Source organism: Halogeometricum rufum (genome assembly GCF_900112175.1).
Lineage (GTDB): Archaea > Halobacteriota > Halobacteria > Halobacteriales > Haloferacaceae > Halogeometricum > Halogeometricum rufum.
The window spans coordinates 169,266-226,936 of record NZ_FOYT01000003.1; the positions used below are offsets into that span (position 1 = coordinate 169,266).

The window sequence follows — 57,671 nt, forward strand, 5'->3', positions numbered from 1 at the left end:
CGTCGGGCGCGTCCTCGAAGACGGCGTCGGAGGCGACGACGACGCCCGCGTCGGCCGCGTCGCGGACGCCCGAGGCGACGGCCAGCGGCGTCGCCAACCCCAGCGCGCACGGACAGGAGACGACGAGGACCGTCAGCCCGTTCAGCAGGGCGTCCGCCGGCGACGACCCCAGCGCGAGGAAGCCCGCCGTCGTCACCGCCGCGAGGACGAGGACGAGGGGGACGAACACCGTCGCCAGCTTGTCTGCGAGTCGCTGCGCGCCGCCGCGGGAGGACTGAATCTCCCACAGCAGTTCCACGAGGCGGTCGAGCGTGCTCGTCGCGTCGGCGCCGACTTCGACCGTCAGGGAGTCGTCGGTGACGACGGAGCCGCCGACGACGGGGTCGCCCGGGCCGCGGGTGGTGGGCAGCGACTCGCCGGTGACGAGCGACTCGTCCACGGCGGCGCGCCCGTCGACGACGACGCCGTCCACCGGGACGCGTTCGCCGGGGCGGACGAGGACCCGGTCGCCGGGGGCGAGGGAGTCGACGGCGACGGACTCGGTCCGGCCGTCGTCGGTCACGCGCGTCGCGTCGGTCACGCGAGCGCTCGTCAGGTCGGTCAGCCGACTCGCGGCGCGGCGCTTTATGCGGTCCTCGTAGTAGTTGCCGAGCGTCACGACGAGGACGATTGCGACGCTCACGTCGAAGTAGACGTGCGTGCGGCCGACGAGCATCGACCCCACGCTGAAGACGTAGGCCGCGACGGCCGCGAGTGCGACGAGGAGGTCCATGTTCGGTTGTCGGGCGACGAGGCTCACGTACGCTCCCCGGAGGATGGGGTACCCGGTGTAGAACAGGACGATGGACGACATCACCCAGACGTTGGCGACGAGGTACAGTCCGTCGAATCCGTCGAGGCCGACGATGGGCTCGAAGCCGAGGTACGTCGGGTAGAGGAACAGCACGTACCAGACCATCACCATCATGCCGAAGACGCCGCCGCCGATGAGGAACGTCGCCAGCCCGGACTCCTCTTCGCCGTCGGTCGCCGCGTCGGGGTCGGCGGCGTCGTAGCCGTAGCGGCCGAGTCGGCCGACGAGCCCGTCGAGGTCGGTCCGGTCGGGGTCGTACGTGACCCGGAGCATGTCCGTCGCGTACGACGCCTCGGCGCCGTAGACGCCGTCGTCGCCGGCGGCGGTGGACTCGATGAACGTCTCGCAGGTGGCGCAGTGCATCCCGTCGACGGAGAGGAACGTCCGTTCGGCGTCCGCGGGGGCGTCCTCGCCGTCGTCGGGGGCGAGTTCCCGTTCGACGTCGGCCTCACCGACGGCGTCGGGGCCGCCGAGTGCGCGCGACACTTCGAGACAGCCGCGACAGCAGTACGCCCCGGGGACGTCGTCGCCGGTGACCGGGTCGTCGGGCGTCGGGAGGTCACAGAGCGAACACGCGCCGTCGCTCCGTTCGTCGGTCGACTCGCCGCGGAGCGCCCGTGAATCGTTGCTCACCGTCGTCTCACCCCAGCGGTTGGTACACCGGTATCATCGGGTGCGGGAGGTGGATGCCGACGAGCATCAGTCCGTGCGCCAACGGCAGGTAGCCGAGGACGAGGAACGCCGCCCCGAGCACGCGGTGCAGCGAGCGACGGCGACCGACCGACAGCGACCCGAGCGCCGTCCCGTAGACGAACAGCGTCGGGATGGTCCCGAGGCCGAGCAGGGAGAGCAGGAAGGCGGCCCGGACCGGGTCGGCCGTCGCGAACGCGTACAGGTACGCGGGGTAGGTAATCGGGCAGGGGAGGAACGCGTGTCCGACCCCCAGTCCGGCGATTCGCGCGTCGCCCACGAGGGAGTCGACTCGCCTCGTGAGCGCGGCGCTGACGCGCCTGAACGGAGCCGAGAGCGCGTCCGGGAGGCGAGCGGTCCCGCCGCCGGTCCCGCCGCGGAGGTACGAGACGCCGGTCGCCATGATGAGGACGCCGACGAGGACGCCCGTCGTCGCGCGGACCCCCGTTCCGAGGGCGACGACGGCGTCCAACGCGCCGACGGTGACCGCGCCGACGGCCGCGAGGACGGCACCGACGACGGCGTAGCCCGCCGCGCGCCCGAGGTTGAACAGGCCGTGCTGTCTGACCTGTCTGACGGTGAGTGCGGCGTCGCCGCCCTCGGTCTCCCGGAGTCGGTCGGCGTAGACGCTCACGAGCGGGCCACACATCCCCAGGCAGTGTGCGCCGCCGAGGGCGCCGACGACGAGGAAGACACCGGCCTCGACGCCCGTCGCCGGGAGCGACATCCCGCCGTGAGTGGAGAGCGGTACCATGACCTACGGGGAGGGGCCGTGCTCGGTCGCGTCGTGGTCGTCGTGGCCGTTCTCGGTGGGTGACAGCAAGAGATAGAGGCTGTAGGTGATGATGAGGACGTTCACGAACGTCACCGCCCCCGCCCACCACGTCCGTCCGAGTCCGAAGAGGACGACCGGGAGGAGTGCGAGCAGTGCAATCATCCCCGCGACCCGCGGTGTAAAGCGCATATCGGCAGATAGCACGGGGTAAGGTTGCTGCCTTCGCTGATTCCCATTCAGTTAGAATCTACGTTCTCGTTGAAGGGACATCAGTCGATACCGAACTGTATGGCAGCTGAATCGGACGAGGGGTTGGACGAAACGAACCCCGTTCGTGGGGAATCTGGAGCGACCGAACCGGTCGCCGCACCGGACGCCGACCTGTCAGACCAGACGGGTTACGTCATCGGGTCCGGCGGGACCGGCATCGAACGACGAATCGGTCACGACGACTTCGACCCGGTGGGGACGCTCGTCCTCATCGGCATCTACATGGCGATTCTGGCGGCGATGTGGGTGTTCATGTACTTCATCGAGTTCCTGGGCGGCGACCTCACGGTGATCGGGTGACACGATGGAGATACACAAATACGAGAAACTCTGGCTTGCGGGCGCACTACTGCTCATCGTCGGCTTCATCGCCACCGTCTCGTACGGGGCGGTCGGGGCCGGCGTCGAGATGATCGATAACGACGGGGGACAGGTCGACCCCGACTCGCTCGACCAGCATCCGAAGTTCGGCGAACCGGGAACGTACGCGTCAGAGGACGGCGACTACGACGTCTACGTCGTCGCCCAGCAGTTCGCCTTCGTCCCGGGGACGGAAGAGCCCGTTCGGGTACCGGCGAACTCGGAGGTGACGTTCCACGTCACGTCGCGCGACGTCATCCACGGCTACGAAATCGTCGGCACGAACGCGAACACGATGGCCATCCCCGGTCAGGTGGCGACGATGACCGTCGAGTTCAACGAGGCGGGCGAGTACGGCCTGCTGTGTAACGAGTACTGCGGGTCGGCGCACCACGCCATGGAGGGGAAGATAGTCGTGGTCCCGCAGGACGAGTGGAACGAGAGCATGGAGGTGAACTGAATGTCTACGTTCGTCGATGACTACCCCGAGGAGTCGAAAATCGTACAGGCGTCGCTGGCGGTCGCGTTCGTCGCGTTAGGTATCGGTGCGTTCTTCGGCCTGATACAGGCGCTGCACCGCACGAACGTCCTCCGCATCTTCAGTTCGGTGGACTACTACACGTTGCTGACGGGCCACGGCGTGCTGTTGGCCATCGTGTTCACCATCTTCTTCCTCGTCGGCCTGTTCACGTGGGCCGTCACCAAGAGCCTGGACAGACCGGCCCCGGACATCCGCCTGACGTGGGCGTGGTTCGGGCTGATGACGACGGGCGCGACGCTCGTCGCCGTCGCCATCCTCTCCGGTCTGTTCCCCAGCATCCCGATGAGCGCGGACGTGCTCTACACGTTCTACGCGCCGTTGCAGGCGCACCCGGTGTTCTACATCGGACTGGCGATGTTCATCGTGGGGACGTGGATGGCGGGCGCCGACTGGTTCCTCGCCTACCGCGAGTGGCGCGGCGAGAACCCCGGCGAGCGGATTCCGCTCCAGACGTTCATGGTGCTGACGACGATGATAATGTGGTACATCGCGACGCTCGGCGTCGCCGTGAGCGTCGTCGTCTTCCTCATCCCGTGGTCGATGGGGCTGGTCGACTCTGTGAACCCGCTCCTCACCAGGACGCTGTTCTGGTACTTCGGGCACCCCATCGTCTACTTCTGGCTGATGCCGGCGTACCTGCTGTGGTACACCGTCCTGCCGAAACTCGCGGGCGGCCGACTGTTCAGCGACCCGCTCGCACGCGTGGTGTTCGTGCTGTTCCTCCTGCTGTCGACGCCGGTGGGCATCCACCACCAGTACCTCGACCCCGGCATCGCGGAGGGCTTCAAGTTCATCGCGATGACGAACACGATGTTCCTCCTGCTGCCGTCGCTGTTGACCGCGTTCACCGTCGTCGCCAGCATGGAACACGGCGCGCGGCAACGCGGCGGCGAGGGCTACCTCGGCTGGCTCGGCGCACTCCCGTGGCGCGACCCGGCGTTCACCGGGATGGCGCTCGCGGGGCTGATGTTCGCCGCCGGCGGCTTCTCCGGCATGGTGAACGCCGGGATGAACATCAACTACCTCGTCCACAACACGCTGTGGGTACCCGGTCACTTCCACATGACCGTCGGCACCGCCGTCGCCCTCACCATGATGGCGGGAACGTACTGGCTGCTCCCACAGATAACGGGCAAGAAGGTCTACAGCCGACCCATCGGCCTCCTGCAGGTCGTGATGTGGTTCGTCGGCATGGTGTTCATGTCCAACGCGATGCACCGCGGCGGACTGCTGGGCATCCCCCGGCGGACCGCAGAGCCGCAGTACACGAACTTCGACTTCGTCACCGCCGTCGGGAGTATCGGCGAGATTCGAATGCAGATAGCGCTCGGCGGGACGCTGCTGTTCCTCAGCGTCGTCCTGTTCCTGTTCAACGTCGCCGCGACGTGGGCGGACGACCGCACCGAGACGCCCGTCGACGACTACCTGCCCGAACCGCTGTCGGGTCCGAGCGGGTCGCCGGTGGTCCTCGACAACCTCGCGCTGTGGACGGGTATCGCCATCGTGCTCGTCGTCCTCGCGTACACGCTTCCGCTCGCGAGCATCATCGGCGACGCCGGCCTGTTCGGCAGTAGCGGCGGCTTCCCGGCCACCGTCACGCTGGACGGACTCGTGCGGATCATCGCGGGGGTGATGGGCTGATGCGCCGGCTCTCGCCCGCACTGCTCATGGTACTCGCGGCGTTCACCGTTCCGGTCGCCATCGAGATGCGGACGGTGGCCGGGTTCTTCGGCTACGACCTCCCGCTCGTCGCCGTCGCCGGGTTCGAACTCCTGTTGCTCGGCGTCCTGCTCGTCGTCTACCTGCTCGGCGAGACCGAACCGGCCGACGACGCCGACTCCGCCTCGCCGCGGTAGCGCCGACGACCGAACGCCTCCGTCCACGCACATGACCGAGACGACGACACGACCGACCGCGCTCGCTCGCGGCCCGACGCGGACGCTCCGCCTCCTCGCGAGTCTCGTCGCCGTCGAGACGCTGCTCGTCGTCGGGTACCTGCTGGTGTCGGAGACGACGGTGCTGTCGGTTCGCTACGTCTCGTACCCGCTCGTGTGGGTGAACCTCGGCGTCCTCGCCGTCGACGCGGTGGACGTCCCCCGGCCGACCGACCGGCGGACGCTCGTCGCCGCCGTCGTCGCCGCCGTCTACTTCGCCGTCCTCGCGTGGACCACCGGCCTCGTCGGACCCGGCACGGGCGACCCGTTCTCGGTCCGTCTGCTCTGGGCCGTCCCCGGGTGGGGGCCGGTCCTCCTCGTCGGCGGCCCGGTGAGTCTGGCGCTCGTCCCGTTCGAGGCCATCGGGTACGGCTGTCTGGCCGTCCTCGTCTACGGCAGTCTCGTGCGCGCGACGGCGGGCGCGCTCTCCGGCGCACTCGGACTGGCGACGTGCGTGAGTTGCGTCGGCCCCGTCGTCGCGGGTGCCGTCGCGGGGGTCGGCGGCGGCGTGTCGACCGCGGTCGCGGGCGCGGCGAACGGGCCGTTCGCCTACGACCTCTCGACGGCGCTGTTCGTCGTCACCGTCGGCGCGCTGTGGTACACGCTTCGCTGAGAGTGTTCCGTCCGTCGTTTGCTCGGATACGTCTCTCGAAATACGTGTTGCACACCGACACAGAAGATACGCCACGGGAGCCTCTGTTCCGTAAACAGGCGACGGAATTCCGTCTCGAACCGCCTTCGAACGACGATACTGGCCCGTGTCTATCAGTTGACGAGGCGTATCGAGGATGTCGTCGAGCGATTCACGAGTCGCGCCGGCCGACAGTCAGTCCCGTGTGAGCGCCCGAGCGTGGCGACAGGTCCGCCGTGACGGCCGAGTGTCTCGGAGCGGAGGTGACGGCGGAGAACTGGAGAAGCGACGGTCGGACGAACGGGCGAACGAGCGAACGATTACCGGGCGGGGGTGGCGCGGTGGACGGCGGCCGCGGTGACGACGAGGAGGATGCCGAAGACGAGCGTCATCCCCAGTTCGGCCGACATGGTCGCCAGCCCACCGACGGACTGGAGAATCGCGTAGCCGGCGATTGCCGTCAACACGACGCCGAGGACGACGAAGACGCCGAGGGCGGTTTTGATGGGGTCGATGCCGACGGAACGGGTGGGTTGACTGTGACTCATCTCGTCTCTGTCTACGATGCGGAATATCATATAGAGCCGAAACGTTTCCCAGATTCCGAGAATCGGGTCGTCACGGCAGCATAAGTACCAGGCGCGCGTCGGGAGACGCACAGTGGCAACGGACGGGTTCTTCCGGCGGTTGTGGACACGGGTCGACTCGATACAGGTGTTCGCGTCGCGCCGAAAGCGACGGCGATTCCTCCTGCACCTCGTCCTCGCCGTCCTCGCCCTCGCCGTCGTCGCGGTCCTGGCGCGCCGGCACCTCGTGTTCCTGACGGACGCGGACGAACTGCGCGCGTTCATCCGAGGCTACGGCGTCTGGGCTCCGGTCGTCCTCGTCTCCCTCCAGGCTCTGCAGGTCGTCGCGGCGCCGGTTCCGGGGCAGATTCTGGCGCTCGTGGCCGGCTACCTGTTCGGCGCCTGGTGGGGGACGCTCTACAACGTCGTCGGCATCACCATCGGTAGCACCGTCGCCTTCTGGCTCTCGCGGCGGTTCGGTCGAGCGTACGTCGAAGGGATAGTACACGAGGACGCGCTCGCCCGCTTCGACGCTATCGACGACGACCACGCCCGTCTGGCGCTGTTCGTGTTCTTCCTCGTTCCCGGCCTGCCGGACGACGTGCTCTGCTTCGCCGGTGGCCTCACCCGCATCCCGCTGTGGCAACTGGTCGCACTCGCCATCGTCGGCCGGACGCCGGCGTTCTTCCTCACGAACGTCGTCGGCGGCCTCCTCGGGACGAATCGAATCGGTCCCGCACTCGGTCTCGCGGCCCTCATCGTCGTCGCGTCGGTGCTGGGGTACCTGAACCGCGACCGACTGATCGGCCTCCTGAGCGACGACCGGTAGTCCCCACCGGCCGACGTCGTGACCCCCGAACGTGTCGACCACTCCATCGGATAGTCGTCCGAGTATCTCTCGTGATATTTTGAACGAAGATTCTATATAGAATATATCTCACTCTTGGACTAATGTTACACATACGGTCGAAGCGTGAGGGCGACGGCCGAATATCGACGGAGTCGGAGGGAAGACCAGAGCGGCGGTCTGCGATGGCGAATATCAGTCGAAGGTGTCGTCAGCGATGAACATTCGAACGAAGCTCATCGCGCTGTGCCTCGTCATCTCGTTGGTTCCCGTCTCCGTCGTCGGGGGAGCGGGGATACAAGAAATGAATAGTATTGGGAACTACGCACAGGATCAGAGTGCCAGACACATGGAGGCGCAGGTGACGGGTGAACTGAACAACACCGTCGTCGCGAGACAGGAGCAGATACAGAACGTTTTGGACGTCCGCCGCGTCGACGCGCGGTCGCTGGCCGACTCCTCGCCGGTGCAGAACTATCAGGCCGCGAGGGCGGGCGAGTGGGAACTCGTGCAGCGACAGAGTCGGACGCAACTCGGTCACATGGCGCTTCAGATGCGGACGACCGTCGAGAGCACGAAAGAGACCGTTCTGCGGGAGAAGTACGGCGGGCGGTCCTGGGAGGAACTCTCGCCGGCGGAGCAGCGTCGAGTCGAAGACGAGGTGGAGCGAATCGTCGCCGGCAAGGCCGGAGACGGGACGCGTTCGGACGGCACCGCGTCCAAGATGTTCCAACCGGGGTACATCGGTGACACGGGGTACGCCTACATCACCGACCGCGACTCGAACATCGTCGTCCACCACAACCTCGAAGACGGATTCAACCTCGTGGACAACGCCTCCCTGACGGTGTTCGACGAGGTGGCGACGACCATCGACGAGGAGCAGGCGATTCGGAACGGCACGAGGTGGGGTATCGCCGAGTACGAGTGGGAGGACACCACACAGGCGGGCAACCCGGTGGAGAAGAAGTTCGTCGCGTACGCCTACCACGAGGACTTCGACTGGGTCCTCGCGCCGAGCGTCTACTACTACGAACTCCAGACCACCGCGAGCGAGAGTGCCAAGGACCGAATCAACGCCTCCTTCGAGAGCTACCTGAACACCCGGTCGGTGTCGGTTCGGGGGGAGGAGCGGCCGGCGTACGACGAGATAATCCTGACCGACGAGGACGGACAGGGCGTCGTGCGGGCGGTGCGGACGGACGACGGCGTCGTCACGGAGTCCGTCGAACGCGTCTCCTACGCCGACACCGACTGGTTCGCGGGCGGCGAGTCGATGGCCGAGGGCGAGGTACACGTCGGCGACGTGCGAACCGTTGACGGCGAACGAGTCGTCTACCTCTCGACGCCGGTGTATCAGGACGGCGAGTTCTCGGGAACCGTCGCGCTCAGGTTCGATTACGGCATCCTCTCGGCGATGACGAACGGGGTGACTGTCGGCGAAACCGGACATCTGAGCATCGTGAACGGCGAGGGACGGATACTGAGCCACCCCAACGCGTCCGTCGTCGAGTCCGGAGCACGGATAACCGACGAGTCACACGCGGGTGGCCTCGCCAGCGTGGCCGAGAACCGAATTCTCGCGGGTGAACGCGGACTCAGCACGTACGCGCGAGGCACCGAGGGGGGCGGCGACCGATACTACGTCGGGTACGCCCCACTGGAGTTCGGGACCGAACAGTTCGCGTTGCTCGCGACGGTCCCCGAAGAGGACGTGACGGGGGCGAGCGACGCACTCGGTCGCGAACTGAGCGACCGCACGTCGTCGGCGCTGACGTTCTTCCTGCTCCTGATCGGCGGTGCCGCCGTGGCGGTCATCGGGCTGGGATACGCCGCGGCGCGGTACTTCTCGGAACCAATCGAACAGCTTCGAGACCACGCGACGGCACTCGCTCGGGGGCGGTTCGACGGCGACGTCGACATCGAAGCGCCCGACGACGAAATCGGCGAACTCGTCGAGGCGTTCGACGAGATGCAGTCGAACCTCAGACGGCAAGTGACGGAACTGCGGACCGTCAGCCAGAACCTCGGCGACGGCGACCTGAACCAGACGGTCAGAACCGACCTGCCCGGCGAGTTCGGGGCCATCATGTCCGACCTCGACGACGGAATCGAGAAGATACGGCAGAGCCTCGTGGAGGTCAACGACGTCGCCGACCGGTTCGCGGAGGTGAGCAGCGAGACGGTCGTGAGCGCCGAGGAGATAGAGGCGGCGAGTCAGGCCACCGCCCAGTCGGTCGAGGAGATAGCGCACGGCGCCGAACAGCAGACCGAGCAACTGCAGGTCGCAGCGGGCGAGATGAACGACCTCTCGGCGACCATCGAGGAGGTGGCCGCGTCGGCCGACGGCGTGGTCGAGACGGCGAACGAAGCCGTCTCACTGGCGGACCGCGGGAGAGAGCACGCCGCGGACGCGACGCGGGAGATTTCGGCCATCGAGAGCGAGACGGCCACCGCCGTCTCGCAGGTCGAAGCGCTCAGCGACCGCATCGACGAGATAAACGACATCGTCCAGCTCATCACCGACATCACCGAGCAGACCGACCTGCTGGCGCTCAACGCGTCTATCGAGGCCGCCCGCGCCGGCGAGGTCGGGCAGGGCTTCGCCGTCGTCGCCAACGAGATACAGGGACTGGCGAACGAGGCCGAGGAGGCGACCGAACAGGTCGAGGACCTCATCGACGAGATACGGGACGACACCGACGAAACGGTCGAGGACATCCAGTCGATGCGAGAACGCGTCGAGAGCGGTGCCGAGACCATCGAGGACGCCATCGAGATGTTCGACGACATCGCGGAGGCGAGCGAGGAAGCCGAACACGGCGTCCGGGAGATATCCGAGTCGACGGAGGACCAGGCGCGGTCGACGGAGGAAGTCGTGTCGATGGTGGACGACGTCTCCAGCGTGAGCGAGGAGACGGCCTCGGAGGCCAGCACGGTATCGGCCGCGACGGAAGAACAGACCGCCTCCATCAACGAGGTCACCCAGAACGTCCAGACCGTCTCCGAATCGGCACAGTCGCTCCGAGAACTCGTGACGCAGTTCGACGTCGGCAGGGGGGGCGAGTCACTCGACGGGGGCGCGAGTGAGTCTTCTTCCGCACCCGCCGCCTCGGAGGCGGTGGCAGTCGGCGACGACGCGGGGCCGTCGGGAGCGAGCGACTGACGCGCGAGTCCATCGGCCGCGTCCGACGACGCATCGGCCGAAGCGGATACAGGTCGCGACGGAGTATCCTCGTCTCGAGGACTCTTTCGATGCAACTGCGGAGACGATGTCGGCGACGACGGACCGGGCGGCCGAAAGAACAGGGTTTAGTGACGCGTCGTCGTTCGTGGAAACCGACACATGGTTGAAATCGCAACGCTCGGTCGGCTGTTCGCCGGAGTCGTGCTCCTACTCGGCAACGCCTACTTCGTCACTATCGAGTTCGCGATGACCCGCGTCCGTCAGTTCACCGAGGACCAGTTCCAGGGGTCCCGGGGACTCGAACGCGCGTGGAGCATGACCGAACGGCTGGAGATATTCCTCTCCGGCTGTCAGCTCGGCATCACCATCTGTAGCGTCGGGCTGGGCGTCGTCGCCGAACCAGCCCTCGCCGCGGTTCTGGACCCGGTGATACGGAGTCTCGGCCTCCAGGGCGTTCTCGGGTCGGGTGGTGAGGGCGGACACGCGGCGCTGTCCGCGATAACCGCGTTGGCGTTCATCAACATCCTCCACTTGACCGTCGGCGAGCAAGCGCCGACGTACCTCGGAATCGAGCGGTCCAAGCAGGTGGCGAAGTACGGGGCTCCCATCCTCTACTGGTGGACGCGGATATTCTCCCCGGTCATCCGCTTCGCCGACTGGCTGGCGAAGGCCATCCTCTCTCTGTTCGGCGTCAGCATCACCCGCTCCTGGGCCGAAGAGGAGGTGGAGGGCGAGGAGACGCCGTCGCGAGGGGAACTCCTCAGCGACATGGGCGACGCGCTGGCGCAGTTGGACATGCCCGAGGACCGCAGAGACGAGGTTCTCAACGCCGTCGCCATCGACCGGGTTCGGACTTCGGACATCATGGTCGACCGCGACGACATCGTCTCCGTCTCGACGGAACGCTCGACCGAAGAGAACCTCGAGACGGTGCGGTCGAACTCCCACACGCGCTTTCCGCTCGTCGGCGAGAGCGTCGACGACGTGGTCGGGACCATCTACCTCCCCGCGCTCGTGCAGGCGATGGACGCCATCGAACGGGGCGAGACGGCGTTCGCCGACATCGCCTCGGAGCCGATGACCGTCGCTCCGGACGTCCCCGTCGCCGACCTCATCGACGAGTTTCAGGCGGCCGAGCAAGAGATAGCTCTCGTCGTCGAGGAGGGTCGGACGGTCGGGCTGATAACCGCCACCGACGCGTTCGAGACCATCACGGGCGAACTCGAGGACCCGATGGACGAGGACGCGGACCGCGACGAACCGGCGTCGTAACGCGCCGCGGCGTGAGGACGTTCTCTCGACTGGGTGGACCGACGCGATTCAACCGCGATACGTGAGCCACAGCGTCGCGCTCCCGCCGACCGGGAGGACGAACCAGAAGCTCGCGACGCGGTAGAGGAGCGCTATCGCGGCGGCCGTCGCCGTATCGACGCCCGCGAGTGCGACGAGCAGGCCCGTGACGGCGGCTTCGACGCCGCCCAGACCGCCCGGCGTCGGCACCAGACTCGCCATCGCGCTCGCGGGGACGACGAACGCGACCAACTGGAGCGGGAGCGAGACGCCGACGGCCCACGCGGCCAGCCACAACGGGAGTGCGAAAAACACCCATCCGACGTAGGCGAACGCGAGCGTCTCGGCCACCCACGACCGGCGTGCGCCGAGGTCACCGAGCAACGAGAAGAACTGCGCGGCGCGTTGTTCGATGCTCTCGCTGTCCACGAACCGGACGCGGGAGGCTATCGGGTCCAGTATCCGACTGAGCCACCGCGTCGCCGCCCCGCGGGCCCGCCAGACGCCGTATCCGACGAGCGGGAGACACAGTGCCATCACGCCGAGTCCGTACACCAGCGCGCGGACGTTCCTCGGGACGCTCCCGGTGAGTCCGAGCACGACTACGCCGACGCCGGCGAACGAGAAGAACGGCAGGAGGTTCAGCGCGTCGGTGGTCACGACGCTCGCGAGCGACTCCTCGTAGCTCGCGTCGTGGTCCGCCGACAGCACCGCCGCTACGAACGGGCCGCCACCGGCCTTCCCGAACGGCGTGACGTAGTCGGCGAACGTCGCGGCGAAGTACGTCGGGACGAGGTCCCGATACGGCACGTCGACGTTCAGCGATGCGAGCACCGTCTCCCAGCCTTTCGCCCAGAGCGAGAGCGCGACGAGCGAACTCGCGCAGGCGAGGACGACTGGCGTCGGGTCGGCCGAGGCCAGCGCAGAGAGGATCGACTGCCACCCGAGGACGTAGCCGAACGCGTACAGCAGTGCCGCGGCGACGAGAAACCCGACGAGAGACTTCGCGACGGCCCGACGGTCGAACGCTGACTCGCTCATCGCAGGGGCGTTCACACAGCGAACGGAAAAGTCAGATGGCGGGCGGTCTCCCGGGCGGCGGGCGACTCAGCGGACGACGGGCGGTTCAGCCCTTGTTCGCACGGGACGCGGGGTCGTCAATCTCGACTTCGATGGGCGAGCGAATGAGGTTGCCCCACTCGGTCCACGACCCGTCGTAGTTCCGCACGTCGTCCCAGCCGAGCAGTTCGTGCAGCGTGAACCACGTGATGGACGAGCGCTCGCCGATTCGGCAGTAGGTGACGACTTGGCTGTCGCCCTCGATGCCGTACTCGGCGTACATCTCCTCCAGTTCATCGCGCCCCTTGAAGCGGCCGTCGTCGGCGAGGTTCTCGCTCCACGTGACGTTCTCCGCGCCGGGGATGTGACCGGCACGCTGGGCGGTTTCGGGGCTGCCCTCGGGCGCTATCTTCTCGCCGCGGTACTCCTCGCCGCTTCGAACGTCCACGAGGGGAACGTCCAGTTCGAGCGCGTCGTCGACGCCCTCGCGGTAGATTCGGAGGCCGTCGAACGGGCCGCTGGCGTCGTACTCCCGTTCGGGAAAGTCGGGCTCCTCGGTGCTCGTCGGGTAGTCGTTCTCCATCCAGTACGGGCGGCCCCCGTCGAGCAGTCGAACGTCGTCGTGGCCGTAGTACTTGAACTGCCAGTAGGTGTAAGCGGCCCACTGGTTGGACTCGTCGCCGTACAGGACGACGGTCGAGTCCTCGGTGATGCCGGCCTCGCCCATCATCTCCGCGAAGTCCTCCTTGTGGAGGATGTCGCGCTGGACCGAATCCTGGAGGTGCTGCCCCCAGCGGAACCCCACGGCGTTCGGGATATGCGACTCCCCGTACGACTCCTCGTAGTCGATGTCGGCCTCGACGAGGCGGTAGTCCGGGTCGTCGCTCCCGAACTGTTCGAGGTGGTCTTCGACCCAGTCGGCGGTGACGAGGGCGTCGCTGGCATAGTCTCGGGAACTCATGAGTACGTCCGACGCTGGTCTCGCCACGTCCAATAATCATTGGGCCGAGCGCACGGACAGACGGCGTCGGGGAACGTTCACCTCAGCGGGGCCGAATCGAGCGTAGACGACGAATTTCGTCGGTCTCGAAGGGCCACAGAGCATTTGTGAGTCGATACCGAACCACAGACCGAATGACCGACGCAGAACAGCGCCGGAGCCGCGAACTGGGCATCGAATTCGGCGAATTGAGCGAGAAACTGGAGTCCCACGAGTACCGGGCGACGAAAGCGGAACTCGTGAGCGAGTACGGAGAGCGGACGCTACGGCTCCCCGGCGGCGAGACGACGTTCGCGGAGACGCTGTCGCCCTACGACGCCGACGAGTCGTTCGCGTCCGCGGGCGAAGTCCGGCGAGCGGTGGTCACGACAGTCGGGTCAGACGCGGTCGGTCGCGAGCGGTACAGCGACCGCGGAATCGGGAACAGGCTGGACGAGGACGACGAGTCCGTCTGAGCGGTTCGCTCGAAGGTCCAAGCCTCACTCGGGCGCCATCGCCACCGCCTCCTCGCGGACGTGCGTCTCGGTCAGGAGGACGTACATCGCCTGACTCCACTGGAGGTTCGCGTTCCAGTAGACCCCCCCGTCGCCGGTTATCTGTTCGGAGAGCAGCCCGGCCGCCGTCGTCCACGACGGGGCGTCCTCGAAGACGTACTCCCGGAGAGCGTCCTCGTCGCCGTCGAGCCAGCGGACCACGTCCGCGGCCGCCTCGCAGAGGGGCCACCCGCCGTCCTCGGGTTCGCCCGTGGGCGTGAAGTCGTCTTCCGGGTAGCGGCCGACGCACGCCGTCTCCGAGGCGCACCACGCACCGTCGGTCGCGAGTTCGACGGTCGAACGCATCTCGTCGCTGTCGGCGGCGACGACGTTCCACGGCCACGTCGCCATGAACGCGGCCGCGTCGGGCCGGTGGTCGGGCGCCACCTCGTCGTCCCGGTCCGGGCTGTCGGCCGTGACGTAGTGGTCGCCGAGGTAGGCGTCCTCGCGGAAGCAGTAGTCGTCGAAACAGTCGGCCCAGACGGCGGCCCGTTCGCGACAGTCTTCGGCGAACGCGTCGTCGCCGCGCGCCTCGGCCATCTCGGCCATCGCCCGCAGGCCGGCGATGGCGGCGGCGCTCCCCTCCGTGGAGTGGCCCCACACCTCCTCCCACGGGTCCTGCGACTTGCCGGGGAACCCGTTCCCGTTGTCGTACTCCAGGAGGAACTCCGCGGCGGCGCGACTCATCTCGTAGTGGGCGTCGAGCACGTCGTCGCCCGTGTGCTGCCAGAGCAACCAGTGGGCGTAGACGGGGCCGCCCACCTGGTCGAGTTGGAGCGCCGTCCAGTGGGGTTTCCCGTCTGTCCGGTAGTTCTGCCACCACGTCCCCTCGCGGGGGATGTCCCGGTCGTCCGACACGTCGTCGGTTATCTGCTTGTCGTCCAGCCATTCGAGCGCCGTTCGGGCCTCGTCGACGGCGTCGCCGGCGAGCAACGCCGAGACGAGGAATACCTGGTCGCGCGGCCACACGAACCGGTAGCCCTGGTCGTTCGGTTCGAAGGCGCCCGCAATCATCGCGCCGCAGGGGTCCTGCGCGCACTTCATGCTCGTCAGCGACCGCTCGTACATCGCGTTCACCGTCTCGTCGTCCGTCGGTCCGTCGGCGACGCCCTCGTGCCACGCCTCCCACGCGTCGGCGAACGCGTCGCGTTCGGCCTCGTACCCGCTGTCGAGGGCGGTGGCGACGGCGTCGAGGGCGTCGTCCTCGGTGCGACCGAAGCCGACGGCGGTGAGCCAGGTCGCCTCGTCGGCGTCGCCGACGTGGAGGCCGAACCCGAGGTCGACGTGGCCCGACAGTTCCTCGTTCGAGTCGATGTAGCCGTCGTTCTCGCCGTAGATGTCGTGCCACGCGCTCTTGTCGTCGCCCTCGGTCTCACCGAGGCGACCGATTCGGCGGCCGTCGAAGACGCGCTGACCGGTCTCGGGCCGGTAGAGCCCGACGGCGAAGTAGCGCTCCCCGTCGTGCGAGACGAGGCACTCGTACTCGCCGTCGTCTCCCGCGACGGTGGCGACGTGCGCCTCGTCGCCGTCGTCGGCTTCCTCCGCCGCGGTGATGGAGGAGTTGAGGACGGAGAACAGCGTTCGCTCGCCCGCCGCGCCGAACTCGGCGCGGTTCCGCAGCAGGAGTGCGGGTTCGTCGGCGCTGACGAGGAGGTCCTGCCGGAGTGTCGCCGCCGTGCCGTCGGCGAACTCGAACTCGTTCTCGACGTGCACCTCCGGGACGCGCGGCGACTCGTACGTCACGTCGCTCTCGACGGCGTCGTTGCGCACGTCCAGCGTCTGCTCTCTGTCCGCGTCCCACAGGAGGGTGTGGAAGTCGCCGAACTGTTCGACGTCCGCGCGGAACGCGGAGGTGTCCTCGACGACGGCGCCGTGCCAGTCCTCGCCGGCGGCGTGCGAGGGGTACTGGTTCACCGTGGATAGCACGTAGCCGCCGTTCTCGTCCGGCGCGCTACAGATAGCGTCTTTGTCACTCGGCGGGTGTCGCCCGTCCATAGGTTTCGTATCCGAAACGGTCGGCCGCCTTGGTTAGGTGCCTTACGGCCGAGTCGGGGGTGGAGTTTACACCGCGGTCACATCGAGTCCCAGGCCGCCGCCGCGCGTTCGACGCCCGCGACTTTCACCAGCCACCGGGCGGAGATAGCCTTCTTCAGCACCTCCGCGGGCCGACCGCTGAACGTGTTCACGGGCGACCCGACGACGCCGTGAGCGACGGCGTCGTCGCCGACGGAGACGAGCGTTCCCTTGTTGATGTACGACCAGTGGACCGGTTCCTCGCCGGCGATGGTCCGCGCGACGTTCTGCCCGACGTGCTTTCCTTCCTCCATGGCCGCCTCCGCCGTCGGCGGCGGCGAGGAGTCCGCGTCCGGGTGGACCACCTGCTCCCACAGGTCGTGTTCGGAGGGTGGGCCGCCGTCGGCGTCCTGGTCGACGAGTGCCGCGTCACCGATGGCGAACACCCGGTCGTCGCTCGTCTTGAACGTCGAGTCCGCGTACGCGCGGTTGTGGTCCGTCTCGACGTCCACCTCGGACATCGAGTCCTGACCGGTGACGCCGCCCGCCCAGACGAGGACGTCGTAGTCGAGGCTGTCGCCGCCGTCGAACTGGATGGCGTCCTCGTCGACTTCGGAGATGGCCCTCCCGGTGTCTATCTCCACGTCGTGACGCTCCAGTTCGTTCTGGATGGCGCCCTGGAACTCGTGGTCGTGCCCGGGGAAAATCTCGTCGCTCTGTTCGACGAGGTGCACCTCCACGTGCGAGTCCGTCCAGTCGCGGAGGGCGGCGACTTCGCCCGCCGTCTGGATACCCGTCAGGCCCGCGCCGCCGACGACGACCCGAGCGGAGTCGGTTCGCGAGGCGTCGGTGGCGGCGGCTTTTATCGACTCGTGGATGCTCAGAGCGTCGCCGAGGCTCTCGACGGTGTGAGCGTGGTCCTCCAGTCCGTCGATGCCGTAGAAGACGGTCTGACTCCCGAGGCAGACGACGCAGTAGTCGTAGTCGAGGTCCGACTCGTCTTCGAGTCGGACGGTCCGGTCGTCCACGTCGACGTCGGTGACGCGTCCCTGCACGAACTCCGTCTCCTCGTCGGCTATCTCGTCGACGTCGACGGTCACGTGGTCGCGGACCGAGGGGTCGCGGATGCAGCGGTGGACCTCGTGGAGGACCAGGTGGTAGGGGTCCTCGGAGACCCACGTGAGGTCCGCGTCCTCGTCCAGTTCGTCTTCGAGACTCCGAACGGCCGCACACCCGGCGTATCCCGAGCCGAGGACGACGACTCGCGTCATTGTTACAGTCATCGGGTGAACGAATGGAAGTGGCTTAAGCGCGGTGGCGACGGGGAGAGGACGCCGCCGTATCGTGCGACGCCGGCCGACCGAACTTTCCGGGGAGACGGCGAACGACGACGCATGGCACCGGAGATTACGCGCATCGAGACGACGGAGTTCAGCTATCCGCTCACGGACGTCGGCACGGACGGCGGGTACAACCTCGCCTACGACCCGGGAGCGACGACCGAACGGCGGTTGTTCGCCATCGAGGTGCTCACCGACGAGGGCGTGACGGGCGAGTTCGTCGGGGGCAACTCCCCCGCGTTCGCGCAGATACACGAGGTGGCCGACCACCTCGTCGGGGCGAACCCGCTTCGCCGCGAACGGCACTGGAGCGAGATCAAGCGCGCCCTCCGGAAGTACGACCGGATGGGCATCGGCCCCCTCGACATCGCCCTGTGGGACCTCGCGGGCGAGTACTACGACGCGCCCATCCACGAACTCCTCGGGACGTACCGGGAGCGTCTGCCCGCGTACGCCTCCACCTACCACGCCGACGACGAGGGGGGCCTCGACTCCCCCGAGGCGTACGCCGACTTCGCCGAGGAGTGTCTGGAGATGGGCTACGGCGGCTTCAAGATTCACGGCTGGGGCGGCAGCGACGACAGGCGGAACGTCGGACGGGAGGTCGAGACGGTCCACGCCGTCGGCGAACGCGTCGGCGACGAGATGGACCTCATGATAGACCCGGCCTGCGAGTACGAGACGTTCGCCGACGCCCTCCGCGTGGGGCGCGCCTGCGACGAACAGAACTACTTCTGGTACGAGGACCCCTACCGCGACGGGGGCATCTCCCAGCACGCCCACCGAAAGCTCTGCGAGAAGATACGGACCCCCCTCCTGCAGACCGAACACGTCCGCGGACTCGAATCGCACACGGACTTCATCGACAACGACGCGACGGACTTCGTCCGCGCGGACCCCGAGTACGACGCGGGCATCACGGGCGCGATGAAGATAGCCCACGTCGCCGAGGGGCACGGACTCGACGTGGAGGTTCACTCGCCCGGTCCCGCCCAGCGACACTGCATCGCGGCCATGCGGAACGCCAACTACTACGAGATGGCCCTCGTCCACCCCGACTGCGGCAACACCGAACCACCGGTCTACGAGGGCGACTACGCCGACGAACTGGACTCCATCGACGACGACGGAACCGTCCCCGTCCCCGACGGCCCGGGACTGGGCGTCGACTACGACTGGGAGTTCATCGAAGACCACGCCGAGGGCGGCCGGACGTACGAGTAGCGACGGCCGACCCGGACCCGCGTGAACGGCGAGTTCTTTTTTCACGGATGCTATCGAAGGAAGCAACGACATGGTTCACTCGACGTGGAGCGACTGGTTCGTCACCGAGGAGATAGAGGCGTCCGAACCCGACGGCCTGTCCGTCTGGTACCTCGGCGGCAACGGGTTCGTCTTCCGCACCGCGGAGACGACGCTGTACCTCGACCCGTACTTCGGCGACGGGTCGCCGCCGCGGACGATTCGGATGGTCCCGGTGCCGATGGACCCGAGTGCGGCGGCGTTGTGCGACGCCGTCCTCGTCACCCACGAGCACATCGACCACGTGCACCCGCCGTCGTACGGCCCACTCGTCGAGGAACTCGACGCCGACGTGTACGCGCCGGAGGCGTCGTACGAGAACCCCGCGTACGACGGTGACTTGCGCGTCCCCGAGGGACAGAAGAACGTCGTCGCGGCCGGCGACGAACTCTCGTTCGGCGACGTGGACGTCCACGTCCGCGGCGCGAACGACCCCGACGCGGAGGAACCCGTGACGTTCGTCGTCGAACACGGCGACGAGACGTTCTTCGCGGCCGGCGACTCCAGACCGGCCGAGACGTTCGAGGCAATCGGCAACGAGTTCGACCTGGACGTGGGCGTGTTCGCCTACGGGACGGTCGGCAACATCGTCCACACCGAGGACGGCGGCGAGACGTATCCGACGGAGTGGTACAACGACGGCGAGCAGATAGCCGAGGCGGCGAACGCCCTCGAACTGGACCGCCTGCTCCCCACTCACTGGGACCTCTGGCGCGGCGTCGGCCACGACCCGAAGTCCCTGCACGAACATCTCGCGTCCTACGAGTACCCCCGAACGCTGGAAGTCGTCCGCGTCGGCGACCGTATCGACGTGGGGAAACCGGGCGTCGTCCGGCCGAAGGACCTCCGCGAGGGCGAGTGAACGCGTCTCGGTTCTGACGCAGTCCGAGCGGGGGTCTCACCGCTCTTCGACGCGGAGGTCGAGCGTCTCGCAGAGCGACTCTATCTCACGCCGTATCTTCCGGGCTTCGTCCGCTTCGGCCCCCACGTCACTGCGCGCGAGTCCGCCCTTCCCACCGCCGACGACGACGGTTACCTCGCACGTCGTCTCCTCGACCAGGTCGAAGATCGTCGTCGCCTGCACCGAGTCGAGCGTCCGATAGTAGAGGCGTTCGGTGACGATGACGGCGAAGTCCTCGCCCGCGTAGTCCTCGCGGTGGTCCCGTGCCACGTCGGCCAGTGCGCTCGGCGTCTCGCTGGCGCGTTCGCCGCGGACCGTGAGTTCGACTCGCTCCATCGTCGGAACCACGAGACGCACGTCCGTTATCGCTATCGGTTCGGTGAACCGCCTCCGTCGTCGGTATTCGGACCCCCGGCCGGTTCGCTCCGACGGAGGAACTCGAAACCGCGTCCTCGACGAGGGTGACGGCGAGTAGACTTAACAGCCAGACGGTCGCAGGGCCGACCATGGGAACCGCGAGTTTCGACTTCGGCGACGAGACGGTCATCGTCACCGGCGGGAGCGCCGGTATCGGTCGCGCCATCGCGCTCCGATTCGGCGAGGCGGGCGCGACGGTGGTGAACGCCGACATCCAAGAGAACCCGAAGATGGAGGGCGAGGACACGCCGACCCACGAGGTGATTCGCGAGGACGGCGGCACCGCCGAGTACGTCGAGACGGACGTGTCTGACCCGGCCCAACTGGAGTCCGTCGTGGAGGCCGCCCGCGAGTTCGGCGGCGTCGACGTGATGGTGAACAACGCCGCCCAGCAGCACAGCGAGGCGTTCCTCGACGTCGAACAGGCGGACTTCGACGAACTGATGGCGACGAACGTCCGCGGCTACTACTTCGGCACGCAGGCGGCCGCGCGGGACATGGTCGACCGAGACGACCCCGGTTGTATCGTCAACACGGCGTCGATCAGTTCGGAGGTGGCCCAGTACGACCAGGTGCAGTACGACGCGACGAAGGGCGCGATAAAGATGGTGACGCGCGGGACGGCGCTGGAACTCTCCGACCACGACATCCGGGTCAACGCCATCGCCCCCGGTCAGATAGCCACGGAGTTCACCGAGGGCTGGAGTAAACAGGCGCAGGACGCCGCGGGCGACGAGGAGGGCGGGTTCATCAAGCCCATTCCGCTGGGACGCGCGGGTCACCCCGAAGACTGTGCGGGAGCGACGCTCTTTCTCGCCAGCGAGGACGCCGCCTACGTCACGGGCGAACTCGTGTACGTGGACGGCGGGTGGACCGCCATCTGAGGCGACCGGCGAGACGAGCGACCCGCCCGCCGGACGGCCGCGCGGAACGACTCGCGTGTCAGCCGCCCGTCTCCGCGACCGGCGGGTCGCGCGGCGTCTCGCGGGTGGTCGCCCCCAGACTCGGTCCCTTCCAGACCGTCACCGCGATAGCGGCGACTGCGACGACGGCCGCGAGCAACGCGTACCCGGTCGTCGCGACGGCGCCCGCCGCCCCGCCGACGGGGTAGAAGTTGACGACTGCGTTGCCGCCGGCGTGGAGCAGCATCGCCGGCAGGACGCTCCCCCGACTCACGTTCGTCAGCCACGTCAGGACGACGGACATCGCCACCACCTGCGGGAGATACAGCCACGGGGCGATGTCGTTCTGAATCGCGCCGGGGAGGACGAACAGCGGTGCGTGCCACGCGGCCCAGACGACGCCGACGACGAGTGCCGCGCGGAGCGAACTGTGCTCCTCCTGCAACCGAGGGAGCAGGTAGCCACGCCAGCCCGGTTCCTCCTGTCCACCGCCGAACAGGAGTACGAGTGCGAGGATGATGGGGTACTCCAGCGGAGACGGGAGCGACTCGGGCGTCAGCGTCCCACCGAGGACGCCCCAGTGCGTCAGTCCCGCCAGTCCGAGGGCGACTACCGGCAGTCCGAGCGCAACGGCGTAGTAGCGGGGCGCGACGCGGAACCGGAAGACCCGTCCGAGCCACGCCCGGACGCTCTCGCCGGAGAGTGCGGTCAGGAGCGTCGCGGCGAAGAACGGGCCGAACCCACCGAGGACGAACGCGACGGTCCGGAGCGTCGGGCGACCGGGGAGGGCCGACCACACGAGCCAGCAGGTCCACGAGAGCGCGTACGTGACCGCCGAGAAGACGGCGAGCGGGTGACGGTCGAGGAGCGAACGGCGGGCCATAGCGGAGTGATGCGGGCGCTCCGCAAAGAACTACCCACCGTTCGCAACGGATAGGAGCGCGAGCGACAGTTATGCCGCCATCGAGCGTACTGCCGAGAGAGAGGCTATGGACGACGCATCACGACCGGAACCGGACGCGGCGGCGTTCCCGGCAGACGCCGACGCCGAGACGCGAGCGGAGTTCCTCCTCCGATACGCGGTTCTCGCCCCGTCGAGTCACAACTCCCAGCCGTGGCTGTTCGGCGTCGAAGACGACGAGATACGGGTGTACGCGGACGAGTCGAGACAGCTCACCGTCGCCGACCCGGACGGCAGGGAACTGTACGTCAGCGTCGGCTGTGCGCTCGAAAATCTCCTGGTCGCCGCCGAGCGGTTCGGCGTCGGTTGCACCGTCGAGTACGTGGCGGACGACGACAGGCCGGAGAGCGGACCCGATGCCGCACGACACGTCGCGACGGTTCGACTCGACCGGGAGTCGGCCGTTGCGACCGACCGGGAGTCGACCCCGGCGACCGGTCGGGCAGCCGCGCTGTTCGACGCCATCGCCGACCGTCGGACGAACCACCGACCGTTCCGGTCGGAGTCCGTCCCTGAATCGCTTCTGGAACGGGTCGAGGCGGACGCGGCGTCGGTGGGCGTCGGACTCGAACTCGTCACCGACCCGGCACGGAGAGAGCGAATAGCGGCGCTCCAGACCCGAGCGGACGAGCGACAGTTCGACGACCCGAGCTACCGCGCGGAGTTGGGGCGCTGGATCGGAGACGGGTCGCTCGGGGCGGGGTGGCTCGCGGCGCGCGTCGGCCAACTCGCGGTCAGGCACCTCGATATGGGGGCGCGGGAGGGAAAGAAGAACTCGAAACTCGTGACCAGCGCACCCGTCGTCGCCGTCCTCACTGCCGACAAAGACACCGTCGAGTCGCGTCTCAGAGTCGGGCGGGCGTTCGAGCGCGCGGCGCTGACCGCGACGAGCGAGGGACTCGCGGTGCATCCGATGAGTCAGATTCTGGAGGTCGAGGAGCTGCGCGCGGAGCTTTCGGAACTGCTCGGCCTCGGCGAGTCCGAACCCGTCCACCTGTTCCGCCTCGGCTACGCCGACCCAGACGCGACCCGGACGCCCCGGCGGCCCGTCGAAGACGTCCTCGTCTGAGCGTCTGCGACCGCCTCGGAAAGCGAACGCGGCGAGTCGGTCGAAACCGACCCGGGGCGTCCGTGTTATCGAGCGGGTGCAGCGGCGTCCGAAGACGCCGCGAGCGGGTTCAGTAGTTGTCGTAGACGGTCTTCGTGATGGTGAAGAAGTCCATCCCCTCCTCGCCCTGCTCTCGGTACGTCTCCGAGGAGGAGGCGTTCATCCCGCCGAACGGGACGTGCAGTTCCAGCCCCGTCGTCGCCTCGTTCACCTTGACGACGCCGAAGTCCGCCTCGTCGACGAAGCGGTTGGCCTCCGAGTGGTCCTGCGTGACGATACCCGCCGCGAGGCCGAACTCCACGTCGTTGACGATTTCGACGGCCTCGTCGAAGTCGCTGTAGGAGGTGACGCCGACGAAGGGGCCGAACACCTCCTCCTGCATGATTCGCATGTCCGACTCGACGTCGGTGAAGATGGTCGGCGAGACGAAGAAGCCGTCGTCGTAGTCGTCGCCCTCGAGTCGTTCGCCGCCGTACTCGAGCGTCGCGCCCTCGTCCTGCCCGATTTCGACGTACTCCAGCGTGCTCTCCAGTTCGCTCTCGCTGACGTGCGGACCCATGTCGGGGTCGTCCAGTCCCGGTCCGACGTCGAGGCTCTCGGCCCGTTCGACGAGTGCCTCCACGAAGTCGTCGTACAGCGAGTCGTGGACGACGACGCGTTCGGTCGCGGTGCAGGCCTGCCCGGTGACGCCGAACGCGCCCGCGGCGACGACGTCGGCCGCCTCCTCCACGTCTGCGCTCGCCGAGACGACGGTGGGGTTCTTGCTCCCCAGTTCGGTCTGTACGCGCTTGTGCGAGTCCGTCGCCTGCTCGTATATCATCTCGCCGACCTGACGGCTGCCGGTGAACGACACGGTGTCGACCGCATCGTGGTCGAGTATCTCCCCGCCGACTTCCTCGCCGCCGCCGGCGACGAAGTTGACGACGCCGTCCGGGACGCCCGTCTCCTCGGCCGCGGCGTCGAGACACTCGAACACCTTTCGGAGGACGTTCGGCGCGTCCTGCGAGGGTTTGACGACGAGCGTGTTCCCCGTCGCCAGCGCGGGGGCCATCTTCCACGACGGGATGGCGATGGGGTAGTTCCACGGGACGATGAGGCCGGCCACGCCCATCGGTTCGCGCACGTAGTAGAGGTTCTGGTCGGTCGTCGAGGGCTCCTGCCGTTCGCCCGCGTAGTCCTTCGCGCGTTCGGCGTAGTAGTAGAAGATGTCGACCGCTCGCTGGACTTCGCCTGCGGCCTCGGTCCTCGTCTTCCCCTCCTCGCGGACCAGCGTCTCGGTCAGTTCCTCGGCGCGGTCGTCCATCCGTTTGGCCGTCTCGCGGAGGAACGTTCCGCGCGCCGTGGCGGGCGTCTCCGCCCACTCGTCTTCGACGGCCGCGGCGGCCTCTATCGCCCCGGCGGCGTCGGCCGAACTCGACCGCTGGAAGGCGCCGACGACGTCGGACTGGTCCGCCGGATTCGTCACCTCGAACGTCTCGCCGGTCTCGGAGTCTCGCCACTCGCCGTCAACGTAGTTCTGGTACGTATCCACCATCGCGTCTGGCTTCGAAGCCTCGACTTACCCCTCTTGTGGCCGTCGTTCGGGACCGTCCTCGAACGTGATTCGAACCGCCGTGAGACATATGCGGCGACGCCGAGAACTGAGAGGCGTGCGATACTTTCACGTTCGGACCGGCTCGAACGACCTGCGTCTCGTCGCCCGCGACGGGGAGTCGGGGTACGACCTCACGGCGGCGCGTCCCGCGGTGTCGTCGTTCCGCGACCTCGCGATGGTCGCGTCGGCGACGAACCGCGGCGTGGACGACGTCGCCGAGGGCATCGTCTCCGACGCGCCGGTCGTCGGGACTGAGTCCGTCGAGACGGCGACCGCGCGTCCCCTGGTCCCCGACGAAGTGTGGGCCGCGGGCGTCACCTACGAGGCGAGCGACGACGCCAGACAGACCGAGAGCGACCGACCGGACCTCTATCAGGACGTGTTCGAGAACGAGCGCCCCGAACTGTTCTTCAAGGCGACGCCGTCGCGAACGGTCGGCCCGGACGACCGAGTCGGCATCCGCGCGGACTCCGACTGGGACGTCCCCGAACCCGAACTCGGCGTCGTCCTCTACGAGGGCGACATCGTCGGCTACACCGTCGGCAACGACATGAGCAGCCGCGACATCGAGGGGCAGAACCCGCTGTACCTCCCGCAGGCGAAGGTGTACGACCGGTGCTGCGCCGTCGGTCCGTGCGTCGCCTCGCCGGAGACGGTCGGTGACCCGCACGAACTCGACGTGCGGATGACCATCCGCCGGGACGGCGAGACGGCGTTCGAGGGCGAGACGAACACCTCGCTGATGGCACGCACCTGCGAGGAACTGGTGTCGTCGCTGACGCGGCACGACGCGGTTCCCGAACTGGCCGTCCTGCTGACCGGCACGTCCATCGTCCCGCCGACGGAGTTCACGCTCCGCGAGGACGACCACGTCGAAATCGACATCGAATCCATCGGAACGCTGGCGAACGCGGTGACGGTCGTATGAGGCCGCACGGCGTCCCACCCTCCCGCACTCACCCACGATGACCACGACGAGCGACGAACACGAAGACGACGACGAAGAGAGTACCACCGACGACGGAGTGCCCCCCGTCGACGACGAATCGACGACGGCGGCCGACCCCGCGGTCGAGAACGACCTCGTGTTGGTCTCGAACCGACAGCCGTACTCCCACGAGTACGACGACGACGGCGACGTGGTCGTCGACCGCCCCGCGGGCGGCCTCACGGCCGGACTCGACCCGGTGATGCAACGCGCCCACGGGACGTGGATCGCGTGGGGCGACGGCGAGGCCGACCGGGAGGTGACCGGCGACGACGGCACCGTTCGGATGCCGCCCGAAGAAGAGTCGTACGCGCTCAAGCGCATCTGGCTCTCTGACGACGAGGTACAGGCGTACTACTACGGGTACAGCAACCGGGTGCTGTGGCCCCTCTGCCACGGCGGCGTCTGGCAGACCGAGTACGCGAACCGCCACTGGCGGCGGTACCAGCAAGTGAACGGGAAGTTCGCCGACGCCGTCGTGGACGCCATCGGCGACGACTCCATCGTCTGGTTTCAGGACTACCACTTCGCCCTCGCGCCGCGGCAGGTGCGCGAGCAGGTTCCGGACGCGCTCCTCGCCCACTTCTGGCACATCACGTGGCCCGGGTGGGACACGTTCCGCGCCTGCCCGCAGGCGGCCGACATCCTCGAGGGGTTGCTGGCGAACGACCTGCTCGGGTTCCACGTCGAGCGGTACTGCTACAACTTCCTCGACTGCGTCGACGAGGCGTTCGACGACGCGTTCGTCGACTACGACGACAACCGCGTCCAGTACGAGGGCCACACGACGCACGTCGCGGCGTTCCCCCTCGGCATCGACGCGAACTCGGTGGCCCAGTCCGCCGCGGACACCGACGAGGAGTCGTGGCGGTCGTTCAAGCGCGACCGAGGCATCCCCGAGGAGTCGATGGTCGCACTCGGCGTCGACAGACTCGACTACACGAAGGGCATCGTCGAGCGACTGAAGGCGTTAGAGGAGTTCTGGCGGACCCGCCCCGAGTGGCAGGGGGAACTGACGTACGTCCAGAAGGCCGACGAGTCGCGGTCGCTCATCCCCGAGTACCAGAACCTCCAGTCCAACGTCGAGGAGGCCGTCGAGCGCATCAACGAACGCTTCGGCACCGACGAGTGGACGCCCGTCGTCTACATCGACGACTGGTTGGAGAGCGACGCGCTCAACGCCCTGTACCGCTACAGCGACGTGATGCTCGTCAGCGCCCTCCGCGACGGGATGAACCTCGTCGCCAAGGAGTTCGTCGCCTCGCAAATCGACGACGACGGCGTCCTCGTCCTCTCGAACCAGACCGGCGCGCACGAGCAACTCGGCGACCAGTCGGTCAGCATCAACCCCTACGACACGCAGGAGTTCGCCAACGCCATCGAGGAGGCGGTGACGATGGAGGAGACGGAGCGACACCGTCGGATGCGGACGCTCCGCGAACGCGTCGCCGACGCCGACCTCGACGCGTGGATGGCCGACGTGTTCGCCGAAATCGAGGAGATACGCGAGAACAGAACGGTGCGCTGAGAAGCCGACGACGGGACGGAACGCCGCCGGTGCGCTGAGAAGCCGACGACGGGACGGAACGCCGCGAGAAGTCGTCGGCCTCAGAACTCGACGCGTTCGACGCTCTCGTCGGTTCCGTAGACGACTTCGTCCACCATCTCCACGAACAGGCCGTGTTCCTGCGCGCCGGGAATCCGCGCGAGGTCGGCGGCCCGCGCGTCGACATCGTCTATCTCGCCGAAGTCGCAGTCGACGACGAGGTTCCCGTTCGCCGTGAACAGCGGTCCGTCCTTCGCCTCCGCGTAGCGGAGCGACGGGTCGCCGCCAGCGTCGCGGACCCACTCCTGCGCGACGTTCCGCGACTCCGGCAGTACCGACAGCGGAACGTCGTGCGAGAGCGGGGTCGAACGCTTCTCGTCGTCGGTGGCGACGACGAGGCGGTCGGCCATCGAGTCGATGAGTTTCTCGCGGGCGTGAGAGGCACCCCCGCCCTTCACGACGTGCGGGTGTTCCGGGTCCCACTGGTCGGCGCCGTCGATGGCGACGTCCAGCGAGTCGAACTCGTCCACGTCGGTCAGAGGGATGCCGAGTTCGCGCGCCAAATCGTGGCTCTGCAGCGACGTGGCGACGCCGCGGACGTCTTCGAGTTCGCCCTCGCGCAGTTTCCACCCGATGGCCGCGATGGCCCACGCCGTCGTGCTCCCGGTGCCGAGGCCGACGTCCATGCCGGACTCGACGGCTTCGGCGGCCTCGATGCCGCCGCGACGCCGCTTGTCCATCAGCACGTCCTCGGCGTCGCTCTTGATACGCTTCGGCGAGGGGACGACGCGGATGCGCTCGCGTATCTCGCTCTCGTCGAGCGACAGGTCCGCCCCGTCCAGTTCCTCGCGCGCCTTTTCTACGGTCTCGTCCTCGGTCTCGGCCCAGACGCTGACGTCGTGGCCGTTCTCGTCGTAGACGAACTGTTTTGCCATGGCTGTTAGTCGTCGGAGTCGGCCTCGAACTCCTCGCGTCGCTCCGGTCGCACGGAGTCGAGGCCCTCCTCGTCTTGCCGCAGGTGGTCGCGGGCGACGTTGTCCACGCGCCCGGTGATGCGCTCTTCCAGCATTCGCTCGCTCTCACCGAAGGGGTGCTGCCCGAAGCCGTGACGCATGAGGGCGATGGCGCGGTAGGCGTGCCGCTGGTTCCCCCGCGACTTGAACAGTTCCGTCACGGCCGTGCTGATGACGGGAATCGGCGTCTCGCCCTTGAACGCCTCCTGCACCAGCCAGTTCACCTCGCCGGTGTCTTCGACGTAGTTCGGAATCTCCTCGAAGTCCTCGGGCGCGTCGGACTGTTGCTCCTCGTTGCGGAGCCCCATGCTCATCAGTTCGACCAGCCAACTCTCGATGACCGCGCCGTTGTTCCACGTCTCGAACAGGTCCGCCATCTCGCCGTCGAGGTCGAACTGGCCGGCCTGCAGGAGTTCGACGCCCTCCGCGATGGACTGGAGCATCCCGAACTCGATGCCGTTGTGCACAAGTTTGACGAAGTGACCGCTCCCCGGCGGGCCGACGTGCATGAGGCCGCCGTCGACGGACAGTTCGTCGAGGAACGGTTCGGCTATCTCGAACCCCTCCTCTTTGCCGCCGACCATGAAGCAGGCGCCCTCGCTGGCGCGGGGCGGGCCGCCACTCGTGCCCGCGTCGAGGAAGTAGACGCCGTCCTCCCAACATCGTTCCTCACGGCGAATCGAGTCGCGCCAGAACGAGTTGCCGCCGTCCATGACGACGTCGCCCTCGTCGAGTACGTCCACCAAGCCGTCCAGTTGGTCGTCTATCAGGTCGCCGGCGGGAAGCGAGAGGTAGACCACTCGCGGCGGGTCGAGTTCCTCGGCGAGCGTCTCGTACTCGCCCGCGTCGTGCACCTCGACGCCCATCTGCTGTAGTTCCGCTCTGTCGGCCGTGTCGAGTCCGACCACGCGGATGTCCTTCTCGACGGCCTGTTTCGCGAGGTTGCCGCCGATCTGTCCCAGTCCGACGATTCCGAGTTCGAGTTCCTGTGTGCTCATGTGTGTCCGTCTCAATCGGTGACAGTCGTCGCACGATTCCGTTCGTGTCCACTCGACGATGCCCCGTCGGTGCGAATTCTGGCTATTCGTGGGTTCTATCCCCAGATTGCACGAACTGCTCGTCGTTCGTTCAAGCGTCGCCCCGCGACGGACTAAACCGTGATGGCCGCCGGCAGTCGTCCGACCGGAGGCCACCGCGTTTAATTCGCCCGAGTCGGAATCCGAAGTCCGAACGACGGGTCTCAGTTCATGCTCGGTACCGCAGGGACGCTCACGTCGACGCTCGCATCGACAGACGGACGACGGGCCGTTGCTCGAACCCGAGTGCAGGGAGCGAACGGACGGCTGAGGTGGCCAACACCGCACAGATGACTCGATACGAGCCGATTTCTGACTACGGCATCGTCGGCAACCTGAAGACGTGCGCCCTCGTGAGCGACGGCGGTGCCATCGACTGGTGTTGCTTCCCGTACCTCGATTCGCCGAGCGTCTTCGGCGGCCTGCTGGACGTCGAACGGGGCGGGACGTTCGCCGTCGCTCCCGTGAAACCGTTCGACTCCCGCCAGCGGTATCTCGGGGAGACGAACGTCCTCCAGACCACGTTCAGCACTGCGGGGGGCGAACTGACCGTGACGGACTTCATGCCCGTCTGCGGCGAGGAGTACGCCGACGACTACCCGGTCGACGCCGTCTACCGCAAAGTCACCTGCACGGACGGGAGCGTGGACGTCCACGTCGAGTTCGAACCGCGGTTCGACTACGCGCGGGCCGAGACGGGAGTCGAGACGACGAGTGGCGGCGTCGTCGCCACCCGGGGCGATAGTGGCGACGGAGACGACGGAGAGAGCGCCGACGGTCACCGCGGCGAGTCGTTGTTCCTGTCGACTCCCGTGAGGATGACCGTCGAGGAGGCGCGGGCGACGGCCACCTACCCCCTCTCGGAGGGCGAGTCCCACTGGTACGTCGCCCAGTACGGCGACCACGACCCCTTGGCCGGTGCCACTTGCGACGACCTGCTGTCGGAGACGGTCGAGTACTGGCGAGAGTGGGCGCACACCTGCGACGACGGCGACGAGAACGACGGCTGTTACCTCACCGGCGAGGCGCACGACTTGGCGGTTCGGTCGGGACTCGTCCTGAAACTCCTGATGCGGCGCGACACGAACGGTATCTGCGCGGCGCCGACCACGTCGCTCCCGGAGGACGTCGGCGGCGTGCGGAACTGGGACTACCGGTTCAGTTGGATTCGCGACGGAGCGTTCACCGTTCGCGCCCTGTCGCACCTCGGCCACACCGAGGAGGCGAAGGCGTATCTCGAACGGTTCGTCGACCTCAGCAAGTCGTTGGACCCCGAGGAGATTCGACCGCTGTACGCGATGAACCACGACGAGGGCCTCTCCGAGACCGAACTGTCGCACCTGACCGGCTACCGGAACTCCTCGCCCGTCCGCGTCGGCAACGACGCGGCCGACCAGCAGCAACTCGACGTCTACGGCGAACTCGTCCTCGCCGTCTCGCAGTTGATGAAGTCGGGCGCGACCGTCGACCCGGACGACTGGGCGGCGATTGCGAACGTCGCGGACCACATCTGCGAGACGTGGGACGAACCGGGGTCGGGCATCTGGGAGGTCCGCGGCGACGACCACCAGTTCGTCCACTCGAAGGTGATGTGCTGGGTCGGCCTCGACCGAGCCATCGAGATGGCGGAGACGCTGGACTTCGCCGAGGCCGACGACCGGTGGTCGACGGTCCGCGAGGAGATTCACGAGACGGTGCTCGAACGCGGCTACGACGACGAAATCGGGGCGTTCACACAGCGGTACGAAGGCGATGCGCTGGACGCGACGGCGTTGCTCGTCCCACTGACGGGCTTTCTCCCGCCGGACGACGACCGGGTCGTCTCGACCGTCGACACGATTCGGGAGGAACTGGCGACCGAGGATGGACTCGTGTTCAGGTACAGAGACGGCGCGGACCCGTTGCCCGGCGAGGAGGGGGCGTTCGTCCTCTGCTCGTTCTGGCTCGTGGACGCCCTCGCCGTCTGCGGCCGCGTGGAGGAAGCCGAAACCGTGTTCGAGAACGTCGTCGAGTACGCCGGGTCGCTCGGGTTGCTGTCGGAGGAAGTCGACGCCGAACGAGGCGAACTGCTCGGCAACTACCCGCAGGCGTTCAGCCACATCGGACTGGTGAACGCTGCGCTCTATCTCGCCGAGGCGCGACAGGACGTCGAAATTCAGCCGTTCGGCGCACACTCGCTGGACTGAGTCGGTCTGCGACGAGAGCCACGAGGTGCGGGCGTCAGTTCTGCTCGACGACGTCGGCGGCGTTGTCTCGCGGCGCGTAGCCGATGCTTCGGAGCGTCTGCGTGAGCGACAGGCAGCGCTCGTCGTTCGCGGAGATGGCGTGGGCGGTGAGCGGGTTCTCCCGAACGTCGGCGAGTGCCGCGGCCGCCACGGCGTCACGACAGTCGCGCGGGCTCAGCCACATGGCGCGGGCGAACCGTGCCCCCTCCTCGGTGTACTCGTCCGAAGACGGCGGGTCGGTCACCTTCTCGCGCAGTCGTTCGCGCGGGAGGAGCCACCCGATTCGGAGGTTGACCACTTCGAGGTCCGTCTTGTGAGCGAAGTGCTTGCCGAGTGCCTCGCCGGCCACCTTGGTGACGCCGTAGAACGAGTCGGGATACGGCTCCTGGTCCGGGTAGACGGCCGGCGCGTCGTCGCGGAGCGTCTCCGGTTCGTCCGGGTCGGCCACCTCCCGCGCGTTCAGCGCGTGGTTCGACGAGGAGTAGACGACTCGGTCGATGTCGTTCTCGACGGCGGCGTGGTAGGCGTTGTAGACCCCGTCGACGTTGACGTCCTTCACCTCGTCCCAGTCGGCGTACGGCGACGGGTTCGCCGCGAGGTGGACGAGCACGTCCACGTCGTCCGGGAGTTTCTCGACGAAGTCGTCCCGGTTCAGCACGTTCAGGACGATGCTCTCGATGTCTTCCTCCTCCGTCTGCGTGATGGGAGTGACCGTGTGCGTCTCCCGGTCGAACGCGTCGAGAACGGTACTTCCGACGTTACCGGCGGCTCCCGTTATCGCGATGTGCGCCATCGACGGGAGTGAGTCGGCGAGTGCCAAAGGTTCGATGGCCGGAGGACGGCCGCCGAAGGGGGTATCAGCCGGCGGTTCGACGCCGTATCGGACGACGTGGCCGGGACCGCACGCCCCCGAGAAACCTTCGTCCTCTCCGAGGACGAGTACCGGAAGTGGATAGCGAAGGAAACGGAGTTCGGGGCGACGGACGGGAACGAGTCAGCAGAACTTCCGTCCCCGCGAAACCCGGATAGTCGTCGAACGTCTCGACCCGTCCGACTCGTCCGACACGGACCGCACATCGCCTCCGTGGACGATGCGGTGAGAGTGATTTTCACGAAATTCATTACAATGCTATCGGCGGTCGTATCGGGAAGTTTACCCCGTCGAACCCGGGTTTTTACCTATCTGCCCGCACGTCGTCCGTAAGACGGTCGACCGTCGAGCGCGCGTTCGACAGATTTTATTGTAATTCAAGTTAGTATCATTATTGAATTTCGGACATAATATCAGATTTATTATATTTATGTCTTACGTACTAGTTCCGCAGGTAAGGAGTTTAAATCGATGTGAAGAGAGATATCGTGTTTTATCGCCGGCTGACGGGGCGAATGGTACGCTCCGCTAGTAGTGTCATACGTGATAACGTCGTCTAACGAAATCCAACTGAATCGGTGGGCTAGAGAGGTGTCGTCGATACGTGGTGGAGACGGGATGACGTGGATGCGGAGCGGCGTGGACGCAGAGTACCGTGGACGGGAGGTGAAAGTCGAGTGTGACGCAGAGTGATGTGGACGAGAGCCGGATGTGGGGCGAGAGCCGATGTCACGCGGGTTCGGAATCGTACTCCGTGAACAGCATCCTGAATCCGCCGACGAGGAGTCGGTCGAGCGCCTTGCTCGCCAGCGAGAAGGAGACGAAGAAGACGACCATGACCGCGAACTCGCCCGGCACGAACGCTCCTGCATCCAGCGTGGCGACGACGCGAATCATCGACATCGCGGTCGAGACTGCGCTCTCGAACGTCCACGCCGCGGCGAGGCCGAAGACCAGCACTGCGACCAGGGCCACCAGCGCCTGCGTCTCGGTCGGAGTTTTCCGTCCGAAGATGCTGCTTCTGTTCGCGTCGTAGCGGCCGATACCGAGCGACGCCAGTTGGCGTCTGACCTGTTCGAGAACGGTCACCGCGAGGACGAACCAGACGAACGCCGCGAGTCCGAGACGAACGAGCGACGGCGAGAGGGACAGCGTCGACTCCGTCAGCACCGCCACGACGGTGGGCGTCGCGCGGTCCACCAGATAGTAGAACAGCAACAACCCGAGAACGGCGTCCACGGGACCGTACGCCGGAAACTCGTGTCGATTCCGGGGGGCGGTACGTAGTCGGGAGTCGCTGTACGAACTCATGAGAGTACAGACGAGGTCACACGTCATCAATCGTTGGCCTCCCTCCCAGTTATCGAGAGTGACGGACCGGAAGGGTATCGTCGTTCCGAGTCCAGTAAGTCGTCGTTCCGAGTCCAGTAAGCCGTCCTGACGACTTCGGCATCCCCCTCCGTCGGCCGTCGCTGTCACCCCTCCCCGAAGTCACCCCTCCCGGAGGCGGCATCCGTGCGTACGGTTATTCTCGCCTGTCACGTCCCTTGAACGTGCGCTGTCCGAGCATCGGCTCTTCGGCCGATTTCGGTGAGACGACGTCGGCGTCGGATTGGGCGTCACCGAGGAGGCGCCGAAACTGGGCCGGGACGCCGGCTACCGCCGCGGCGGCGAGGACGACGACGAGAGCGGCGGCGGCGGGAACGAGGAACAGTCCCGTGAACGCCGCGACGGCCCCGACGCCCAGTCCGAGCGCACCGCCGACGGTGCCGAGGACGGACAGCGTCACCAGTAGCGCCTTTCGCTCGTTCGTCCGTTCGTTGTACCGGAGCCAGTGGGCGTAACTCGACAGCAGCGACGACAGGAACTCCCGTTCGGTCCGACCCGTCGCGGCTTCGAGAGCCCTCGGACCGATACCGACGTGCTGACCCGACGCCGTGTACGTCAGTCCCGCCGCCGTCGCCGAGAGCGCGAAGGAGGCCACCCCGGCGCCGACGGCGGGGTTGACCAGCGCCGTCGCGGCCGTCACGTCGCTCGCCGCCGCGAACGAGAGCGCCGACACGAGGACGCCGACGAGTGCGACGTTGAGACGGAACATCGACAGCGCCTTCGAGTCGATGTCGTCTAGGGCGGCCAGTTGTGCGTCGAGCGTCTCGCGCGCCTCTTCCCGAGCGGTTCGAAGCGTCTCCACCTCCGGTTCGTCCGGCCCGGCGCCCGTCATACACCTCCGTGGTGGTGGCGCGTCCCTAACTCCACCGGTCGAACGAGTCGTTTTCGAGGAAACCGCACGTCGACGTTCGGTGTTCGAATCTCGACGGTCAGCGATCAGTCTCATCTCCGCGAGACTCGTCGGCCGGTATCGACGGCAGCCAGTCGAATCTGCAGACAGTATGTGAAACTGACAGCCTATCAGACGAAACGAGGGGGGAGCCTGCGACGGTGGTCCGACGATGTCGTAACAGACGAAACGAGGGGGGAGGGTGAAGAGGAAGAAGAGGAAGAAGAAGAAGGAGAAGAAGGAAAGAGAGGGTTTTACTCCCGTTCTCGTTCGATCTGTTCGCGCGCTTCGAACACGGCGTCGGTGTCGACGGAGAGTTCGTAGACGAAGTAGGAACCGCCGCGTTTACCGTCGTTGTACTCCGTCTTCGAGAGAAATCCGAGCATCTCGAGCGTTCCGAGGTGGTTCTGGATGCTCTTGAGACTCGTAAGCGGATCGTAGGCGTAGTGACCGGCGACCGTCTCGTACACGTTGCGTATCTCCTTGCTTCGAGAGGGCGTCTCGTCTTCGCTCTCCAGTCTGGCGACGGACTCTAACACGAGTTGACCGTGAATGGTCTGGTCGCGAATCTTGTTCGTCACCCGGCCCCGTCGAACCTGTTCGCGAGCGTCCTGAATGTGTTCGTCGGTCACCATGCCGTCGCCCTCCGACTCGGCGAGGTCACCGCCGGTACGGAGAAGGTCGAGTGCCTGCCGGGCACCGCCCGTGTCCTGTGCCGCGAGTGCGGCACAGAGTTGGATCGCCGACTCGGAACACGCACCGTCACGGAACGCCTTCTCCGCCCGTTTGTCGAGGATGGACCGAAGTTCGTTGGCGTCGTACGGACTGAACGATATCTCCTTCTCCATCAACGTGTCTCGGACCTTGGGCGAGAGTGAGTCACGGAATCGATAGTTGTTGCTGATTCCGATGACACCGACTTTCGACTCCGTGATGTGCCCGTTCGCCCTCGCGCGAGGGAACTCGTAGAGGAGTTCGTCGGCGTCGGAGAGGTGGTCTATCTCGTCGAGGACGAACAGGAACGTGCCGCCGATGTCGTCCATCTTCTCGTACAGCGTCTCGAAAGCGATGTTCGTCGACAACCCCGTCTTCGGAAACGGATCCTCGTCGTCGTCCTGGAGTTTGTTGACGAGAGTACGGACCGCCCCGTAGACGCTGCCCCGGTTACAGTTGTAGATTCGAACGTGAAGGTCGTCCGCCTCGTCCCGTTTCTCCGTCTCTTCCTCTAACGCCTGCAACATGTAGTTCGTAACCGCCGTCTTCCCGACGCCCGTCTTCCCGTAGACGAATATGTTGGAGGGATTCCGTCCGAACAACACGTCCTTGAGTGCGTCGCGGTACGCTCGAATCTCGTCGTCGCGTTCGAGGATAGTGTCGGGTTGATAGTCCTCGGATAGCACCTCCTTGTCCTCGAACAGCGTATTGTCCATGTTACTGAACGGCTGTGTCATCTCTTCTCGCTACCTCACGGTCATCGCACATAAACCTAGTGTCGTGTGTTTCGTCTGTTTCGTCGTAGTCACTCGTTTCATCAGTATCCCGTTTATGCTGCACCCCCACCCCTCATTTCGTGAGAAAAGCGGAGCAAGAGGGGTGGGGGGAGGGTGAGAAGTCGATTTGCCGGTATAGTAAGATTCAAATTACGTCTCTAGACTATTCTCTAGACACTAGTCTAGTTAGTTTAGTTAGTCTAGTTAGTTTGGTTGGTATAGGGGTTGTACTGAACCTCCGTAGACTGGTGTGAACTAGGTAAGAAAGCTAATTACTGATGTTCGACGGCGATTATCTACGCTCGACGGAGGCTCCTCGTCGGGCGCTGTCTGTTCTTCCATCAGACCGTCCGGTGGTCGTCGTCACTTCCCGTGGTCGTACCACCTTTCCTCGTCACTACCGTCCACGTTGCTCCGACTGTTGGCTCCCTCTTGGTTCCGTCGTTGTACCCGTGTTCCTGCTCTCGTAGTTCCGGCGTCGTTCTCGCGGTTACCGCCCAATCACCGGCTTTCGTCCGCTTTCGATCCGACTTCGGAGTGGTTACAGGCGGTTCGATTCTCCCGATAGCGACCGGTCGTGACGCTGGAACAGACGAAATGAGGGGGGTGGGCGCTACCTGTGAAGGGGGGGACACCACCCCTCTCGTTCGCGCTAACAGACGAAAAGAGGGGTGGGGGCGTGACCGACGATGGTCCCCTCTCGTTCGCGCTAACAGACGAAATGAGGGGTGGGGGGATTCCGCCATCTTCGTGCCGCAGTCCGGAACAGACGAAACGAGGGGGGTGGGGAGACTCTCCGTCGAACAGACGAAACGGGGGGTCTCCTCGGACCCGAAGTAAGCACCGAGCAGCGTGTGCGCACTCGCCAGATTCGTCACCCGGACTGCGTGGCGAGACGACGCTCGAACTCGTCTACCTTCTCGGACATCGCGTCCACGACTGCGCGCTCTCTCGACTCGTCGTGGACGTACGTCGGACCACAGACGTTGATGGACCCACACACCTCCCCGAGTGGCGTCTTGACCGGCATGCTGACCGCCCACATCCCTTCTATCGCCTCCTCGAAGTTGGTTGCGTATCCGCGTTCGCGTACCCGTGCGAGTTCTTCGACGAACTCGTCGGCGGAGGTGATGGTGTGCTCCGTCTGCGGGGAGAGCCCCCACTGGTCGAGAATCTCGCGGACTCGATGCTCGGGGAACTCGGCCAGAATCGCCTTTCCCGAAGCCGTACTGTGTACGTGGAACAACCGACCATCGACCAGATACGAGGGCGTGTCGGAGTAGGTGGATTCGTCGTACAACGAGACGACGCGGCCGTTCTCCTCGACGGTGAAGTCGACTTCGAGTTGCGTCTCGTCGGCCAGTTCCGGAACGAGAGCCTTCGCGACGCCGTACACCTCGTTGCGTTTCCGCGCGTAGTTCCCCAGGTGATAGAGCTTCAACCCGACGTGATAGGTGTCCTCCTCACGACTCACGTAGCCGTACTTCGCGAGCGTCTTGAGGTGGTTGTGGACGGTGCTCTTCGCGAGACCCGCCTCGTCGGCCAACTCGGCCAACGTCGCGCCGTCGAGTTCCGTGATGAGTTCGACGAGACGCAGCGAGATGTCTGTCGTCTGCAGCGTGTCGCTCTCGGTGCTACGCGGTCTCATGTGTCACCTCTCACGGTCGCACTACTTATGACTATGTAGCTTTCGGGTCTCCGCTCACGACCCCGTTCTCACGGACGCCCGAGCGGAGAGCGACCTCTCTGAGTGTAGAATACCCTCTCTGGACTGAGTGTAGAATACTCTTTCTGGAGCTAAATACGCGCAGACGGTTCGAGAAGTGCGTATTCATCTCCAGAGTCATTGCCTCTTTTGCGCGTAGAGCCGTATCGACAGCTGAACAAGCCCACTCAGCTCGTATTTGACAGGCAAAACCTGTCATTTCGCTAGCATAGGCGCACGAACGTAGACAGATATCTGTATCTACGGACAGAACGAGTGCTTCGATTTCCGTACCGAGGATTCAACCCCGGCGTGCGACGACGGCGTGTCGGTGCGATTGCCCACCGGCCGAACACTCTCCGCTTCCGCGGAAACGGTACCACCGAGTGCGGCCCATTACACCACTACTGCTGTAATCTAAGACGTCCCGTCTCCGGGCCGGTCAGAAACGGAGTGGCTCGGTTCGAAAGGTGGCCAGGACGGTGAGAAACTCGTTCCGGCTCTGCGGAACGATTCCGGAGAGCCGAACGAACGTATCAAAATCCTCGAACGTAACGATCGAAGCGTCGACCGAGTGTCTGTTCACCGCCGAAACTAACTGTCGCCGTCGGCTGTGTCAGTCTCCTGCATGGTAGCCGTTACACGCGTACGTATGTGACGAATTGTCGTCTCCCACAGTTATCATACGGTTTGGACCGAAATAAACGACGAAACGGGCACGCTATCGTTCGTCTCTCGGGAACGGAGGCGTATCTCCCGCTCCACACGGGACTACTAGTCGGGGACAGAACTGTACGGACGGCCGGCCCGAGGGCTAATTTTTTCGTGAGTAAGTTAAAAAACGGATTCGTCGCTCCCGAACTTCGACAGGAAGGTGACGTCGAAGAGCGCCCGGTGCGGACGGCTCTCAGTCGTCGGAATCGGCCCCGGTCTTTGGCGCCCCCGCCGATCCGGACTCGCCGCCGTCTCCGAACAGCACCGTCTCGTCCTGCAAGACGAGATTGCCCGACCGCCGTCTGAACGTCTTCGCGAGACCCACGACGGCGATGAGACAAACGATCGCGAACGGGCCACCCGTGACGATGGCGGCGGACTGAAGCGCTTCCACGCCGCCGATGACCATCAGAATCGACGCGACGACGCCCTGGAGGAGACCCCAGAAGATTCTGCTGACGGCGGAGGGTTCGGCCTTCCCGCCCGTCGTCATCATCGAGACGGCCAGCGTCGAGGAGTCCGCGGACGTGACGAAGAACGTCGTCACCAGGACGAGGAAGCCGAACAGTAACAACGTTCCGAGCGGCACCGGAATCCAGGGTACGTTGAGGGCCTGAAAGAGGATGTAACCCGACACCGCTTCGCCGTACTGGCCCACCGGACCGAGGATGTCGACCACGCCGCCGTGCTGGAAGACGACGGCCGTACCGCCGACGATGGCGAACCAGGGGATGGTCGCGAGCGACGTCGCCACGATACCGGTGAAGGCCACCTCGCGGACCGACCGGCCGCGCGAGATGCGGGCGATGAACAGGCCGGCGAACGGCGACCACGCCAGCGGCCACGCCCAGTAGAACACCGTCCACGCGTTCGACCACTCGCCGCCGCCCGTGTAGTCGGTGAACAGGCTCATCCGGAACCAGTCGCCCAGGAGGCCGCCGGTCGCCTGCGTGCTGAGTTCGAGGACGCGAGCCGTCGGGCCGAGAATCAGCGTCGCGACCATGAGCACCGCGAACAGCCCCATGTTGAAGTTGGAGAGTCGGCGGATGCCGCGGTCCACGCCGAGGACCAACGACACGGTGAAGAGTAGGGTCATGCTCGTGATGACCACGATAGTTCCGAGGTCACCGAGTTGGTAGCCCCAGTTGAACTCGATGCCCGTGAGGAACTGGCTCCCGATGAACCCAAGCGAGGTGGCGACGCCGCCCAGCGTCGCGAACACCGCGAGGATGTCGACGAGTTTGCCGAGCAGGTTGTCCACGTTGTCCGCGCCGACGAACGGCGTCAACACGGCCGAGACGCGAAGGGGTGCTCCGCGTGCGTGTGCGAAGTAGCCGATTCCGAGCCCCATGACGGTGAAACACGACCACTGGGTGATGCTCCAGTGGAACAGGCTGTACTGGACCGCGATGGGGATTGCCGCCTGCGATTTCGCGGCGACGTCGTACAACGGCGGGACCGACGAGTAGTGCAGGAGCGCCTCCGTCGGTCCCCAGAAGACGATGCCCGCGGCCAGTCCCGCGGAGTATATCATCGTGAAGTAGGAGACGTAACTGAACTCCGGAGGCTCGTCGCCGAGCCTGATCTCGCCCCACGGCCCGACGATGAGGAAGGCCAGAAAGCCCACGAGAACGAGCATCACGATGAGGAACGCCCAGTTGAATCGGGCCAGGACGAACGAATTGACGCCGGAGACGACGGTTGCGGCCGCCTCGGGACGAAGCGCGAAGAGGGCGACGAACAGGAGGGTGACTCCCGCGCCGAATCCGAAGATGGTCGGCTCTATCTCCTCGCGGAACTCGGCGAGACTGCTCTCGCCGTCGCTCACGTCCGCCCACCCCCCTCGACGTGGCTGACGAGATGGTTGTGGTGACGATACGACCCGGACCGTCGGTCGTCGGACCGCCTATAGAGATGCATGTGTGAGTGTCGGTAGCAACGTCAGCCAAATGCTCCAACGACCAGATAAACGTTGTGGGCGATGCCGAGGAGTCGCCCGCCGCGCGGCCGCGAGAGCGGACGCCGCGTGAAACGGTCACAAATCTAAACGGTATCTGTATCCGCTTCCAGTCGGCCGATGCGGTCGGGGGCGTGTACCGGAATCGAGCGCTATCGACTCCCCGTCGCCGGCAGTAGCGCTTACGGCCTCCACAATCCTTAATGGAACACGTACACGAGAAATGTGTATGACGGACGCACCCCCCACGGACGGCGCGGCCGACTCCCTCGCCTACGCGGCGGACAGAGACCGAGGTATCCTCACGCCGAGCGACCGCGAGTTCCTCCTCGGTCGGAAGACCGACTACACCGAACACTCGAAGAAGCAGAAGCGCAACCGCATCCGGCGTCGCCTTCGGAACGCTATCCTCGACTTTACCATCCTGTTCGACCATCTGGAGGACCGCGACCGAGAGACGGTGTTCAACCCCGAAGACGAGGCGCGCGAGGCGTACACGCAGGGCATCGTCGACATGCTCGGCTTCCTCCACCTCGGCACGATGGGCTACTACGTCCCGTTCAAGGACATGCTCGGCCAGGGCGTCAACCGCGCCGAGCAGAAACTCGCCGGCTCCGACTACCGGATGGTGACCGTCGACTTCAACGTCGACCCCGTCGGCCAGATAGACGTCGACGAAGTCGTAGACAAACTGGAATCCGAGCGGTTCGACGAGGTGACCGACGAGGAACTCCGCGCGTTCGTTCGCCTCATGACGGAGTCCGAGGCGTTCTCGCCGGGCGAGATGCGGTCGGGAATGAAAGAGCAGATGCCCGACTTCCTCGACGCCGTCTCGGAGGCGACTGACCGACGCACCCGGCGCGCCGAGAACCTGAACGACTGACCGACGCGCGAACCTCGGTCCGCCGACCTGGAACGGGTCCCGCGTTGCGGGTCGTTTTCTCTCCTCGTCTGTCCGCACCCGCCCCCGTCGCACAGGTCCCTCTCGTGTCCGGCACCACGACACTGGTCATGATAACTGACGTCGCCGGTCTGAGCGAGTATCTCTGACCGGCCGGTCCCCCTTCGGTCTCACCGTCTCGAAAGTAGGATACAGTTACTGTGTACGACGTACCGAAGAACGTTTATTACGCTCGGGAGCGACGGTGTGGCCGACGCCATGGCAGACAAACGAGCGATATCCACGTCGGGCGCACCGCAGAACGATAACCCCTACTCGCAGGGCGTCCTCGCGGACGGGTTCCTGTTCGTCTCCGGGTTCGGACCCGTGGACCCCGAAACCGGCGAGGACGTCGACGGCGACGTGCGGGCGCAGACGCACCGAGTGATGGACAACCTCGCGGCCGTCGTCAGGGAGGCGGGCGGGTCGCTGGACGACCTGGTGAAGGTGACGGTGTACGTCACCGACATGGACGACTACGACGCCGTCAACGAGGCCTACGCCGAACACGTCGGCGACACGCCGCCCGCGCGCGTCTGCATCGAGGCGGCCCGTCTCCCCGACGACGTGCGCGTCGAGATAGACGCCGTCGCGAAGGTGGCGTGACCGGTATCGGCTCACCGACCGATACGACGGCGAAGAACCGAGAGAACAGCCAGAACCGAGGAACTCCGAGACCGAACCCGAGATTCGAGCGACCGACCGCTTACTGCGCGGCCGTCGCCGTCGTCGCGTGTTCGATGGCGTCCGCGATGACGTCTAGCGCCGTCTCCGCGAGGTCCCGCGTGAGGACCAGAGGCGGGAGGAGACGCAGGATGTTGCCGTGGCGGCCCGCCTTCCAGACGAGGACGCCGTGTTCGAAGCAGTAGTCCTGAATCGCGTCGCCGACGTCGCCGTCCGGGTTGCCGTCGGCGTCGACGAACTCCGCGCCGATGAAGAGACCCTTCCCGCGCACTTCGGCGAGTTGCGGGTTCGACTCGCCGACCTCTTCGAGGCGCGTCTTGATGTAGTCGCCGAGTTCGCGGGCGTGGGCCAACAGGTCGTGTTCCTGGATGTACTCGATGGCGCGGGTACCGGCGCGCATGCCGACGACGTGGCCGCGGTAGGTGCCCGCGTGGTCGCCCGACCCCCACGTGTCGAGGTCCTCGTGGTACATCGTCGCCGAGAGGGGAAAGCCCGTCCCGCCGAGCGCTTTCGCGGAGGTCATCACGTCGGGCGTCACGTCGTACCACTCGCTGGCCCACCACTGGCCGGACCGGCCGAGACCGCTCTGAATCTCGTCGAAGACGAGGGGGATGTCGTTGTCGGTGGCGATGTCGCGGACGCCCTGCAGGAAGCCCTCCGGCGGCGTGACGACGCCGCCCTCACCCTGGATGGGTTCGACGATGATGCCCGCGGGGTTGGCCAGTCCGCCGTACGGGTCCTCGACTATCTCCTGCAGTTCTTCGAGGGCGTGGTCCACCGCCTCCTGCGGCGACTTCTCCATCCGGAACGGGTAGGGGTACGGCGCGTGGACGACGTCGGGCAGGAGGGGGGTGTACGCCTCCTTGAACTTCTTGTTCGAGGTGACGCTCATCGCACCACTCGTCGCCCCGTGGTACGCGCCGCGGAAGGCGATGAGTCCGTCGCCGCCCGTGTTGTACTTGGAGAGCTTAATCGCCGCCTCGACGGCGTCGCTCCCCGTCGGCCCGCCGAAGACGGTTCGCATGTTGCCCTGCAGGCCGGCCGGCGCAATCTCGTCGAGTTTCTCGATGAGATCCAGACGCGCCTCGGTGGGGAAGTCGACGGTGTGGACGAACTTGTCGGTCTGTTCGTGGACCGCCTCGAGGACGTAGGGGTTCGAGTGACCGACGTTGAGAACGCCGATGCCGGCGAACATGTCGATGAACGTGTTCCCGTCCACGTCGCGGACCGTCGCCCCCTTCCCCGAATCGAAGGCGATGGGGATGTCCTCGGGGTACGCGACGGCGCTACTGTCGATGTTCTGCTGCTTCTCGATGAGTTCGCGCGAGCGTGGACCCGGGACGGAGTCGACGGACGGTGCCTCGTCGTAGTGTAGTTCCGATATCGGTGGTCCGCGTGCCATGTCCATGTTGAGGTGTAACTATCATAAATAAGTTGTCCACAGTATCCATACAACGGATACACAGAAACTGACGACAGTTCGCCGGCGCAACTGACCGCAATACATTAAATACTCCGCGAAGTAGTCACACGCATGCTTCACGCGAAAGGCCCGCTCCTGTCTGTCGACGTCGGGAGCAGGGAGACGAACGCCGTCACAGTTACCGACGTGCTAGAGTCGTACATCGGGGGGCGCGGCGTCGCCACCAAACTCGCGCACGACCGAATCCCGTACGACGCCGACCCGTTCGGCCCGGAGAACCGCCTCGTCTTCACCACGGGACCGATGCAGGCGTCGAACATGAGTTTCACCGGACGGATGAACGCCACCGCCGTCTCGCCCCTGACCGACGGTCTGCTCTCCTCGAACGCCGGCGGGTTCATGTCCCGCCACTTCGCCGACACGGGGTACAGCGCCGTCGAGTTCACCGGTGCGAGCGACGAACTCCTCGTCGTCCACGTCACCGACGACGGAGTCGATTTCGAGGCCGTCCCCCACCTCGAAGGCGCGACGGTTCCGGACACCGTCGAGTATCTCGAAACCGAACACGACATCGGACCGGACCGTACGGCCGTCGTCGGGCCGGCGGGCGAGAACGAAGTGCGCTTCGCCTCCATCATGACCTCCGAGGAACGCGCGTTCGGCCGCGGCGGACTCGGTGCCGTCCTCGGTTCGAAGAACGTGAAGGCCGTGACGTTCGGCGGCGACTCCGCGCCCGACATCGACGTTCCGGCCGGCCAGATGGACATCCACCGCGAGGCCGCGACGGACGACCACATCATGAAAGAGCAGGGCACCGTCGCCGTGATGGACCTCGCCAACGAGGTGAACGGCTTGCCCTCGTACTACTTCTCCGAGCAGACGTTCGAGGGCGTCGAGGGCATCAACGGCGACGCCGTCGCCTCGAAGAAGTACAAGAAGGGGACCTGTTCGGCCTGCGCGTTCGCCTGCAAACTCCCCACCCGCGACGAGGAACGCGGCGTCGAGACGGAGGGCCCCGAGTTCGAGGTGGCGATGGCGTTCGGGTCGAACTCGGGCGTCGACGACATCGTCGACGTGATGAAGTCCAACCAACTCTGCGACGAGTACGGTCTCGACGCCATCTCGGCGGGCAACGTCGTCGCCTCGTACCTCGCCGCCGAGGACGAGTTCGGCAACCGCGAACTCATCTGGGACCTCGTCGAGAAGATCGCCCACCGCGAGGGCGTCGGTGACACGTTGGCCGAGGGCATCGACCGGACGCACGAGGAACTCGGCGTCGAGAACTGGACGGTGAAGGGGATGGACTTCGCGGCCCACGAGGGACGCGTCCTGCACGGGCAGGGACTGTCGTACGCCGTCGCGAACCGCGGTGCCGACCACATGTACGCCACGTTCTACTCCGTGGAGTATCCGCTGGTGCCGCAGGAGCAAGCGGTGGACCCCGAGGGAACGGTGGGGAAGGCGGACGTGCTGATAGAGCGAGAGAACCTGATGGCGCTGAACGACAGCGGCGTGGTCTGTAAGTTCTCGCGGGACTACATGACGCCGGAGCGCTACGAGATGCTGTTCGGCGCGGACTTCGAGGAGTTGCTGGCGGTGGGCGCGCGGACCGTGACGCTCGAACGGCACTTCAACAACCAGCGAGGGTTCGACCGCTCGGACGACCGACTCCCGTACGAGTTGCCGGACTTCGAGGCGGCACTGGACGAGTACTACGACGCTCGCGGGTGGACCGACGACGGCGTCGTCCCCGAGGGCCACGTTCCGGCCTGACTCCCGCGTCCCGTTCGCCCTCTGACCGGCCCCCGCGTTTCGTCTGTCTTCCGTCCGGTCCCCTTCGTTCTCGCGATCCGTGCGTACCGCTACACAGGATTCGTTCTCGCCGTACACAAAAAAGTTATACCGCTGTTCGCACAACCTGTTTCCGAGTTTCGGTAGCATGCCCCAGTCAACGTTCGAACCCAGCGAGTACGAGAGACGCATCGAGGAGACGAAAGCGCGGATGCGCGAGGACGAGTTGGACGCCCTCGTCGTCGCCGACCCGGCGAACATGAACTACCTCTCGGGGTACGACGGCTGGTCGTTCTACGTCCACCAGGCCGTCGTCGTGACCGCCGACCGCGACGAACCCGTCTGGGTCGGCCGCGGACAGGACGCCAACGGCGCGCGCGCGACGACGTGGCTCTCCGAGGAGAGCATCGAGTCCTACAGCGACGACCACGTCCACTCGCCGTACGACCTCCACCCGATGGACTACCTCGCCGACGTCCTCGAAGCCCTCGGCGTCGCCGACGGGCGAATCGGACTGGAGATGGACGCGTACTACTTCACGGCGAAGTCGTACACGCGACTGCAGGAGAACCTCGGCGAGGCGACGTTCGCGGACGCGACGCTTCTGGTCAACTGGGTGCGCGTCACGAAGTCCGAACGCGAACTCGACTACATGCGCGAGGCCGCCCGCATCTCCGAGGAGGCGATGCTCGCGGGTCTGGAGACCATCGAGGAGGGCGTTCCCGAGTCGGAGGCGGCGCGGGCCATCTACGACGCGCTCATCCGCGGGACCGACGACTACGGCGGCGACTACCCCTCCATCGTTCCCCTCATGCCCTCCGGCGACCACACGGGGACGCCGCATCTGACGTGGACGGACCGCGAGTTCGAACGCGGCGACCCGGTCATCATCGAACTGTCGGGCTGTCGGCACCGCTACCACTCTCCGCTCGCGCGGACCACGTACGTCGGCGACCCGCCGGCGGAGATGACGGAGCGGATGGAGATAGTGGTCGAGGGGCTCGAAGCCGCCCTCGACGCCGCCGAACCGGGCGTCACCTGCGAACGGGTCGAACGGGCGTGGCGCGACGTCATCTCGAAGTACGACATCGAGAAGGAGGAGCGAATCGGCTACTCGATGGGACTCGGCTACCCGCCGGACTGGGGCGAACACACGGCGAGTCTCCGACCCGGCGACGAGACGGTGCTGGAGGAGAACATGACGTTCCACATGATTCCGGGGCTGTGGTTCGACGACTTCGGCGTCGAACTCTCCGAGACGTTCCGTATCACGTCGAACGGCGCCGAGGTGCTGGCCGACTTCCCGCGGGAGTTGTTCTCGACGTGAGCCCCCGGATTCACTGACGCGGGTCAGCGGTGTCGGCCCCGGCGACGAGCTTTCGGTCGCCGCAACATTTCTTCGCGGCCGAATTAGACGTTAGACTCCTCGCAGCCGTTGAAAACAGTCCGAAGAACGGGCAACTACTCATCGATTAATTTAACACGATGGTTCGTCATTGATTCCGCACATGGCACAAGCGACGACGGACGAGGAGAACACGGGCGAATCGGACGCGGACTCCGCACTCGTCACCGCCCGCCGGCAACTCGAACGGGCGGCGGCGCACGTGGACGTGGACGCGAACGTCATCGAACGCCTCCGACACCCGACGCGCGTCGCGCGCGTCTCCGTTCCGCTGAAACGGGACGACGGGTCGCTGGACGTGTTCACGGGCTACCGCGCCCAACACGACGACGTGCGTGGCCCGTACAAGGGTGGCCTCCGCTTCCACCCCGAGGTCACCGCCGACGAGTGCGTCGGCCTGTCGATGTGGATGACGTGGAAGTGCGCGGTGATGGACCTGCCGTTCGGCGGCGGGAAGGGCGGCGTCGCCGTCAACCCCAAGGACCTCTCCGAGAAGGAGACCGAGCGACTCACACGCCGGTTCGCCGAGGAACTCCGCGACGTCGTCGGACCGAAGCAGGACGTTCCCGCGCCGGACATGGGGACGGACGCGCAGACGATGGCGTGGTTCATGGACGCCTACTCGATGCAGACGGGGCAGACGACGCCCGGCGTCGTCACCGGGAAACCGCCGGTCATCGGCGGGAGTTACGGCCGCGAGGAGTCGCCCGGGCGAAGCGTCGCCATCGTCACGCGCGAGGCCGTCGACTACTACGACTGGGACCTCTCGGAGACGACCGTGGCCGTGCAGGGGTTCGGGAGCGTCGGCGCGAACGCCGCCCGCGCCCTCGACGACTGGGGCGCGAACGTCGTCGCCGTCTCCGACGTGAACGGGGCCATCTACGACCCAGACGGACTGGACACGCACGCCGTTCCGACCCACGAGGAGGAACCCGAAGCCGTGATGGGACACGACGCGCCTCAGACGATGTCGAACGAGGACATCCTCGAACTCGACGTGGACGTCCTCGTGCCCGCCGCCGTCGGCAACGTCGTCACCGCCGACAACGCCGACCGCGTGCAGGCCGACTTGGTCGTCGAGGGGGCGAACGGGCCGACGACGTTCGCCGCCGACGCGATTCTCGAAGAGCGCGGCGTGCCGGTGATTCCGGACATCCTCGCCAACGCCGGCGGCGTCACCGTCTCGTACTTCGAGTGGTTGCAGGACATCAACCGACGCCAGTGGTCGCTCGAACGCGTCCACGAGGAACTGGAGTCGCAGATGCTGTCGGCGTGGAACGACGTCCGCGGGGAGTACGAGGCGCGCGACGTGACGTGGCGCGACGCCGCGTACGTGGTCGCGCTTCAACGCGTCGCGGAGGCGAAGTCGACGCGCGGCCTGTGGCCCTGAACTGAGTTCAGTCCGCGCTCGGCGCGAGCACTTCGTTCACCAGTTCGCCGCCGGACTCGAGGCGCGAGACGTTCTCCGCGACGATGTCCCCGAGACGGTCCCAGTGTTTCGGCGTGTGACCGCCGGTGTGCGGCGTGACGAGGCAGTTCTCCAGGTCCCACAGTTCGTGGTCGTTCGGGAGCGGTTCGGGGTCGGTCACGTCGAGGGCCGCGCCGCGAATCTTGTTCGACTGGAGAGCCGAGACGAGGGCGTCGGTGTCGACGATACCGCCGCGGGCGGCGTTGACGAGGACGGCGTTCGGCGGCATCGTGGCGAACTCCGCCTCGCCGACGAGGCCGCGCGTGAGGTCGTTCAGCGGACAGGCGACGACGACGTACTCCGACCGCGACAGGGCGTCGTGGATTGCGTCCTCGTCGAAGCCGACCACCTCGTCCGTCGGCCCGCCCTTCTCGGGCGTGTAGCGGACGCCGATGGTCTCCACCTCGAAGCCCTGCAGTCGCTGGACGAGTGCCTGCCCGATGGAGCCGAGACCGATGACCGTGACCGTGCTGTCGGTGAACTCGTCGGACTGGAAGTGCCGCCACTCGTTGTTCGCCTTGCGGCGCCACCCCTCGTGGAGGCGGCGGGTGAAGACGAGCATGTTCGCGATGGCCTGTTCGGCGATGCCGGGCGCGTGGATGCCGCCGGCGTTCGTCACGGCGACGCCCCGGTCGGCGAGTTCGTCCATCGGGACGTGGTCCGTGCCGGCGAACGTGCAGGCGAACAGTTCGAGGTTCGACGCCTCTTCGACCAGTTCCGGGTCGAGCGTGATGCCCGTCGCGACGCGCGCGTCGGCGACGAGTTCGCGTTCCTGCTTCGGCGTTCGGGCGAGCGCCACGGTTCGGTCGGGGAGGCGGTCCCGAAGCGTCTCCGCGTACGATTCCATCGAGAGTCCTTCCGTCCCCTCGCGGAGGACGACGACGTCGGGTGTGTCTGTCATTGTCGAATCATCGGTGGGTGTCGGTCGGTCGATTCCGGCCGGACGGCGGTGGCCCGTCCGGCCCGAGTCGCTAGCGACCGATTGTCACTCTCGAACTTAGTCTTTTGTGTATCCGCTGTGTACGGAATTTGTGTACCATTAAGTGGGAGGAGTGTGTTACACCGTCGTATGCCAGCGACGACCACGCTAGACCTCCGTCAGTTACGACGAGCGTTCCACCGCTACCCCGAACCCGGGTGGCGGGAGTTCTACACCACGGCGAAACTCGTCGAGGAAGTCGAGTCCATCGGTGTGGACGAACTCGCGGTCGGTCCCGAGGCGTACGACCCGGCGGATCGGATGGCCGCGCCGGACCCCGAGGACGTGCGGCCGTGGATGGACCGCGCCGTCGAACGCGGCGCGGACGGGGACCTGGTCGAGGCGATGGCCGGCGGCAACACCGGACTCGTCGCCGTCCTCGACCGGGGGGAGGGACCGCACGTCGGGGTCCGCGTGGACATCGACGCCCTCTACGTCGAGGAGTCCGCGGCCGACGACCACGTCCCGGCCCGCGAGGGATTCCGCTCGGAGGTGGACGAGACGATGCACGCCTGCGGCCACGACGCCCACATGACGTGGGGCCTCGCCGTCCTCGACGCGGTGAAGCGGAGCGACTTCTCCGGACGGCTCACCGTCTTCTTCCAGCCCGCAGAGGAGGTGTCCGGCGGGGGGCACCCGATGGCAGAGAGCGAGTACGCCACGGGACTGGACTACCTGTTCGCGGCCCACGTCGGCCTCGACCACCCGACGGGCGAAGTCGTCGCCGGCATCGAACGCATCCTCGCGATGTGCCACGTGGACGCGACGTTCGAGGGGACGTCCGCGCACGCCGGGAAGGCCCCGAACGAGGGGGACAACGCGATGCAGGCGCTCGGAACGGCCATCCAGAACGCCTACGCCATCCCGCGGCACGCCGACGGGATGACCAGAGTGAACGTCGGCGTCGCGGAGTCGGGCACGGCGAGCAACGTCGTCGCCGAGGAGGCGACCATCCACGGCGAGGCGCGCGGCGAGACGACGGAACTGATGGAGTACGTGAAGGGAAAGCTCTCGACGACGCTCGAATCGGCCGCGGAGATGCACGGCTGCGACGCGCACGTGGACGTGGTCAGCGAGTCGCCCCGCGTCGACAGCGACCCCGAACTGGCGCGCGTCGTCGCCGACGTCGCCGGCGGGGTGGACGGCGTCGAGACGGTCAGGACGCACGCGGACTTCGGCGCGAGCGAGGACGCGACGTTCCTCATGGGACGCGCGCAGGAGGCGGGCGGACTGGCGACGTACCTCGTCGTCGGGACTGACCACCCGACGAGCCACCACACATCGACGTTCGACGTGGACGAGCGGAGCCTCCCCATCGGCGTCGAGGTGCTGACGAACGCGGTGCTGTCGGCGGGTGAGACGACGTGACCGGCGACTCCTCGGCCCGAGACGCCGTCCCCGACGCCGACGCCGTCGTCACCGCCGCCGACGTGCGGGCGGCCCGCGACCGAATCGCCGAGGTGGCCAACGAGACGCCTCTCGACACGTCCTCGACGTTCGCCGAGTTGTCGGGCGCGGCGGCGGTCGGACTCAAACTGGAGAACATGCAGCGGACGGGGTCGTTCAAGATTCGCGGCGCGTACAACACGATGGCGACGCTCTCCGACGAGGTGAAGGCGCGGGGCGTCGTCGCCTCCAGCGCGGGCAACCACGCGCAGGGCGTCGCACTCGCGGGTGACCTGCTCGGTATCGACACGACAATCGTCGTCCCCGAGGTGACGCCCGCGGCGAAGATAGCGGCCACGCGGGGCTACGGCGCGGACGTACTCGTGGAGGGCGACATCTACGAGCGCTCCTACGAGTACGCCCTCGAACTCGCCGACGAGGAGGGGTACGAGTTCGTCCATCCCTTCGACGACCCGGGCGTCATCGCCGGCCAGGGCACCGTCGGCGCAGAGATTCGCGACCAGTTCCCCGGCGTCGACACCGTCCTCGTCTCCATCGGTGGCGGCGGCCTCGTCTCGGGCATCGCAACGGTCCTGAAGGCACACGACCCCGACGTGCGCGTCGTCGGCGTCCAACCCGAGGGGGCGGCGCACGCCAAACCGTCGCTCGAACGCGACGAGATACACGAACTCCCCGGCGTGGACACCGTCGCCGAGGGCATCGCCGACACCCGAATGCTGGAACAGACGTTCGCCGTCGTCCGCGAACGCGTGGACGACGTGGTGTCCGTCACCGACCGCGAGATGGCCGTCGCGGTGACGTTGCTCGCCGAACGGGCGAAGACGGTGGTCGAGACGGCGGGGGCCGCACCCGTCGCCGCCCTGCTCTCGGACGCCGTCGACGTGACCGGCGAACGCGTCGCCTGCGTCGTCTCCGGCGGCAACGTCGACCTGACCGAACACGCCGAACTCACCCGAACCGGCCTGCTGGAACTCGACCGCTACGTCGAGGCGCGCCTGCACGTCGCCGACTGGCCGACGGCGCTCGGACGGGTCGGCGATGCGGTGGCCGACGCCGGCGCCGGACTCGACGCCGTCGAACGGGTCGACCGGACGGCGGGCGACCCGCCGAATCGGACGCCCGTCGCCGTCGGCATCGAGGGGAACGGCGCGGACCACCTCCGCGAGGTGCTGGGGTCGTTGGCCGAACTGGACGGCGTCGCCGTGGCGTCGCACACGCTCGCCTGACGGATGTCGGTCGCACTCGCCCTGCTCTCGTCGGTCGGCTTCGGGTTCCAGACGCTGTTCGTCAGACACGGCCTGTCGCGGGACGACGACAGCACGCCGCTGGCGGCGGCGACGGTGACGCTCGTGACGAGTTGCACGCTCCTCGCGGCCATCTTGTTCGTTCGCCGGGGCGTCCCGACCGTTCCCGCGCTCGCGTTTCTCCTGCCGTTCCTCGTCGCCGGCGTCCTCGACCCGGGCGTCTCGCGACTGCTCTACTTCGAGGGTATCGACCGGGTCGGCCCGTCCGTCGCCGCCGCCCTCACGGCCAGTAGTCCCGCGGTGGCGACGTTCGTCGCGGTGCCCGTCCTCGGTGAACGAGTCACGGCGGCAAAAGCCGTCGGCGTCGGACTGGTGGTGCTCGGCGTCGCGACCATCCAGTTTCGACGCCCGTCCGCGGAGGAGTCGAGCGCCGTCGAGGAACTTGACGCAGTCCGGCAGGAACTCCTCGACACGTCTCCCCGCGACCTCTCGGTCCCCGTCGGGGCCGCGGTGGTCATCGCCCTCTCGTTCGTCGTCGTGAAGGTCGGACTGGCCGGCCCCGTCAGCACGCTCGTCGGCACCACCGTCGCGCAACTGGCCGCGGTGGCGACGATACTCCCGCTCGCACTCGGTTCCGGTCGGGTGCGGCGGTACGCCGGCACGACGAGCACGGAGGCGCTTGCGTCGTTCGTCGCCGCCGGCGTGTTCGTCGGAACCGCCTGGTACGCGATGTTCCTCGCCCTTGACCTCGGCTCGGTCGTCACCGTCCTCCCGGTGGTCAGCACGTACCCGCTCGTGGTCGTCGCCGCGTCGTACGCGCTGGCGGGCGAGTGGCCGCGGTCGCCGGCGCTGCTCGCGGCCGTCTTCGCCATCGTCGTCGGTGCGGCCGCCGTCCAGGTCGGCTGAGCGCACGGGGGAACCTACAAGACCGAGGGCTGTCAACTGCTGGCAATGCTCGGGTCGAACGATGTCGTCCGACACGAAGACGTCCGGATTCCGGTCGCCGGCGAGTCCGTCGCCGCGACGCGGTACGAACCGGCCGGCGACGGACCCTCGCCGGCGCTGTTGATGTACGTGCCGTACCACCACCAGGACGGTATCACGTACGGCGCGTACGACCCGCTCAACCGCTACCTCGCCGCCGCCGGCTACGAAGTCGTCGTCGCCGACATGGTGGGAACGGGCGGGTCGACGGGGTTCATCGAGGACCCGTTCACGCGCCGCGAGGGGACCGAACCCGCCGAAATCGTGACGTGGCTCGCCGACAGACCGTGGACGACGGGCCGCGTCGGGATGTTCGGGAAGTCCTACGGCGGCATCACCGCCCTCGACGCCGCCGCGCAGCGACCGGAGGGGCTGGAAGCCATCGTCCCCATCCACACCCCGTTCGAGGGGGTGCGGAACGCCTACACGTACGGCGGTCTGTTCGAGTTCCTCACCATCGGGATGGACTGGCTCACGCTGATGCAGGCGCTGGACGCCAAGCCGCCGTCGAACCCGGACGCAGACCCGGCGACGATGGACGCGTGGCGAGAGCGCCTCGACCGACTGGGCGACCGGGAGCCGTGGCTGTTCCAGTTCCTGGACGCGGAACCACACGAGGCGTACTGGGACGACAAGGTCATCCCCGTCGAGCGAATCGACGTCCCGGTCCTCGCCGTCGACGGTTGGCGCGACCCCTACACCGAGGACACCCTGCGCTACGTCGACCGAATCGACGCGCCCACGCGCGTGCTCTTCGGCCCGTGGCGACACCGGATGCCCCACCGGGGCCGCGAGTCGGCCGTCGACTTCCGCCGGCAGGTACGCCGGTGGTTCGACGAGTTCCTGCGAGACGAGGACCACGGCGTCCTCGACCACCCCGAGTTCCGCGTGTGGACCGAACTCGACGGCGGCGGGACGACGGCGGGTCGGTGGCGCGGGCTGGACCGTTGGCCCACGCTGTCGACGGAGGATGCGGACACCGTCGCGTTCGCCCTGAGTCCGGGGGGCCTCGTCTCGCCCGCCGAGTACGACGGCGAGGGGTTCGAGGAGACGTACGAATTCGACCCGACGGTCGGTCTCTCCTCGACCGACCCGTACGGCGCCACCGTCGCGCCGTCGGCCACCAACGACGACGACGCTCGCAGTCTGACGTTCGACTCGCAACCGCTGGAGACGGCGGTCGAACTGACCGGGACGGGAGCCGCGTCGCTTCCCCTGGAGTCCGCCGTCGCCGACCCGACGGTGGTCGTCCGCGTCGTCGACGTCGCTCCCGACGGGAGCGGGACGCTCGTCACGCGGGGGGCCGTCCGCGGGCAGTACCGCGACGGGATTGACGAGTCGAAACCGCTGACGCCCGGCGAGGAGTACGACCTGTCGGTCCCCCTCGCGCCGAAGTCGCACGTCTTCGAGGCGGGCCACCGCGTCCGGGTCGCCGTTGGGTCGTCGATGTTCCCGGAACTGCTCCCGACGCCCGAGTCGGGGTCGTTCACGCTCCGGTCGCGCCCGGACGACCCCGCCACCGTCGCGTTCCCGGGGCGACGGTTGGAGCGCGTCGCGTTCGACGACGCCGTTCGGATGGCGCCGCCGGACGACAGTCTCCCGGCGTCGCCCGAACGCGCTTCGGGCGCGTCCTCGTGGGTGACCGCCCGGGAGCACGTCTCCGGCGAGGCGCGGGTCGAGAAGGCGAACGAACTGACCGTGGACCTCCCGCACGGGACGCTCTCGCGCGACGCCACCTTCGAGGCGTCCGTGGACGAGGACGACCCGGGCTCCGCGTCCGCACGGAACGAACTCCGACTGACGGTCGAGAACGGGTACGGGGCGTTCGAGGTGCGCGCGAGTAACTACATCTCACGGTCGTTCTGCCGCGTTCGCACCGAGGTGACCCACGACGGCGACCCGGTGTTCGAGCGGACGTGGACGCGGTAGCCGTCGCTCGTCGCGACGCCGAGTAGCGAACGAAACGAGTCGGCCGCGGCGGCGGCCGAACGTCGGATTCGGGCGGACGAACGGCGCTACGAGGACGGTGCGGAGGGAGTTCGGGTCGCCACGCTGTCGACGGCGTCGGTGAAGATGTCGATACCGAGCGCAATCTCTCGTTCGGTGGCGTCGAGCGGTGGGAGCAGACGAATCGTCTTCTCGCCGCAGCCCAGCGTGAGGAGTCCGCGCTGGAGCGACGCCTCGACGACGGCGTTGCGCCGGTCTGCGGTGTCGAACTCGACGGCGAGCATGAGGCCCTTTCCGCGCACGTCCGCCACGTACTCGGGGGCGTCGTCGCGGAGCAGTTCCTTGGCCTGCCGACCGCGTTCCGTCGCGTTCTCCAGCAGGTCGTACTCCTCGATGGCGTCGAGGGTGAAGACGCCCTGCATCGACGAGAGGACGTCCCCGCCGCCGAACGTCGACCCGAGCCGGTTCGACTCCGCGGGGAACAGTTCACCGTTCGCGATGGTCGCGCCGACGCGGAGCCCTTTCGCGCTGGCGATGACGTCGGGTTCGATGGGGTAGTGGTCCGACGCCCACATCTCGCCGGTCCGACCGACGCCCGACTGAATCTCGTCGACGACGAGGGGAATGTCGTACTCGTCGGTCACGTCCTGCACCTCCTGCATGAAGTCGTCGCTCGGGAAGCGGTAGCCGCCGACGCCCTGAATCGGCTCCATCACGACGAACGCCACCTCTGCGGGGTTGACGTGGCCGCCCTCCGGACTGAGCATGCGGCGCAACTGCGTGCCCTCGCCCGTCACGAACCCGCAGTCGCAGGTGGCGGCGGTACACCCCCGGTCCGTGCAGAAGGGGACCGTCTCGATGCCCGAAATCTGGGGGTAGTGGCGCGTGTACACCTCGCTGGACTTGGTGACCGACAGCGTCCCCAGCGTCCGCCCGTGGAAACTCCCCTCGAAGGCGACGCCGTACTTCGCCGCCGGCGCGTTGTCGTGTGTTACCTTCATCGCGTTCTCCATCGCCTCAGCGCCGGAGTTCGAGAGGAAGACGGTGTCCATATCGTACCCCTCGGACACCTCGCACAACCGCTTCATCAGGTGGCTGGACCCGGGGAACGGCGACGACTCGGGGTCTTCGCCCGCGCCGAAGTACATGTCCTGCCCGGCTATCTTCATCGGTTCCACGAGGTCGAACTCGCGGAGTTTGTCGAGCACTTTCTCGTTGTTGTAGCCGAGGGGTGCCGCGCCGATGTGGCAGGTGAAGTCCAGCAGGACGTTGCCGTCGACGTCCGTCACGAACGGGCCGTCCGCCTCGGCGGTCACGTCCCAGACGAACTCGTGAGAGTACTCGCTCGGGGCCGCGTGCTCGGAGTGGAAGTCGATCCACTTGGCCGCGTTCGGACCCGGCAGACCCTCCGCTGTCGGTTCCGCGGTGTGCCTATCCATACACAACGAGTGTGTATGCCGTCCATTAAAACTAATTATTTTTGGGCACAGTGACGTAGAATAATAGAGAATTTCCACGTGTAGCGGGCCTCTCGTTCCTCTGGAGTGGCGTATCGACGGTGGAGTACGCTCGTGGCCTCCGATCACGACCCGACTTCTTAGAGTAAATACACATAGTGAATGTACCTGGTGAACATCAGTAGTGAACACAAAGACTACCGGGTCGCGCGGCGCAGTCGTGCGGGACACAGGTTGAATACGGCCCGGTTCGAGCGTCAGTCATGGCAAAATCGGACGTGTTCGCCCGGGTGGACGAGGCGGAGGACCGGTTGACGCGCATCGCGCGGGAGTTGTGGGAGACGCCGGAACTCGGCCTCCACGAGGAGCAGTCCGCGGCGGTCCTGCGGGACGCCCTCGAAGCGGAGGGGTTCGAGGTGGAGAGCGGCGTCGGCGGGATGCCGACGGCGTTCGTCGCCACCTACGGCGACGGCGACCCGACGGTCGGCATCTTGGGCGAGTACGACGCGCTCCCCGGACTCTCCCAGCGAGTCTCGGCCGACCGGGACCCGGTCGAACCGGGCGGGCCGGGACACGGCTGTGGCCACAACCTGTTCGGGACGGCGGGGGTCGGCGCCGCCCTAGCGGTGAAGGGGGCCATCGACGCGGGCGAGGTGGACGGAACCGTCGCCTTCTACGGCTGTCCGGCCGAGGAGACGTTGGTCGGAAAGACGTACATGGCCCGCGCGGGCGCGTTCGACGACCTGGACGCGGCGTTGACGTGGCACCCCGGCGACCTCAACACGCCGCGGATGGGCTCCTCGAACGCGCTCGACTCGCTGACGTTCACGTTCGAGGGCGTGTCGGCGCACGCCGGTGGGTCGCCCGACTCCGGTCGGAGCGCCCTCGACGCCGTCGAATTGGCGAACGCCGGGGTGGAGTACATGCGCGAACACATCTCCGACGACGCCCGGATGCACTACGTCATCACGAACGGCGGGCAGGCACCCAACGTCGTCCCCGCCG

General features: G+C 66.7%; 48 protein-coding genes (2 of these 48 cut by a window edge). 26 read left to right on the forward strand and 22 right to left on the reverse strand.

Features of this window, described 5'->3' with window-relative positions:
• The 3 genes in view from BM310_RS15940 to BM310_RS15950 are tightly spaced (at most 7 nt apart) and all read right to left on the reverse strand, a layout consistent with a single transcriptional unit that may run on beyond the window.
• Nucleotides 1-1,486: the 5' portion of a heavy metal translocating P-type ATPase gene (locus tag BM310_RS15940; RefSeq protein WP_089809570.1), read on the reverse strand. 908 nt of this gene lie to the left of the window's left edge; 1,486 of the gene's 2,394 nt are visible here — the first part of the coding sequence; the start codon lies at nt 1,484-1,486; its stop codon lies beyond the left edge, outside the window.
• A gap of 7 nt (nt 1,487-1,493) precedes the next feature.
• Entirely contained in the window at nt 1,494-2,297 is an 804-nt protein-coding gene (locus tag BM310_RS15945) for a sulfite exporter TauE/SafE family protein (RefSeq protein ID WP_089809571.1), read from the reverse strand.
• 3 nt (nt 2,298-2,300) lie between these two features.
• Nucleotides 2,301-2,480: a hypothetical protein gene (locus BM310_RS15950; RefSeq protein WP_394328069.1), complete on the reverse strand. Its 180-nt coding sequence runs from the start codon at nt 2,478-2,480 to the stop codon at nt 2,301-2,303.
• Between the two features lie 126 nt (nt 2,481-2,606).
• Here BM310_RS15950 and BM310_RS15955 point away from each other — a divergent pair, with 126 nt between their 5' ends.
• The 5 genes from BM310_RS15955 to BM310_RS15975 are packed head-to-tail and all read left to right on the forward strand — an operon-like array spanning nt 2,607 to nt 6,036.
• Nucleotides 2,607-2,888, forward strand: coding sequence for a ba3-type terminal oxidase subunit CbaD (locus BM310_RS15955; RefSeq protein ID WP_245778531.1), 282 nt, complete (start codon nt 2,607-2,609; stop codon nt 2,886-2,888).
• A gap of 4 nt (nt 2,889-2,892) precedes the next feature.
• Nucleotides 2,893-3,408 carry a cytochrome c oxidase subunit II gene (locus BM310_RS15960; RefSeq protein WP_089809575.1) on the forward strand — a complete coding sequence of 172 codons (516 nt, stop codon included), beginning with the start codon at nt 2,893-2,895 and terminating at the stop codon, nt 3,406-3,408.
• Entirely contained in the window at nt 3,409-5,130 is a 1,722-nt protein-coding gene (locus BM310_RS15965; RefSeq protein ID WP_089809577.1) for a b(o/a)3-type cytochrome-c oxidase subunit 1, read from the forward strand.
• Nucleotides 5,130-5,345 carry a CbaC protein gene (locus BM310_RS15970; protein ID WP_089809579.1) on the forward strand — a complete coding sequence of 72 codons (216 nt, stop codon included), beginning with the start codon at nt 5,130-5,132 and terminating at the stop codon, nt 5,343-5,345. Before BM310_RS15965 ends, BM310_RS15970 begins: the two co-directional genes overlap by 1 nt.
• Nucleotides 5,346-5,376: 31 nt before the next feature.
• A complete protein-coding gene (locus BM310_RS15975) occupies nt 5,377-6,036 on the forward strand; it encodes a DUF7546 family protein (protein WP_089809581.1) in 660 nt (219 codons plus the stop codon).
• A gap of 338 nt (nt 6,037-6,374) precedes the next feature.
• Here the strand turns inward: BM310_RS15975 and BM310_RS15980 are convergent, their stop codons facing one another.
• The gene (locus tag BM310_RS15980) at nt 6,375-6,602 is read right to left on the reverse strand and encodes a hypothetical protein (protein WP_089809925.1); all 228 of its coding nucleotides are present in this window, start codon (nt 6,600-6,602) and stop codon (nt 6,375-6,377) included.
• A 112-nt stretch (nt 6,603-6,714) separates the two neighbouring features.
• Between BM310_RS15980 and BM310_RS15985 the strand changes: the two genes are divergently transcribed.
• The 3 genes from BM310_RS15985 to BM310_RS15995 all read left to right on the forward strand — a co-directional run bounded on the left by BM310_RS15985 (nt 6,715) and on the right by BM310_RS15995 (nt 11,926).
• Nucleotides 6,715-7,449, forward strand: coding sequence for a TVP38/TMEM64 family protein (locus BM310_RS15985; RefSeq protein WP_089809583.1), 735 nt, complete (start codon nt 6,715-6,717; stop codon nt 7,447-7,449).
• 235 nt (nt 7,450-7,684) lie between these two features.
• Nucleotides 7,685-10,633: a methyl-accepting chemotaxis protein gene (locus tag BM310_RS15990; protein WP_089809585.1), complete on the forward strand. Its 2,949-nt coding sequence runs from the start codon at nt 7,685-7,687 to the stop codon at nt 10,631-10,633.
• Between the two features lie 180 nt (nt 10,634-10,813).
• Nucleotides 10,814-11,926 carry a CNNM domain-containing protein gene (locus BM310_RS15995; RefSeq protein ID WP_089809587.1) on the forward strand — a complete coding sequence of 371 codons (1,113 nt, stop codon included), beginning with the start codon at nt 10,814-10,816 and terminating at the stop codon, nt 11,924-11,926.
• 48 nt (nt 11,927-11,974) lie between these two features.
• Here BM310_RS15995 and BM310_RS16000 read toward each other — a convergent pair whose 3' ends face one another.
• On the reverse strand, nt 11,975-12,985 hold the full coding sequence (locus tag BM310_RS16000) for a lysylphosphatidylglycerol synthase transmembrane domain-containing protein (protein WP_089809589.1): 1,011 nt from the start codon (nt 12,983-12,985) through the stop codon (nt 11,975-11,977).
• A gap of 85 nt (nt 12,986-13,070) precedes the next feature.
• The gene (locus BM310_RS16005; RefSeq protein ID WP_089809591.1) at nt 13,071-13,964 is read right to left on the reverse strand and encodes a sulfurtransferase; all 894 of its coding nucleotides are present in this window, start codon (nt 13,962-13,964) and stop codon (nt 13,071-13,073) included.
• A gap of 173 nt (nt 13,965-14,137) precedes the next feature.
• On the opposite strand from BM310_RS16005, the gene BM310_RS16010 reads away from it, so the two are divergent.
• Nucleotides 14,138-14,458, forward strand: a complete 321-nt coding sequence (locus tag BM310_RS16010) for a DUF5789 family protein (RefSeq protein ID WP_089809593.1) — start codon at nt 14,138-14,140, stop codon at nt 14,456-14,458.
• Between the two features lie 24 nt (nt 14,459-14,482).
• Here BM310_RS16010 and BM310_RS16015 read toward each other — a convergent pair whose 3' ends face one another.
• Nucleotides 14,483-16,531 carry a glycoside hydrolase family 15 protein gene (locus tag BM310_RS16015; RefSeq protein ID WP_089809595.1) on the reverse strand — a complete coding sequence of 683 codons (2,049 nt, stop codon included), beginning with the start codon at nt 16,529-16,531 and terminating at the stop codon, nt 14,483-14,485.
• Between the two features lie 77 nt (nt 16,532-16,608).
• Nucleotides 16,609-17,820, reverse strand: a complete 1,212-nt coding sequence (locus BM310_RS16020; RefSeq protein ID WP_218156458.1) for an NAD(P)/FAD-dependent oxidoreductase — start codon at nt 17,818-17,820, stop codon at nt 16,609-16,611.
• 123 nt (nt 17,821-17,943) lie between these two features.
• Between BM310_RS16020 and BM310_RS16025 the strand changes: the two genes are divergently transcribed.
• The gene (locus BM310_RS16025) at nt 17,944-19,113 is read left to right on the forward strand and encodes an enolase C-terminal domain-like protein (RefSeq protein ID WP_089809599.1); all 1,170 of its coding nucleotides are present in this window, start codon (nt 17,944-17,946) and stop codon (nt 19,111-19,113) included.
• A gap of 70 nt (nt 19,114-19,183) precedes the next feature.
• The gene (locus tag BM310_RS16030) at nt 19,184-20,053 is read left to right on the forward strand and encodes an MBL fold metallo-hydrolase (protein WP_089809601.1); all 870 of its coding nucleotides are present in this window, start codon (nt 19,184-19,186) and stop codon (nt 20,051-20,053) included.
• Between the two features lie 36 nt (nt 20,054-20,089).
• Here the strand turns inward: BM310_RS16030 and BM310_RS16035 are convergent, their stop codons facing one another.
• On the reverse strand, nt 20,090-20,428 hold the full coding sequence (locus BM310_RS16035) for a hypothetical protein (RefSeq protein ID WP_089809603.1): 339 nt from the start codon (nt 20,426-20,428) through the stop codon (nt 20,090-20,092).
• 170 nt (nt 20,429-20,598) lie between these two features.
• On the opposite strand from BM310_RS16035, the gene BM310_RS16040 reads away from it, so the two are divergent.
• Nucleotides 20,599-21,393 (forward strand): SDR family NAD(P)-dependent oxidoreductase, encoded by a 795-nt coding sequence (locus BM310_RS16040; protein WP_089809605.1) that lies wholly within the window; start codon nt 20,599-20,601, stop codon nt 21,391-21,393.
• A 58-nt stretch (nt 21,394-21,451) separates the two neighbouring features.
• Here BM310_RS16040 and BM310_RS16045 read toward each other — a convergent pair whose 3' ends face one another.
• Nucleotides 21,452-22,294 carry a CPBP family intramembrane glutamic endopeptidase gene (locus tag BM310_RS16045; RefSeq protein ID WP_089809607.1) on the reverse strand — a complete coding sequence of 281 codons (843 nt, stop codon included), beginning with the start codon at nt 22,292-22,294 and terminating at the stop codon, nt 21,452-21,454.
• Nucleotides 22,295-22,400: 106 nt separating this feature from the next.
• Between BM310_RS16045 and BM310_RS16050 the strand changes: the two genes are divergently transcribed.
• A complete protein-coding gene (locus tag BM310_RS16050; protein WP_089809609.1) occupies nt 22,401-23,441 on the forward strand; it encodes an Acg family FMN-binding oxidoreductase in 1,041 nt (346 codons plus the stop codon).
• 109 nt (nt 23,442-23,550) lie between these two features.
• Here BM310_RS16050 and xacF read toward each other — a convergent pair whose 3' ends face one another.
• Nucleotides 23,551-25,014, reverse strand: coding sequence for a 2,5-dioxovalerate dehydrogenase (xacF, locus tag BM310_RS16055; RefSeq protein ID WP_089809611.1), 1,464 nt, complete (start codon nt 25,012-25,014; stop codon nt 23,551-23,553).
• A gap of 115 nt (nt 25,015-25,129) precedes the next feature.
• On the opposite strand from xacF, the gene BM310_RS16060 reads away from it, so the two are divergent.
• Nucleotides 25,130-26,002, forward strand: a complete 873-nt coding sequence (locus BM310_RS16060; RefSeq protein WP_089809927.1) for a fumarylacetoacetate hydrolase family protein — start codon at nt 25,130-25,132, stop codon at nt 26,000-26,002.
• A gap of 37 nt (nt 26,003-26,039) precedes the next feature.
• The gene (locus BM310_RS16065) at nt 26,040-27,590 is read left to right on the forward strand and encodes an alpha,alpha-trehalose-phosphate synthase (UDP-forming) (protein ID WP_089809613.1); all 1,551 of its coding nucleotides are present in this window, start codon (nt 26,040-26,042) and stop codon (nt 27,588-27,590) included.
• An 80-nt stretch (nt 27,591-27,670) separates the two neighbouring features.
• Here the strand turns inward: BM310_RS16065 and rpiA are convergent, their stop codons facing one another.
• Together rpiA and BM310_RS16075 are read right to left on the reverse strand one after the other, a co-directional pair.
• A complete protein-coding gene (rpiA, locus tag BM310_RS16070; protein WP_089809615.1) occupies nt 27,671-28,543 on the reverse strand; it encodes a ribose 5-phosphate isomerase A in 873 nt (290 codons plus the stop codon).
• A 5-nt stretch (nt 28,544-28,548) separates the two neighbouring features.
• Nucleotides 28,549-29,619, reverse strand: coding sequence for an NADP-dependent phosphogluconate dehydrogenase (locus BM310_RS16075; protein WP_089809617.1), 1,071 nt, complete (start codon nt 29,617-29,619; stop codon nt 28,549-28,551).
• 368 nt (nt 29,620-29,987) lie between these two features.
• Here BM310_RS16075 and BM310_RS16080 point away from each other — a divergent pair, with 368 nt between their 5' ends.
• On the forward strand, nt 29,988-31,883 hold the full coding sequence (locus BM310_RS16080) for a glycoside hydrolase family 15 protein (RefSeq protein ID WP_089809619.1): 1,896 nt from the start codon (nt 29,988-29,990) through the stop codon (nt 31,881-31,883).
• 34 nt (nt 31,884-31,917) lie between these two features.
• Here BM310_RS16080 and BM310_RS16085 read toward each other — a convergent pair whose 3' ends face one another.
• The 6 genes from BM310_RS16085 to BM310_RS16110 form a co-directional block, all read right to left on the reverse strand.
• Entirely contained in the window at nt 31,918-32,715 is a 798-nt protein-coding gene (locus tag BM310_RS16085; protein WP_089809621.1) for an NAD-dependent epimerase/dehydratase family protein, read from the reverse strand.
• An 807-nt stretch (nt 32,716-33,522) separates the two neighbouring features.
• Nucleotides 33,523-34,104, reverse strand: coding sequence for a hypothetical protein (locus BM310_RS16090; RefSeq protein ID WP_089809929.1), 582 nt, complete (start codon nt 34,102-34,104; stop codon nt 33,523-33,525).
• Between the two features lie 214 nt (nt 34,105-34,318).
• Nucleotides 34,319-35,014, reverse strand: coding sequence for a hypothetical protein (locus tag BM310_RS16095; protein ID WP_089809623.1), 696 nt, complete (start codon nt 35,012-35,014; stop codon nt 34,319-34,321).
• 311 nt (nt 35,015-35,325) lie between these two features.
• Nucleotides 35,326-36,522 carry an orc1/cdc6 family replication initiation protein gene (locus BM310_RS16100; protein ID WP_089809625.1) on the reverse strand — a complete coding sequence of 399 codons (1,197 nt, stop codon included), beginning with the start codon at nt 36,520-36,522 and terminating at the stop codon, nt 35,326-35,328.
• A 913-nt stretch (nt 36,523-37,435) separates the two neighbouring features.
• Nucleotides 37,436-38,209 carry an IclR family transcriptional regulator gene (locus BM310_RS16105; protein WP_089809627.1) on the reverse strand — a complete coding sequence of 258 codons (774 nt, stop codon included), beginning with the start codon at nt 38,207-38,209 and terminating at the stop codon, nt 37,436-37,438.
• Nucleotides 38,210-39,173: 964 nt separating this feature from the next.
• Nucleotides 39,174-40,808 carry a BCCT family transporter gene (locus BM310_RS16110; protein ID WP_089809629.1) on the reverse strand — a complete coding sequence of 545 codons (1,635 nt, stop codon included), beginning with the start codon at nt 40,806-40,808 and terminating at the stop codon, nt 39,174-39,176.
• Between the two features lie 358 nt (nt 40,809-41,166).
• On the opposite strand from BM310_RS16110, the gene BM310_RS16115 reads away from it, so the two are divergent.
• Together BM310_RS16115 and BM310_RS16120 are read left to right on the forward strand one after the other, a co-directional pair.
• Entirely contained in the window at nt 41,167-41,820 is a 654-nt protein-coding gene (locus tag BM310_RS16115; RefSeq protein WP_089809631.1) for a hypothetical protein, read from the forward strand.
• A gap of 276 nt (nt 41,821-42,096) precedes the next feature.
• On the forward strand, nt 42,097-42,483 hold the full coding sequence (locus BM310_RS16120; RefSeq protein ID WP_089809931.1) for a Rid family detoxifying hydrolase: 387 nt from the start codon (nt 42,097-42,099) through the stop codon (nt 42,481-42,483).
• 100 nt (nt 42,484-42,583) lie between these two features.
• Here BM310_RS16120 and BM310_RS16125 read toward each other — a convergent pair whose 3' ends face one another.
• Nucleotides 42,584-43,963, reverse strand: coding sequence for an aspartate aminotransferase family protein (locus BM310_RS16125; RefSeq protein WP_089809933.1), 1,380 nt, complete (start codon nt 43,961-43,963; stop codon nt 42,584-42,586).
• 132 nt (nt 43,964-44,095) lie between these two features.
• Between BM310_RS16125 and BM310_RS16130 the strand changes: the two genes are divergently transcribed.
• The 3 genes from BM310_RS16130 (at nt 44,096) to gdhB (ending at nt 48,570) form a co-directional block, all read left to right on the forward strand.
• Nucleotides 44,096-45,757: an aldehyde ferredoxin oxidoreductase family protein gene (locus tag BM310_RS16130; protein ID WP_089809633.1), complete on the forward strand. Its 1,662-nt coding sequence runs from the start codon at nt 44,096-44,098 to the stop codon at nt 45,755-45,757.
• Between the two features lie 166 nt (nt 45,758-45,923).
• On the forward strand, nt 45,924-47,102 hold the full coding sequence (locus BM310_RS16135; RefSeq protein ID WP_089809635.1) for a M24 family metallopeptidase: 1,179 nt from the start codon (nt 45,924-45,926) through the stop codon (nt 47,100-47,102).
• A 181-nt stretch (nt 47,103-47,283) separates the two neighbouring features.
• Nucleotides 47,284-48,570, forward strand: a complete 1,287-nt coding sequence (gene gdhB / locus BM310_RS16140; protein ID WP_089809637.1) for a glutamate dehydrogenase GdhB — start codon at nt 47,284-47,286, stop codon at nt 48,568-48,570.
• A 7-nt stretch (nt 48,571-48,577) separates the two neighbouring features.
• Here the strand turns inward: gdhB and BM310_RS16145 are convergent, their stop codons facing one another.
• A complete protein-coding gene (locus BM310_RS16145) occupies nt 48,578-49,549 on the reverse strand; it encodes a D-2-hydroxyacid dehydrogenase (RefSeq protein WP_089809639.1) in 972 nt (323 codons plus the stop codon).
• 168 nt (nt 49,550-49,717) lie between these two features.
• Between BM310_RS16145 and BM310_RS16150 the strand changes: the two genes are divergently transcribed.
• Genes BM310_RS16150 through BM310_RS16165 form a run of 4 tightly spaced genes read left to right on the forward strand, consistent with a single transcriptional unit; the run spans nt 49,718 to nt 55,191 of the window.
• A complete protein-coding gene (locus BM310_RS16150) occupies nt 49,718-50,995 on the forward strand; it encodes an amidohydrolase (protein ID WP_089809641.1) in 1,278 nt (425 codons plus the stop codon).
• On the forward strand, nt 50,992-52,260 hold the full coding sequence (gene ilvA / locus BM310_RS16155) for a threonine ammonia-lyase (RefSeq protein WP_089809643.1): 1,269 nt from the start codon (nt 50,992-50,994) through the stop codon (nt 52,258-52,260). The genes BM310_RS16150 and ilvA overlap by 4 nt, the downstream gene beginning before the upstream one ends.
• A gap of 3 nt (nt 52,261-52,263) precedes the next feature.
• Nucleotides 52,264-53,184 carry a DMT family transporter gene (locus BM310_RS16160; protein ID WP_089809645.1) on the forward strand — a complete coding sequence of 307 codons (921 nt, stop codon included), beginning with the start codon at nt 52,264-52,266 and terminating at the stop codon, nt 53,182-53,184.
• A gap of 45 nt (nt 53,185-53,229) precedes the next feature.
• Nucleotides 53,230-55,191 (forward strand): CocE/NonD family hydrolase, encoded by a 1,962-nt coding sequence (locus tag BM310_RS16165; RefSeq protein WP_089809647.1) that lies wholly within the window; start codon nt 53,230-53,232, stop codon nt 55,189-55,191.
• A gap of 86 nt (nt 55,192-55,277) precedes the next feature.
• Here BM310_RS16165 and BM310_RS16170 read toward each other — a convergent pair whose 3' ends face one another.
• Nucleotides 55,278-56,648, reverse strand: a complete 1,371-nt coding sequence (locus tag BM310_RS16170; protein ID WP_089809649.1) for an aminotransferase class III-fold pyridoxal phosphate-dependent enzyme — start codon at nt 56,646-56,648, stop codon at nt 55,278-55,280.
• Nucleotides 56,649-56,929: 281 nt separating this feature from the next.
• Here BM310_RS16170 and BM310_RS16175 point away from each other — a divergent pair, with 281 nt between their 5' ends.
• A protein-coding gene (locus BM310_RS16175) for an amidohydrolase (protein WP_089809650.1) crosses the window boundary here: on the forward strand, nt 56,930-57,671 show its 5' portion. 686 nt of this gene lie beyond the right edge of the window; only the first 742 of its 1,428 coding nucleotides appear in the window; it begins with the start codon at nt 56,930-56,932; the stop codon falls past the right edge of the window.

What these genes read in the sequence shown, in the direction of transcription:
- BM310_RS15945 (WP_089809571.1), bottom strand. Translation starts at nt 2,297, where the DNA reads ATGGTACCGCTCTCCACTCACGGCGGGATGTCGCTCCCGGCGACGGGC.
- BM310_RS15950 (WP_394328069.1), bottom strand. Translation starts at nt 2,480, where the DNA reads ATGATTGCACTGCTCGCACTCCTCCCGGTCGTCCTCTTCGGACTCGGA.
- BM310_RS15955 (WP_245778531.1), top strand. Translation starts at nt 2,607, where the DNA reads ATGGCAGCTGAATCGGACGAGGGGTTGGACGAAACGAACCCCGTTCGT.
- BM310_RS15960 (WP_089809575.1), top strand. Translation starts at nt 2,893, where the DNA reads ATGGAGATACACAAATACGAGAAACTCTGGCTTGCGGGCGCACTACTG.
- BM310_RS15965 (WP_089809577.1), top strand. Translation starts at nt 3,409, where the DNA reads ATGTCTACGTTCGTCGATGACTACCCCGAGGAGTCGAAAATCGTACAG.
- BM310_RS15970 (WP_089809579.1), top strand. Translation starts at nt 5,130, where the DNA reads ATGCGCCGGCTCTCGCCCGCACTGCTCATGGTACTCGCGGCGTTCACC.
- BM310_RS15975 (WP_089809581.1), top strand. Translation starts at nt 5,377, where the DNA reads ATGACCGAGACGACGACACGACCGACCGCGCTCGCTCGCGGCCCGACG.
- BM310_RS15980 (WP_089809925.1), bottom strand. Translation starts at nt 6,602, where the DNA reads ATGAGTCACAGTCAACCCACCCGTTCCGTCGGCATCGACCCCATCAAA.
- BM310_RS15990 (WP_089809585.1), top strand. Translation starts at nt 7,685, where the DNA reads ATGAACATTCGAACGAAGCTCATCGCGCTGTGCCTCGTCATCTCGTTG.
- BM310_RS15995 (WP_089809587.1), top strand. Translation starts at nt 10,814, where the DNA reads ATGGTTGAAATCGCAACGCTCGGTCGGCTGTTCGCCGGAGTCGTGCTC.
- BM310_RS16000 (WP_089809589.1), bottom strand. Translation starts at nt 12,985, where the DNA reads ATGAGCGAGTCAGCGTTCGACCGTCGGGCCGTCGCGAAGTCTCTCGTC.
- BM310_RS16005 (WP_089809591.1), bottom strand. Translation starts at nt 13,964, where the DNA reads ATGAGTTCCCGAGACTATGCCAGCGACGCCCTCGTCACCGCCGACTGG.
- BM310_RS16010 (WP_089809593.1), top strand. Translation starts at nt 14,138, where the DNA reads ATGACCGACGCAGAACAGCGCCGGAGCCGCGAACTGGGCATCGAATTC.
- BM310_RS16015 (WP_089809595.1), bottom strand. Translation starts at nt 16,531, where the DNA reads ATGGACGGGCGACACCCGCCGAGTGACAAAGACGCTATCTGTAGCGCG.
- BM310_RS16020 (WP_218156458.1), bottom strand. Translation starts at nt 17,820, where the DNA reads ATGACGCGAGTCGTCGTCCTCGGCTCGGGATACGCCGGGTGTGCGGCC.
- BM310_RS16025 (WP_089809599.1), top strand. Translation starts at nt 17,944, where the DNA reads ATGGCACCGGAGATTACGCGCATCGAGACGACGGAGTTCAGCTATCCG.
- BM310_RS16030 (WP_089809601.1), top strand. Translation starts at nt 19,184, where the DNA reads ATGGTTCACTCGACGTGGAGCGACTGGTTCGTCACCGAGGAGATAGAG.
- BM310_RS16035 (WP_089809603.1), bottom strand. Translation starts at nt 20,428, where the DNA reads ATGGAGCGAGTCGAACTCACGGTCCGCGGCGAACGCGCCAGCGAGACG.
- BM310_RS16040 (WP_089809605.1), top strand. Translation starts at nt 20,599, where the DNA reads ATGGGAACCGCGAGTTTCGACTTCGGCGACGAGACGGTCATCGTCACC.
- BM310_RS16045 (WP_089809607.1), bottom strand. Translation starts at nt 22,294, where the DNA reads ATGGCCCGCCGTTCGCTCCTCGACCGTCACCCGCTCGCCGTCTTCTCG.
- BM310_RS16050 (WP_089809609.1), top strand. Translation starts at nt 22,401, where the DNA reads ATGGACGACGCATCACGACCGGAACCGGACGCGGCGGCGTTCCCGGCA.
- xacF (WP_089809611.1), bottom strand. Translation starts at nt 25,014, where the DNA reads ATGGTGGATACGTACCAGAACTACGTTGACGGCGAGTGGCGAGACTCC.
- BM310_RS16065 (WP_089809613.1), top strand. Translation starts at nt 26,040, where the DNA reads ATGACCACGACGAGCGACGAACACGAAGACGACGACGAAGAGAGTACC.
- rpiA (WP_089809615.1), bottom strand. Translation starts at nt 28,543, where the DNA reads ATGGCAAAACAGTTCGTCTACGACGAGAACGGCCACGACGTCAGCGTC.
- BM310_RS16075 (WP_089809617.1), bottom strand. Translation starts at nt 29,619, where the DNA reads ATGAGCACACAGGAACTCGAACTCGGAATCGTCGGACTGGGACAGATC.
- BM310_RS16080 (WP_089809619.1), top strand. Translation starts at nt 29,988, where the DNA reads ATGACTCGATACGAGCCGATTTCTGACTACGGCATCGTCGGCAACCTG.
- BM310_RS16085 (WP_089809621.1), bottom strand. Translation starts at nt 32,715, where the DNA reads ATGGCGCACATCGCGATAACGGGAGCCGCCGGTAACGTCGGAAGTACC.
- BM310_RS16090 (WP_089809929.1), bottom strand. Translation starts at nt 34,104, where the DNA reads ATGAGTTCGTACAGCGACTCCCGACTACGTACCGCCCCCCGGAATCGA.
- BM310_RS16095 (WP_089809623.1), bottom strand. Translation starts at nt 35,014, where the DNA reads ATGACGGGCGCCGGGCCGGACGAACCGGAGGTGGAGACGCTTCGAACC.
- BM310_RS16100 (WP_089809625.1), bottom strand. Translation starts at nt 36,522, where the DNA reads ATGACACAGCCGTTCAGTAACATGGACAATACGCTGTTCGAGGACAAG.
- BM310_RS16105 (WP_089809627.1), bottom strand. Translation starts at nt 38,209, where the DNA reads ATGAGACCGCGTAGCACCGAGAGCGACACGCTGCAGACGACAGACATC.
- BM310_RS16115 (WP_089809631.1), top strand. Translation starts at nt 41,167, where the DNA reads ATGACGGACGCACCCCCCACGGACGGCGCGGCCGACTCCCTCGCCTAC.
- BM310_RS16120 (WP_089809931.1), top strand. Translation starts at nt 42,097, where the DNA reads ATGGCAGACAAACGAGCGATATCCACGTCGGGCGCACCGCAGAACGAT.
- BM310_RS16125 (WP_089809933.1), bottom strand. Translation starts at nt 43,963, where the DNA reads ATGGCACGCGGACCACCGATATCGGAACTACACTACGACGAGGCACCG.
- BM310_RS16130 (WP_089809633.1), top strand. Translation starts at nt 44,096, where the DNA reads ATGCTTCACGCGAAAGGCCCGCTCCTGTCTGTCGACGTCGGGAGCAGG.
- BM310_RS16135 (WP_089809635.1), top strand. Translation starts at nt 45,924, where the DNA reads ATGCCCCAGTCAACGTTCGAACCCAGCGAGTACGAGAGACGCATCGAG.
- gdhB (WP_089809637.1), top strand. Translation starts at nt 47,284, where the DNA reads ATGGCACAAGCGACGACGGACGAGGAGAACACGGGCGAATCGGACGCG.
- BM310_RS16145 (WP_089809639.1), bottom strand. Translation starts at nt 49,549, where the DNA reads ATGACAGACACACCCGACGTCGTCGTCCTCCGCGAGGGGACGGAAGGA.
- BM310_RS16150 (WP_089809641.1), top strand. Translation starts at nt 49,718, where the DNA reads ATGCCAGCGACGACCACGCTAGACCTCCGTCAGTTACGACGAGCGTTC.
- BM310_RS16160 (WP_089809645.1), top strand. Translation starts at nt 52,264, where the DNA reads ATGTCGGTCGCACTCGCCCTGCTCTCGTCGGTCGGCTTCGGGTTCCAG.
- BM310_RS16165 (WP_089809647.1), top strand. Translation starts at nt 53,230, where the DNA reads ATGCTCGGGTCGAACGATGTCGTCCGACACGAAGACGTCCGGATTCCG.
- BM310_RS16170 (WP_089809649.1), bottom strand. Translation starts at nt 56,648, where the DNA reads ATGGATAGGCACACCGCGGAACCGACAGCGGAGGGTCTGCCGGGTCCG.